Source organism: Kitasatospora sp. NPDC053308 (assembly GCF_055585785.1).
Genome location: NZ_JBVJJY010000004.1, coordinates 284,311 through 340,960, shown reverse-complemented (window position 1 = coordinate 340,960; position 56,650 = coordinate 284,311). Strand labels below are relative to the sequence as shown.

The window sequence follows — 56,650 nt, the reverse complement described above, 5'->3', positions numbered from 1 at the left end:
CAACTCGCGCGGCAGCTTCCCCAGGACGGCCGCCAGCGCTACGGCCTGGCCGAGGCCCAGGCCGTGGGTGCCGGCTGCGGCCTCCTCGCCGGCCGTCAGGTCAGCCGGCAGGTGGTCCACGCCGACGCTGACCCGGTGGATGCGCCCCGGTTCTCCGGGATGGGTGCGGACCGCGTCGACGACGACGGCCAAGTCGGCGCCCTCCCACTGTTCCATCAGCTCGGTGGGCTCGCCGTCGCACAGGGCGAGCGGGTCCACGGCGAGGCCTTCGGCGGCGAGCCGGGTGAGGACGGCCACGGCCGCGCCGTCGTCGTGGCGGTACTCGTTGCCGACCCCGATGACGACGAGGCGTCCGCCGGCCCCGGTCGTCACCGTCCCACCACCGTGAGGGTCAGGAAGTGCGCCGCGCAGGAGATGCACGGGTCGTAGGTGCGGATCGCCCGCTCGCACTGCCGGGTCAGTTCGGCGTCGTCCAGGTGCAGCCGGGGCTGGACGAAGGCCCGTAGATCGGTCTCGATCGCGGTCTGGTTCTGTGCGGTCGGCGGGACGATCACGGCCTGCCGGACGAGCCCGTCCGCGTCGATGTCGTAGCGGTGGTACAGCAGCCCGCGCGGCGCTTCGGTGGCACCGTACCCGGTGCCGGCCCTCGGCGGGACGGGTACGGCCGGCCCCGGCGGCGGCTCGTACTGCTCGATGATCCGCTGCGCCTCGGTGACGGCCCACAGGACTTCGACGGCGCGGATCACGATGCTGCGGAAGGGGTTGTCGCAGGACGGGCCCAGGCCGGCTTCGGCCGCGAGGTCGCGGATGCCTGCGGGCAGCCGGTCGGCGGAGAGGTTCCAGCGGGCGAGCGGCCCGGTGAGGTGGGGCCGGCCGTCGAGGGTGGCGTGCAGGGCGGTGGAGTGCGGGACCTGGTGCTCGCGGACGTGCGCTTCGAACTCCGCCGTGTCGAAGCGGCCGACACGGGCACCGGTGGGAGTACCGGAATCGATGGCGTAGCGGTCGGCCTCGGTGAGCGCGAGGAACTCGTGCCGGACGGTCAGCGACGGGAACTCGAAACCGGCCACCCAGGCGAGGGTCTCCTCGGCGTCGGCCCTTGCCTGCCCCAACACCGTTTCCAGATGGCCGAGCTCGGCTCTGGTGGGCAGTCGGTGGAAACCGCCGACCCGGACGTTGACCGGGTGGATGGCCCGCCCGCCGAGGACCTCCACGATCTCGTTGCCTGCCTTCTTCAGCCGCAGGCCGCGCTGGAGGACGCCCGCGTCGGTGCGGGCCAGCGCCAAGGCGTCCGGCAGGTGCAGAAAATCGGGGGCGTGTAGGAGGTAGATGTGCAGGGCATGACTCTCGATCCACTCTCCGCAGTACAACAGCCTTCTCAGCTCGGCGACTTGACCGCTGACCTCGACTCCGCAGGCATTCTCCACCGCTCGGCAGGCACTCATCTGGTAGGCCACCGGACAGATCCCGCAGATCCGGGAGGTGAGATCGGGCGGCTCGGTGTACCGGCGGCCGCGCAGCAGCGCCTCGAAATAGCGCGGGGGCTCGTAGATCCGGAGCCTGACGTCCTGGACCTCGCCGTCGCGGACGGAGACGTGCAGTGCGCCCTCGCCCTCGACACGGGCCAGAGCACCCACGCTGAGCAACCGCTCACTGCGGTGGGTCATGCGCCCTCCTCGTCCGCCTGCCGGGCCGCGTCGGCGAAGTCCGGGGACGCGGCGTTGAAGGTTCGGTAGAGCCGGGCGGCGTCCGCCTCCGTCACTCCGTCCCGGCGCAGCAGCGGGAGCAGGGCGCGGGTGTTGGGCGTCTCCATGGGGCCGAAGCAGCCGTAACAGCCGCGCCCGTAGGCCGGGCAGATGGCGCCGCAGCCGGCCTGGGTGACGGGTCCGAGGCAGGGAGTGCCGTGGGCGACGGTGACGCAGGTGGTGCCGCGCAGCTTGCACTCGAAGCAGACGCTGTGACCGGGGACGTCGGGTCGGCGGTCGGCGAGGTAGGCGGTCATGACCTCCAGCAGCTGCCTCCTGTCGATCGGGCAGCCGCGCAGTTCCAGGTCGACCGGCACATGGGCGGAGACCGGGGTGGAGCGGTCGAGACTGTCGATGTACTCGGGGCGGGCGTAGACGACGGCCTGGTATTCCGGGAGACTCCCCAGGTTGCGCAGGGCCTGGACGCCTCCGGCCGTGGCACAGGCGCCGATGGTCACCAGGTGGCGGGACTGCTCGCGGACCCGCCGGACGCGCTCCAGGTCCGCGGCGGTCGCGATGGACCCCTCGACCAGGGAGAGGTCGTAGGGCGGCGGCAGCTCACGGTCGGAGGCCTCTAGGAAGTAGCCGATCTCCACCTGCCCGGCGAGCGCGAGGAGTTCGTCCTCGCAGTCCAGGAGGGTGAGCTGGCAGCCGTCACAGGAGGAGAACTTCCAGACCGCCAGACGCGGGGGGTGGGCCACGGCGCTCACCTCTCGAGGACGGACAGCAGGTCGTCGACGTGGTCCCACCCGAGGACGGGGCCGTCCCGGCAGACGAGGAACGGACCGAGCTGGCAGTGGCCGCACCAGCCGGTCGCGCAGCGCATGTTGCGTTCCAGCGACACCCGGATCCGTTCGGCGGGCACGCCCCGGCGCCGCAGCTCCCGGGCGGTGGCACGCATCATCACCTCCGGACCGCACAGGTACGCCGCGCAGCGCCCGGGCCGGAGGTCGGCACCGTCCAGCAGGTCGGTGACCAGCCCGACCGCACCGCGCCAGCCCGGGTCCGGGTGGTCCACCGTGGTCCTGACGTCCGCTCGGGAGCGCCAGCGCGGCAGGTCGTCGAGGAACAGCTGCTCGCCCGGGTCACGGTATCCGGTGAGCACCGATACGGTCCCGTACGCCTCGGACCGGGCGAGGACCCGCTCGATCAGCGGGCGCAGCGGGGCGAGCCCGATGCCGCCGGCGACGATCAGCACGTCGCTGCCCGCCGGCGGGGTCCGCCAGGCCGTGCCGTAGGGACCCCGGGTGCCGATCAGGTCACCGACCCGGGCCCGGCACAGGGCCTCGCTGACCTTGCCGACGGCCCGGACGGTGTGGCCGAGGACGGTTCCGTCGATCCGGCTGGTGGAGAGCGGGATCTCGCCGACGCCGAAGGCGTGGAGCATCGCGTACTGTCCGGGGCGGAACCGTGCCAGCGGGGCGTCCAGCGGGACGAGGTCGAGGGTGACGGCGTCGGCGGTCTCCCGGCGGCAGGCCAGCACCCGGTACGGGACGGGGGTGGTCGCGTGCGTCACAGCACCTCCCCCTCGGTCGCGGCCTCGGCGCGCAGGGCGGTGACCTCCTCCGTGATGTCGATGCCGACCGGGCACCAGGCGATGCAACGGCCGCAGCCGACGCACCCCGAGGAGCCGAACTGGTCGTGCCAGGTACCGAGTTTGTGGGTGAGCCACTGGCGGTACCGGCTCCGTGCGGAGGTGCGGACCGGGCCGCTGCCGTGCAGGTGGGAGAAGTCGAGGTCGAAGCAGGAGTCCCAGCGACGCCACCGCTCGGCGTGGTCGCCGGTGAGGTCGGTGACCTCCTCGGTGGTGGTGCAAAAGCAGGTGGGGCAGACCATGGTGCAGTTGCCGCAGGTCAGACAGCGGTCCGCGACCTGGTCCCAGCGCTCGGCGGTCATCGTGCCAGCCATCAGCGCGCGCAGGTCGGTGGGGTCCATGCTGCGTGCCATCCGCCCGGCGGCGTCGGCGACGGCCGTACGGGCGTCCTCACCGTCGGTGGGGCGGGTGGGGAGTGCGTCGAGGACCTCCTCGCCCTCCGGGCTGCCGGCGCGGACCGTGTAGCGGGGCCCGCCCGGTCCCGCCGTCTCGGTGAGTGCCAGGTCGTACGACGACCCTCGGGGCAGGCCCGGGCCGGTGCCCATCGAGGTGCAGAAGCACACCGCGCTGGGCTCGGTGCACTCGGCCACGACGACGAATGCGCCGGCCCTGCGCGGTGCGTACACCGGGTCGACGTACGCGCCACCGGTCAGCACCCGGTCCTGGACGGCGATCGCGCGCAGGTCGCAGGGGCGCACGCCGAGGAAGGCGTAGCGCGGCGCCGGATCGTCGTCCTCCCGGACCGTGATGCTCCCGTCCGCGGAGCGGTCCGCTTGCCAGAGTCGGGCACGGGGCGGGTGCAGGAATGTCTTCCAGGACTGCGGCCCGGCCGAATGGGCGAACGCCGCCCGGTCCGCGCGCGGGCGCAGCCGATAGGTTCCGGGCTCGGCGTCGATGCTCCAACCGTGGGGCAGCTCCGCGGCCGACCCGAGTTCGGCGAGCACGATCGCGCCGTCCCGGACGGTGGGTCCGACCACGGTGTAACCGCGTTGTCGCAGGACGTCGACGAGAGCGGCGAGACCCCTTTCGTCCAGTTCCACGAGGGGTGCGGTGGTGCTGTCCATCGGGCTGTCCTCGGGCGGGGCTCCGGCACCCCCCGGGGTGGGCGGCGCGCTACGTTCCACTGTCCGCCGATTCCCGGGATCACGCATGGGCCGGTCGGCCCCGGGCGCGGGGCCGACCGCCTGCGCCGGGGGGCGACCGGGTGCCACGGTCCCCCGGTGGCTCTCCGGGTGCCCGCACGGGTGGCGGGTGGCCCCCGGCTGGCCGGACCGTGCCGTGTCGCCGCCGGCGGTCGGGCTCGCCGGGCGCGGCCGGTCCCCTGGATGCCCCTCCAGGCGTGAGGCCGTGCGCGGCACGCCGGTGGCCGAAACCACGTGGTCGAGGACGACGCGGGATCGCCCGGCTGCCGGTCAGGGGTTTGCAGCGAGGTACCCGGACTCCCCGGCCCGCCGTCCGGAGGCGATGCGGAACCGATCACCCGCGGGTGCTCGCGGTCAGGTCCTGCGGCGCGTCGCCCCGTGCGCTTCCGTCCCGGGCTTCCCGCTCGTCCGCTACTCGGCGACGAGGACGGCCACGCCGGTGACCCGGTCCGCGGCGAGGTCCGCGAGCGCCTCGTCCGCCTGTCGCAGGGGGTAGCGGGTCACGTGGACGGCCGGGCGGGTCCGGGCGGCCTCCGCCAGGTAGGCCAGGCCGTCGGCCCGGGTGTTGGCGGTGACGCTGCGCAGCGTGCGCTCCTGGAAGAGGTGCCGTTGGTAGTCGAGCGTCGGGATGTCGGTGAGGTGGATGCCGGCGACGGCGAGGGTCCCGCCACGGTCCAGGGCGGCGAGAGCGGGCGGCACCATGTCGCCGACCGGGGCGAAGAGGATGGCGGCGTCCAGGGGTTCGGGGGAGGGGTCGTAGGAGTCGCCGGCGAAGGCGGCGCCGAGGTCCAGCGCCAGTCGGCGCGCCGCGGGGGCCCGGGTGAACACCGCGACCCGGGCGCCTCGGGCGAGGGCGAGCTGGGCGGTCAGATGGGCGGAGGCGCCGAAGCCGTAGATTCCGAGCAGGCCGCCCTCCGGGAGTTCGGCCCGTTCGAGGGCGCGGTAGCCGATGATCCCGGCGCACAGCAGCGGGGCGAGTTCCTCGGCGGGCGGGCCCTGCGGCAGGGGGTAGGCGAAACGGGCGTCCGCGGTCAGGTGGCGGGCGTAGCCGCCGTGCCGGTCCCAGCCGGTGTAGCGCGAATCGGGGCAGAGGTTCTCGCGTCCGCTCCGGCAGTAGCCGCACGTGCCGCAGGTCCGCGCGAGCCAGGCCACCCCGGCCCGGTCGCCGACGGTGAACCCCTCGACCGCCGAGCCGGTCGCCACGACCTGCCCGACGACCTCGTGCCCGGGCGTGCACCGCGCGCTCCTCGGCGCGAGGTCACCCTCCGCCAGGTGTAGATCGGTGCGGCACACCCCGCAGGCCTCCACCTCCACCAGGATCTCCTGCGGCCCCGGTGCGTCCAGTGGCCGCCGCTCTCGCACCAGGGGCCCGGGTCCCGGCCCGCCCACCGGACCGGCACGGTCGACCACCCAGGCCTCGGTGTCCGCTGCTCCTGCTCCTGCCGCGCTCATGGCTGTCTCCCGTCCGCTCTCGGCGTGTGGGTCCGGGGCCGCCCCTGTCGAGTCTGAAGGGCGGGTGCTCGTCCGTCATCAGGACGGCGCGGCGCATGACCCGGCACACCCGGCGTTGAGGCCGGTTCCCGGGTCGAACAGGTCACGCGGGGAGGTGCCGGTGAACGCCGGGGAGCGCCGGTGTCCTCAGACGCCTTCGGAGCGGTCGTTGGCGGCCGCATCCGCGAGGCCCGCTCGCAGGAGGCGGTGGCCGAGGTCGATCAGGGCGCGGGCGGCGGCGTACTCGTCGCCGATCTCCGGGACGGGCGGGTCGTGGGGGTTGCGGCGGGCGGTGGTGCGGGTCTCCAGGGTGTTGTCGCCCGTGTCGAGGACGGCGTGGACCTTGGTCGTGTCGCCCTCCTCGAAGAGGTCGAGGCGCAGGGACCACCGTTTGGTGCGCATCGGGTTCGGGGCTGTCGTGGTCATCATCGGCTCCTGGGGTTCCTCGGGCCGGGGCGGGGCCCGGGCCGGACGGGGTTCAGCTGCCCGGGCGGTCTCGGGCCCGCTGGCGGACCCGGGTGCGAGGACCGGGCCCCTACGTCCAGGAGACCGCCACCGGGCTCCGGACGGCAGGGCCGTTCGGCCCACCGGTGGACCCGCCGGCAAGGACCTGCCGGGGGCGTCACCGGCTCGCCGGCAAAGCCGGACGTACCGCGGGATGAAGGCGGAGGAGCCCCTGACGGGAGCGAACCGCGGGGTGTCCCGGCCTGAGGACGACACCCCCGTCGGCTCTGCGGGCCGTCACACCTCGGCCCGGGGTTCGGGCTCGCCGCGGACGACGACGACCGGGCAGTGCGCGTGGTGGACGCAGTGCTGGCCGACCGAGCCGAGGAGCGCCCCGGCGAAGCCGCCGCGCCCGCGGTTGCCGACGACGAGCAGGTCCGCGCCGTCGGCGGCTTCGAGGAGCGCGGTGGCCGGATGGCCCTGGACGACGTGCTGTCGGATCCGGGCCCGAGGTGTGTCGGCTCCCGTCTCGCTCGCGGCGTCGGCCAGTGCCCGACGGGCATCGTCCTCGAAGTCGAACGTCTGGAGAACAGGTGCGGGCCAGCCGTATCCGATGGGGTACTGCCAAGCGATCACCGCATCCACCGTGGCCCCTGTGGCCTCGGCATAGCGCGTTGCCCAGGTCAGTGCAGCCCTGGAAGCCGGAGATCCGTCCACTCCCACGACGATCCGGGTCGGACGTTGGTCCTTCGCACTCATCGCACATCTCCACGTTCGTGTCGTTCGGCGGCCTCGTCGCCCGGGCCAGCCGATGGGTCGCCTCGGTGCTCGTGGCGCTCTCCTCGCCGGCTCCCGGTCCGGGCATGGGCGGTTCGCCGGGTGGACGGCAGGTCAGCAGCGCTCTTCGGCCGTGGCCACGGCACGCTTCACCGCGGCGAAGCTGTCCGGTGTGACGGAGATCGAGTCGATCCCGGCCTCGACCAGGAAGCGGGTGAAGTCCGGGTCGTTGCTGGGGCGTTGGCCGCAGAGGCCGACGTGGCGGCCGGCCGCGTGGGCGGTGGCGACCAGGGACTCGATGCTGCGGGTGACGGCCGGGTTCCGCTCGTCGAAGAGGTGGGCGAGCAGTCCGGAGTCGCGGTCGACGCCGAGGGTGAGCTGGGTGAGGTCGTTGCTGCCGATCGAGAAGCCGTCGAAGCGTTCGGCGAACTGCTCGGCGAGCAGGACGTTGGCCGGGATCTCCGCCATGACGTACACGCGCAGACCGTTGGCGCCCCGGGCGAGCCCGTTGTCGGCCATGACGGCCAGGACCCGGTCGGCCTCCTGCGGGGTGCGGCAGAACGGGATCATCACCACGACGTTGGTCAGGCCGAGCTCGTCCCGGGCCCGGCGCAGCGCCTGGCACTCCAGGGCGAAGCCCTCGCGGTAGCCGGGGTCGTAGTAGCGGCTCGCGCCGCGCCAGCCGATCATCGGGTTGGCCTCGACGGGTTCGAACGGGGCGCCGCCGATGAGCCGGGCGTACTCGTTGGTCTTGAAGTCGCTGGTGCGCACCACGACCGGGTCCGGCCAGCGCGAGGCGGCGATCCGGGCGACTCCGTGGGCCAGGCGGTCCACGAAGTAGTCGGTCCGGTCCGGGTGGCCGTAGGCCAGTTCGTCGACCAGCCGCCGGTCCTCGACGGACAGCCGCTCCGGGTGCACCAGCGCCATCGGGTGGACGCGGACCTGGTGGGCGACCACGAACTCGGTCCGGGCCAGGCCCACCCCGTCCGCCGGCAGGCGCCACCAGCGGAACGCGGCTCCGGGGTCGGCCAGGTTGAGCATCACCTTGGTCCGGGTGGCCGGCAGGGAGCCGAGGTCGGTCTCGGTCGCCTCGTACGCGACGAGGCCCGCGTACACGTGTCCCTCGGCGCCCTCGGCGCAGGAGACCGTGACCTCCTGCCCGTCGGTCAGCACGGCGGTCGCCGAGCCCGTGCCGACCAGCGCCGGCACGCCCAGCTCACGGCTGACGATCGCCGCGTGCGAGGTCCGGCCGCCGTGGTCGGTGACGATCGCGGCGGCCCGCTTCATGAGCGGCTCCCAGTCCGGGTCGGTGATCTCGGTGACCAGGACGGCGCCCTGCGGGAACCGTTCCAGACCGACCGGCTCGGCCAGCGCGTACACCGGCCCGGCGCCGATCGCCTCGCCGACGGCGATGCCGTCCACCAGGCGCTCGCCGGTGCCGGTCAGCCGGAAGCGGCGCAGCACCTCACCCCGGCGCCGGGACTGCACCGTCTCCGGCCGGGCCTGGACGAGGAACAGCCGGCCGGTGATGCCGTCCTTGGCCCATTCCAGGTCCATCGGGCAGCCGTAGTGCTCCTCGACAGCCACGGCCCACTCGGCCAGCGTGCGGATGTCGCCCTGCCCGAGCACCGGGCGGGCCCGCTCGGCGGCGTCGGTGTCGACGGTCGTGGTGGAGCCGTCCTCGCCGTAGACGGCCTTGCGGAGCTTCGCGCCGAGCCGCACGTGGACCACGGGGTCGAGGTGGTGGTCCTTGAGGACGGGCTTGAACACCGTGTACTCGTCCGGCTCCACCTGCCCGCTCACCACCGTCTCGCCCAGTCCCCAGGCGGCGCTGATGACCACCACCCCGGGGAAGCCGGTCTCGGTGTCGAGGGTGAACGCCACACCCGCGCCCGCGAGATCGGAGCGCACCATCAGCTGGACACCGACCGACAGGGCCAGCGAGAGGTGATCGAATCCCATCCGCTCGCGGTAGTCGATCGCCCGGTCCGTGAACAGCGAGGCGAAGCAGCGCCGGCAGGCGTCCAGCAGGGCGTCGGCGCCCCGGACGTTGAGGAAGGTCTCCTGCTGGCCGGCGAAGCTGGCCTCCGGCAGGTCCTCCGCGGTGGCGCTGCTGCGCACGGCGACGTCGGGGTTCTCGCGCTCGGCCTGGCGGGCGAGGTGCTCGTACGCCGCCACGACCTCGTGTGCGAGGGCGGGCGGCAGCGGGGTGGACAGGACCGCGGAGCGGATCGCGACGCCGACCTCGGGCAGCGGGGCGCCCCGGTGGAGCCGGTCGACCTGCTCGACGATCCGCTCACGCAGGCCGCCGGCGTCGAGCAGCTCACGGTAGGCGTCGGCAGTCGTGGCGAAGCCGTCCGGCACCCGGACCCCCGTCGGGCCGAGACCGGTGATCAGCTCGCCGAGCGAGGCGTTCTTGCCGCCCACCAGGCCGACGTCCTCGCGGCCGAGTTCGCGGAAGCGGATGACACGGCGCATGGCAGCCTCCAGGCGCACTCGCGGTGGCCCGACGGCGCCGGGCGCGCCGTGGGCTCCGTCCCTGCCACTGTCCGTCTGGGCGGGGCGCCCCGGCGAGGGGCGGACGGCTCCGGAAGCCGGTCCGGTGGGCCGGTACCCGCAGGGCCGGTCGACCCTGCGGAGCGGGCGTCGACGAGGCGCCGACGACGCCGTGGGCCGGGGCCCTCACGGGGCCTTCGGTGCGCTCCGACATCGACGCGCGCCGCACCGGAGACAGGTGGCGGTCCGGTGGACGGGGAGCCGGTCGGGTGGTCCACGGGCTGATGCTCACCTCGTGCGGTGGCCGTGCTCCGCGGAGATCCGGTGGGCGTGCGCGACGATCTCGGCGGCCGCGTGCTCCCCGACGCCGAGGGCGTGGGTGAGCCGGCGGGCACTCCAGCCGTGCCGGGCGAGCAGGGTGGGAAGCGGGTGGTGCGGGCTCGGCGGCCCGGGCGGCGCCATCACCGGTGCGGGCGGGGCTTCGGGCGCGGGCTCGTTCGTACGCCGGCGGACGACCGCACGGCGCAGTTCGTCCGCTCCCCAGACCAGGAACGGGAAGGGCGCCACGACGAGGACTTGGGCGGGAGAGAGGGCGGCGGTGCCGAACACGTGCTGCAGCGCCGGGAGGTAGACGATCGCGGCGGCGAACGCGAGGGAGAAGCCGATGCCGCCGAGCAGTTGGCGGTTGGCGAACACACCGACGGCCCGCAGCGGCGCCCGGTCGGTCCGAGCCGCGAAGGCGGTGCCGATCTGGCAGGCGACGATGCCCGACCAGGCGACCGTGGTGGCCTGCTGGTACGGCAGGTGGAGGGCGGTGCCCACGCCGGTGGGATCGCCGGGGTGCCAGCCTGCGGCACCGAGGGTGAGGAAGAAGCCACCCATGACCAGGGCAGCGGAGATCAGGCCGAGGAAGCCCCAGGCCCGGGCGAGCATGGCGGGGCGGATCACCTTCTCCGAGCGGGGCCGGGGCGGCCGGTCCATCAGGCCCGGTTCGGCCTTCTCGCGACCGAGGGCGAGAGCGGGGAGGGTGTCGGTGCCGAGATCGATGGCGAGGATCTGCATCACCGTGAGGGGCAGCGGCACGGCGCCGCCGGCGAGGGCGAAGACCAGGAAGGGGACGACCTCGGGAACGGCGTGGGTGAAGATGTAGACGATGAACTTGCGGATGTTGTCGTAGGTGCGTCGCCCCTCCTCGACGGCCGCGATGATGGTGGCGAAGTCGTCGTCGGTGAGCACCATGGTGGCGGCTTCGCGGGCGACTTCGGTGCCTGAACGGCCCATGGCGACGCCGATGTCGGCGCGGCGCAGGGCGGGCGCGTCGTTCACGCCGTCACCGGTCATGGCGACGGTGTGGCCCTCGGCCCGCAGCGCGTCGGCGATGCGCAGCTTGGCCTCCGGCGAGGTCCGGGCGAAGATCACCTCCTCGCCGCGGGCCAGCAGTGCGTCCAGGCGGTCGTCGGGCATCGCGTCGAGCTCGGTGCCGGTGACGATGCGCATCCCCCGGTGACCGATACCGACCTGCTCGGCGACGGCCGCCGCGGTCAGCCCGTTGTCGCCGGTGACCACGTGGACGGTGATCCCGGCCTGGTGGGCCCTCCGGATGGCCTCCGCCACCTCGGGCCTCGGCGGGTCCGACATGGCGACCAGGCCGATCAGACAGAGGTCCCGTTCGGCGTCCTCGCGGCGGCCCGGGGGCGGCCGGCCGGGCGGGAGTGCCCGGCGCGCGACGGCGAGCACGCGCAGGCCGCGCGCCGCCATCCCGCCGACGGCGTGGACGACCTCGGTGCGGTCGGCCGGGGTGATCGGGCGCTCGAGGCCGTGGTCGAGCAGCCGGGTGGTGTGGGTGAGCACCTCCTCGGGGGCGCCCTTGGTGTGCAGGACGATCGTGCCGTGGCGGGCGTCCGCGGTGGTCATGAGCTTGATGCGCGGGTCGAAGCGGAACAGCGCTCGGCGTTCCCCGTCCCGTCGTGCCGGTGTGCGGTCGCCGCCGAGGCGGGTGGCCAGGTCGAGGAGCGCGAGTTCGGTCGGGTCTCCGTGGCCCGCCGCCGGGTCGGCGGTGGTGCAGGCGGCGGCCGCGTCGGCGAGCGTCAGGGCTTCGTGGTCCGGTACGGGGTTCCCGTCCGCCTCGGTTCCAGGGGTTCCAGGGGTTCCGGTGGTTCCGGTGGTTCCGGGGGTCCACACCTCCGTGACGCGCATGCGGTTCTCGGTCAGCGTTCCGGTCTTGTCGGTGCAGATCGTGGTGGTCGAGCCGAGGGTCTCCACGGCGGACAGCCGCTTGACCACCGCTCCGCGCCGGGCGAGGTCGCGCACCCCCGAGGCGAGCGCCAGGGTGATCGTCGGCAGCAGGCCCTCGGGCACGTTGGCGACGAGCAGGCCGACCGCGAAGGCCACCGACGCCGTCAGGGAGAGGCCGGCCGCCAGGCCCATCGGCAGGAACGCGAGTCCGACGCCGACCGCGATCACCGCGATCAGCCGGGCGACCCGCTTGACCTGCTGTTCCAGCGGGCTCTCCTCTCGTCGGGTGCGCTGGCTGAGGGCGGCGATCCGGCCGAGCTCGGTGTGCATGCCCGTTGCCGTCACCACCGCCACGGCGGCTCCGCCGGTGCACGCGGCGCCGGAGAAGACCAGGTCACGGGCTTCCAGCAGGGGGCCCGAGCCCTCCGTGGCCTCGCCGGAGCGGAACACCGGTACGGACTCGCCGGTCAGCGCCGAGAGGTCGACCTCCACCCCGCCCGAGAGCAGGCGGGAGTCCGCCGAGACCCGGTCACCCTCCTCGACCACCAGGATGTCGCCGGGCACCAGCTCCGTCGCCGGCACGGACCGACGCCGGCCCTCGCGGACCACCGTCGCGTCGTCGGGCAGGAACCCGGCCAGGGCCTCCACGGCGCGCTCGGCCTGCCGCTCCTGGGCGAAGGCGAGCAGGGCGTTCAACCCGACCACCGCGAGGATGGCGCCCGTCAGGTTCGGGGCCCCGCTGACGGCCGCCAGCGCGGCGGCGCAGATCAGGAGCAGGGCGAGCGGATGGGTGAACTGGTGCGCCAGCTCGCGCGGCCAGCGGCGGCCCTCGCGGCGTACCAGCGTGTTGGGCCCGTACACGGTCAGTCGCCGGGCTGCCTCACGCCGGCTCAGACCTTCGGGTGAGGTCCGCAGGTCGCGGAAGAGCAGGGCGATGGGCTCACGCGGCTCAGGGGTGGCCTCACCCGCTGCGGGTGGAGCGGCACGGAGTGCGGTCCGACTGTCGCCGGCCATGGTCAGGCCCGGTCGTCCGCCCCGCCCGGGCCGGTGGCACCGGCAGGGCGGCGCGCGGCCGCGTGTTCGCTGCTGGGTGTCATCACGTCCTCCACCGGATGGGGTGCTCCGGGCCTCACCGTCACCGTAGGAAGGTGCGCCGACCGGGTGGCAGGGGGCTCGGCCCTGTCGGACAGGGGCTGCCGCGGGCGGGGCCGGCGGTACCTGCGGCGAGGGTCGGCAGCCGGCGGTCAGACCAGCTTGGCGCCCCAGGCGCGGGCGCGGTCGAGTTCTCCGGCGCGCAGCGGCCCGTCGTTCTGCTCCACGATGAAGCCCTCGGGTTCGACGACGACGTCGTAGTGGTGGTGGGAGAGCCGGTGGGCGATGCCGTTGGCGGCGCCGCCGGCCCGGGGCATGTCGACGCGGGTGTCGAACGCGGCGGCGTGGGTACCGGATTCGGTCTCCGGAAGGTCGCGGAACCAGGACCGCAGGCCCGGGCCCTCGGCGGTTTCCCGTGCTTCGGCCGCGGCCTGCTCGTAGCCTTCCTTGTGCTTCTCGGCCGTGACCGCCATCCGGCGGCTGAGCCCGGAGGACATGCCGTGCATGTGGGTCGGTCCACCGACCACCAGCAGGTCCGCGGAGCGGGTGAGTTCGGTGTCGGCCTCGGCCACCGGGAGGCAGTCCACGGCTATCCCGGGGTCGGCCCGGTGGACGCCTTCGGCGATCGCCTCGGCGATCTCCCGGGTGTTGCCGTACATGCTCTCGTACACGATCACGGCGTGCATGGTCTCCACCTTTCGTCATCTTCAGCTTCTCCCCCGAACCCGGAGGAGGAGATGGGCCGTTCGGGCCGGACCGGACGGCCGGACGGTCCCGTCAGCCGTGCGGGACGATCACGACCGGGCAGTGGGCGCGGTGCAGCAGCCCGTGGGGAACGGAACCGAGCCGCATGCCGGTGAAGCCGCCGTTCCCCCGGCGGCCGATGACCACGGCGAGGGCGTGCTCGGAGGCCCGGGCGAGTTCCTCGACCGGGTGGCCGTGGACCAGTTCGTGGGTCACGGTGACGTACGGGTTCAGGGCGCGGCGGCCCGCGGTGGACTCGAAGAGCTGCCGGCGCAGGATCCGCCCGGTGGCGGCCTCGTCGAGATTGCCGACCGGCGGCCGCTGCCAGACCCAGAGGACGCGCAGGGCCGCCCCACGTTCGGCCGCGAGGTCGAAGGCGAAGCCGACGGCGGGCTCCGAGGACGGGCTGCCGTCCACGCCCAGGACGACGTACGGCGGGTCCTGGGTGGTGTGCTCGGGATCGCGGACCACGACCACCGGGCAGTGGGCCTGGGCGCTCACCGGAACGGCCACCGAGTAGGCGCTCAACGCCTCCTCGGCCCGGCCCAGCCGACGGGAGCCGAGGACGACGAGCGCGGCGTGCCGGGACTCGCGGCACAGCGCCGGGGCCGGGAGGTCATCGGGGACATCGGTCGTCAGCGTCAACCCCGGGTGCCGGCCCCACGCCACGGCCCCGGCCCGGTCGAGGGCCCGCTCGGCCCGCGCGAGCAGGGCCTTGTGGTAGCGGTCCCCGTCGAAGTGCCGGAACTCGCGGTACAGCGGCGGGACGGCGTGCACAAGCCTCAGCGGCAGGCCCCGGCGATCGGCCTCGTCGGCGGCCCAGGCGGCGGTCATGCTGCCGGTGTCGTGCGCGTCGACACCGAGGACGACGGATCGGCCGGGGCCATCGGAGCTCGCGGGTGCCATGGCGTCCTCCTCGGTTCGGCGTTCGCGGGCGTGCTTCCACGCTAGGCACCGGTCCGGCCCCGCCGCGAGGGCCGACCGGCCCCGCCGCGGCGGACCGCCGGTCCCGGCCGGAACGTCACCGTCCGGCGGTCCGGGTCGGCCCGGCGAGCCCTGCAGCCGCCGATCCGCCGGCGGCAAGGTGGAACGCGAAGCCGAACGAGGAGGTGGGCACGATGGTCCGGATCAAGGTCGTCACCAGGCCGAACCGCCCGAACGAACCCCCACCGCTCGACCTGCGGACGCCGTCCGGCCGACGCCTGCCCTCCTGACGCGAACACCGCCCGACTGCCGTCTCCGCAGTCCCGATCCGTCGCCGGCCCACATCGGCCGCCGGCCGCCGAGTCGGCCTGTACGCCACCGCACGCCCTGCGCGATGAATCGAGGCGCGCGACGAACGGGTGAACGAGGGCCGCGCCGGTTCCAGCCGGCGCGGCCCTTCCGCTGCCGGAGCGGTCGACCACCCGCCCTTCGGTAAGTGCCGACCCGTTGGAACAACGGGGGCGATTCGGGCCCTCAGATCCCTTGCTTGCGCAGCCTGGCCGCCGCGAACCCGGCGAGTCCGGCGGCTGCGGGGGCAGCGAGATCGCTCCAGGAGAGCGGCGTGGTGTCCAGCACGTCGCGGAGGAACGGCAGGTAGAGGGCGGCCGCCGCGAGTGCGACGGAGGCGAGGACGGCCAGCGGGAGGAAGAGGTTGGCGCGGGTCAGCAGACGGTCGCGCAGGCCGAGGACGGTGCCGAGCTGAGCCGCCAGCAGGGCGAGGAACAGCACGGTCTGCCAGGGGCGTTGGGCGTCGTGGGCCCAGAGCCCAGCACCGAGCGAGGCGGCCGCGACGACGAGGCCGAGCAGCAGCACCCGCTGCCACACGCCGGAGCCCAGGATGTGCTGGTGCGGTGGGCGCGGGGGCCGGGTCATCGCACCGGGTGAGACCGGCTCCGCGCCCATGGCGACGCCGGTGAGGCCGTGGGTGAGCAGGTTGATCCAGAGGATCTGGCCCGCGCGCAGCGGCAGCGCGAGGCCGAACAGCGGGCCGGCCAGCATGACCAGGATCTCGGCCGCGCCGCCGGACAGGCCGAAGACCAGGAAGCGGCGGATGTTGTCGTAGACTCGGCGGCCCTCCTCCACCGCGCCGACCACGGTGGCGAGTTCGTCGTCGGCGAGGACCAGGTCGGCGGCCTGGCGGGCGACCTCGGTGCCGCGCCGGCCCATGGCGACGCCGATGTCCGCCTGGCGCAGGGCGGGGCCGTCGTTGACGCCGTCGCCGGTCATCGCGGTGACGGCGCCCCGGGCCCGCCAGGCCTGGACGATGTCGAGTTTCTGGCGGGGGTCGGTACGGGCGAAGATCCGTGCCCGGGTGAGGTCGCTGACCGCACCGGTGGCGATGGCCTGCCCGTTCACCACGGCGTCTGGTCCGGCACCCGGCTCGAGCAGACCGACCCGGACGGCCAGGGCGCGCGCGGTGGCCGGGTGGTCGCCGGTGATCAGGACGGGAAGGATGCCGGCGCGGCGGCAGGTGGCCAGGGTGGCGGCCGCCGATGGCTTGGGCGGGTCGGCCAGGGCCGTCAGGCCGAGCAGTCGCAGGCCGTGTTCGGCCTCCTCGGGCGGCTCCGGCAGGCGGTCGAGGTGCTGCTCGGCCACGGCGAGCACTCGGTAGCCCTCGGCGGCGAGGGCGGCGGCCGCGCGCCGGGCCCGCTCCAGGAGCTCCGGCGGGTCGGCCAGGACGGTGGGGTCGAGGACGGTCTCCGGAGCGCCCTTGAGGCAGGCCAGCAGGCCGCCGTGGGGCGTGCGGTGGACGGTGCTCATCCGCTTGCGGGTGCTGTCGAACGGTGTTTCGGCGACCCGGGGGTGGGTCTCCCGCAGCCCTTGGTGGTCCAGGCCCGCCTTGCCGGCGGCCGTCAGCAGGGCGGCCTCGGTGGGATCGCCGAGTGCTCCCCACTGGCCGTCCCCGCCGGACGGCGGGCGCAGCGCGGCGTCGTTGCACAGCGCGGCGGCGGTGAGCAGGCTGTTCACCGCGCCGTCGGCGGTTCCGTTCACCGCGTCGTCGGTGGCTCCCTGCACCGTGCGGTCGGTGGTTCGGTCGAGCCTGACCGCACCGGCCGGTCCGTATCCGAGGCCGGTCACGGTGGCCGTGGAACGGGGTGTCCAGAGGCGCTCGACGACCATGCGGCCCTCGGTGAGGGTGCCGGTCTTGTCGGTCGCCAGCATGGTGACCGAGCCCAGCGTCTCCACGGCCGGCAGTCGCCGGACCACGGCGTGGCGGGCGGCCATCCGGCGCGCGCCCAGCGCGAGGGCGAGCGTGACGACGGCCGGCAGCGACTCCGGCACGGCGGCGACCGCCAGGCTGATGGCCGTCACCCCCATCTCGCCGGGCGGCTGGTTCCGGAGCAGGCCGAGGACGAAGACCAGGGCACAGAGGCCGACCGCGACGGCGGCCAGCACCCGCCCGAGCCCGGCCAGCCTCCGCTGGAGCGGCGTGGGTTCGGGCCGGGGCCGGAGCATGGCGGCGATCCGGCCGAGCGCGCTGTCGGCTCCGGTGGCGGTGACCACGGCCAGGGCCCGGCCCCTCAGCACGACCGTCCCCGCCCGGACCGCGTCATCCCCCGGGGCCCGGGGTTCGGCAGACCTGGTCACCGGCAGGGACTCACCGGTCAGCATCGACTCGTCGAGCAGGAGCGCCGCCGCCTCGGCGAGCCGGGCGTCGGCCGGCACGATGTCGCCTTCGGTGAGGGCGACGACGTCTCCCGGGACGATCTCGGCCGACGGCACCGTACGCTGCACCCCGTCGCGCACCACCCGCGCGGCCGGGGCGGAGAGCCGGGAGAGTGCCGCGACGGCGCTCTCCGCCCGGACCTCCTGGACCACGCCCACGCTGGTGTTGATCACGATCACCAGCGTGATGACGATCGCGTCCGGGTGGTCGCCGATCGCGAGGGTCAGGGCGGCGGCCGCGAGCAGCACGGTGATCAGGGGATCCCGGAGCTGGGCGGCCACCCGGGCCCACAGGGGTACCCGGTGGTCGGCCGCGACCTCGTTGCGGCCGTGCTCGGCGAGCAGTCGCGCGGCGTCGGGACCGGTGAGTCCGCGCGCCGGGGCGTGGGCGGCGACCGTCACGGCGGTGGTCCGTCAGTCGGCGAAGAGGTGCGGATGGGACGGCGCGGTCGCGGCGGGCTCGGGACGGTGCTCGAAGTGGTGGATCCGGGCGTCCGGCCCGGGGAAGTACTCCGTCACCCGGCCGTCGTCCGCCCAGCGCACGTCGTACGGCGGGCTGCCGTCCGGATGGTGCAGGCCGACGATCTCGCCGTCCCTGCGCGCCGCACCGGGCCGGGTGCCCTGGACGATGATGCGGTCTCCCACGGCGGCTCTCATGACGTCCTCCCTGGCTCGGTGCGGGGCGGGGGCCGGGGCCGGCCGCCGCCCTCCTTCCATGGCACCACCAGGCACCGGGTTCGAGCTGGGGCCGGTCGGTCCCCGGCACCGGGCCCGTACGGCCCTCGGGGAAGCGGAACCGGGCTCGCCAGACTGATCCGTGAGAGCAGCATCCCGGTACTGAGGAGGCGCGTCATGTCCGCCGTAGCCGCCACGCACAGGCGCCCCACCTCGCGCACGTCCCTGCGCGGGCACCTTCGCCGGGCCGTCGGCCGGGACCACAACCCGCTCTGCCGTCCGCTCGACCGGGCGTACAGCCGCCTGGTGGCCGGCGTGGCGTTGATGGTGCTCGTCACCGTCGTCCTGGCGGCGGTCACGGCCCTGGTCGTGTACCGGGCGGAGGCAGGCGACGCGGCGCAGGCCGCCCGGCACCGGCACGTCGTCACCGCCGTCACCACGGGCCCCGCGCTGTCGGACGACCCCAGGGCGTCCAACGCGCGGGTGCACGCCCCGGCGCGCTGGACGTACCCGGTCGGGCCCGGTACGGGCAGCATCCCCGTGCCGGACGGCACGGCCACCGGGACGGCGCTCCCGGTGGGGCTGAACGACGCCGGACATCCGGCCGGCGCCCCCCGGTCGAACGGACTGATCGTCTCGGACGCCGTCCTGGCGGGTCTGGGCGCGGCCACCGCACTCGGATTCGGCACGGAGGGCTGGGTCGCCCTGAGCCGCCGGCGGCTGGACCGCCGGGCGGAGGCGGAGTGGGAGTCCGCGTGGGATCAGGTGGAACCCGGCTGGTCCGGGCGGCGGTGACGTCCCGGCTACAGGTGGAAGCGCCGGGTCTCGCCCGGCCGGACCGTCGCCTCGGTGCCGCGCAGGCGGATGCGGACCGGTTCCTGGCGGTCCTCGCGCAGGCTCACGGTGACGGTCCGGAGATGGTGTAGGCGACGGCCGATCCGGCGCCTCCAGGCCGCCCTCCTCGCCGCCCACGCCGAACCCGAGCAGCACCACCAGCGCCCGCACTGGGCGGCCGGGTCCGAGCGGGCCCCGAGGTGGTGCCGAACGGCCCAAGCGCCACGCCGGGCCCCGGCCGCACGGTGGAGGTGTTCGACCTGCCGTCACGGCAGAGGAGACGGTGATGATGTACTGGCACGACGGTGGCATGAACGGCTGGGGCATCGGCCTGATGAGCCTGAGCATGCTGCTCTTCTGGGCACTCGTGATCGTCGGCGGGATAGCCCTGGTCCGGCACCTGGGACGGACGGCCCCGCACAGCCCGGCACCCCCCGGACCTCCCACGGCACCACCGCAGCGGCCCACCCCGGAACAGCTGCTCGCCGAACGTCTCGCCCGCGGCGAGATCGACCCCGACGAGTACCGCACCCGACTGGACGCCCTGCGCGGCGGCGGCGATCCGGCCGCCTCCGGCTGATCACGCACCCTGGAGGCGGTCATGCCCACCCTCGCCCTCGACGCCGTCGCGCTGGAGACGCTCGTCTCCGCCGCGGTCGCCGCGCCCTCGATCCACAACAGCCAGCCCTGGCGCTTCCGGCTGCAGCCGGAGACCTCGACGGTCGAGGTCCGGGCCGACCGCAGCCGCGCCGTGCCCGCCGCCGACCCGCAGGGCCGGGCGCTGCACATCTCCGTCGGCGCGGCCGTCCTCAACCTGAGAATCGCCGCCCGCCACCTCGGCTGGGCGCCCGAGGTGCGCCTGCTGCCCGACCCCGCCGACCCCGACCTGTTGGCCGCCGTCGAACTCGACGCCCCGGCCGCCGCACCGGTGCCGGGCACCGAGAAGCTCTACGCGGCGATCTGGCGCCGCCACTCCAGCCGGGCGCCGTTCACCGGCGCGCCCGTCCCGCCGACGGTCCTCGACGAGCTGACCGCCGCCGCCCACTCCGAGGACGCCCTGCTCCACCTGCCCGACCACGAGGAGACCGCCCGCCTGCTGCACCTCACCGCCGAGGCCGAGCGCCGCAACACCACCGACCGGGCCCAGCGCACCGAGAGCCGCAGCTGGATCCGCACCGGCGAGGCACCGCCGTACGGCATCCCGGTCGGCGCGCTCGGCCCCCAGGACGCGCTCGGCCACCTGCCGATGCGCGACTTCGACGCGCTCCATCCCGCCGAGCACCGGGCCCCCGCCCACTTCGAGGACGAGCCCCGCATCGCCGTCCTCGCCACCGAGCACGACACCCCCGCGGACTGGCTGCGCGCCGGCCTCGCCCTGGAACACGTCCTGCTCGCCGCCACCGTCCACGGCGTCCGCGCCTCCCTGCTGCACCAGGCCATGGAGTGGCCCTACCTGCGCTGGGAAGCCCGCGACCCGCACCACGGCCCGGGCCACGTCCAGATGCTGATCCGCCTCGGCTACGGCCCCGAGGGCGCGCCCACGCCCCGGCTGGCGCCGGGCGAGGTGCTGGAGAGGCCTTGACGCCTATCCGTCGGGCAGGGGGCGCGCCACACCAGTTCGGTGCCGCTCTCCCGGCGGGCACGTGCGGTGAAGGTGCCGCCGAATGACTCCCGTACCAGTGAAGTCAGGAGGCTCAAGAGATCACGCAGTGGCCCGCTTTCGATGCGCCGTCCGTGGCCCTCATTCCACCCGTCGCCGACATGGGAGCCGCGCCGGGGAAGTGCGGAGACGCGCAGCGACCGCAGCACGCGGTAGCTCTGGCCGTCCCAGCTGCGATGTGCCGCACCGGCCAGGCGCGGAGACGCTTCGGCGCGCGTGCTGGGCGTGGTCTCGCCGCGGCGGCTGCGGTGTCGAACCGGGATGGTGCGGAGCGACGAAGTACTGAAGAGGAGTACTGAAGACGAGCGCTGAGGACCTGGGGAGCGACGCGCGGCACGCCTCTCGCGGCGGCGCCGCGCGCGGTCACGGGGTGGCGATGACGAGGAGGGTGCGGGCCGGGTCGGGGCCGACCAGGCGGCAGCGGTGGGGGACGTCGCCGCGGTGGTGGGCGCTCTGGCCGGCGCGCAGCGGGAGCGGTTCCTCGCCCTCGATCTCCAGCACGACCTCTCCCTCCAGTACGTAGAGGAAGTCCTCCCCGGGGTGCTCGAACCAGCCGCGCTCGCCCCGGCCGGGCTCGAAGTGGTGCTCGTAGGCCTCCATCAGGCTGCTGCTCCCGCCGGGGATGAGGACGCGGGCGATCTGGCCGGCGCCCTCGCTGACCCGGATCACCTGCGGGTCGCTCTCGTGGCTGACGGCGCCGGGGCGCGCGGGCGGGCGCAGGAAGGCCCCCGGCGGGACGTCCAGGGCCTCGGCGATCCGGTAGATCGAGGTGAGGCTCGGGGTGGTGAGCCCGCGCTCCAGCTGGCTGAGGAACGGCTGGGAGAGGCCGGAGCGGGCGGCGAGTTCGGCCATCGGCACGCCGCGCTCCTTGCGCCGGCTACGGACCAGTCGGCCCACGGCCAGCGCCTCGGGGGAGGGTTCGAGTCGGGACACGCTGGTGAACGTACCCCATCGCCCCGGAGCGGGCCGCGGCGACGGAAACGTTTCGCACGGCTGCAACGTGCCGTTGATAAGTGAGGTCAATTATTGATGTCACTTATATCGGCCCGGGCGGACGCCCGGCGTTCCCAAGGAGACGTCCGCGTGCAGCTCCTCCCGACTCCGCCCCCGCGGCACCTGACCCGCTTCGCCCCGCCGCTCGCGGCCGCCCTGGCCGTGCTGGCCGGCTGGACCGCCCTGGCGGCCTCCGGTGCCGTGGCACCGGGCCTGCTGCCCACCCCCGCCGCCACCTGGCGGGCCCTCGACGAGAGCGCCCGCACCGGCACCCTCTGGATCGACCTCGCCGCCAGCCTCGGCCGGGCCGGGCAGGGATTCCTCCTCGGCGCCGCCGTCGGCTGCGCGCTCGGCTTCGCCACCGGCTACCTGCCGCGGCTGTCCGCCGCCGTCACCCCGCTGGTGTCCTTCCTGCGCCCCATCCCCGCGATCGCCCTGGTGCCGCTCGCCACCGCCTGGTTCGGCATCGGGGAGACCGCCAAGCGCCTGCTGATCGCCTACGCCGTGCTGCTCGCCGTCTGGCTCTACGTCCACGACGGGGTGTCCCGGGTGCCCCCGGCCCACCTGCGGGCCGCCCGTTCCCTCGGGGCACCGCTGCGCCGCCGGTTCGTCGAGGTGCTGCTGCCGGCCGCCGCGCCCGCCCTGCTCGCCGCGCTGCGGTACGGCGCCTCGGTCGCCCTGCTGGCCCTGGTCGCCGCCGAACTGGGCGGCGCGCAGAGCGGGTTGGCCTACCGGTTGCAGGTGGACGGGCAGTTCCTGCGGACCGACCGGATGTTCGCCGGGCTGCTGGTCCTGGGCCTGCTCGGAGTGGCCGTCGACCTCGCCCTGGCCGCGCTCGGCCGCCGGATCGTCCACTGGAGCGCGGCATGAGCCAGAGCATCCGGCTGGACGGCCTGACCGTCGGCTACGGCCCGCACCGGCGCAGCACGACCGTCCTCGACCGCACCGAACTGGAGCTGCCCGCGGGCTCGTTCACCGCGCTGCTCGGGCCGAGCGGCAGCGGCAAGTCGACCGTCCTCAACGCCGTCGCCGGCTTCGTCCGGCCCACCGCGGGACGGGTGCTCGTCGGCGCCCGGCCGGTCACCGGACCGGGACCGGACCGGGGCGTGGTCTTCCAGCACTACGCGCTGTTCCCGTGGCTCACCGCCCGCGGGAACGTCGAGTTCGCCCTCAAACGGCTCGACCTCCCGCGCGCCGAGCGCCGGCGCAGGGCGCTGGCCGCGCTGGAGGAGGTCGAGCTCGCCGACGGCGCCGAGAAGTACCCCGCCGAGCTCTCCGGCGGCATGCAGCAGCGCGTCGCTCTCGCCCGCGCCCTCGCCGCCGAGCCCGAAGTCCTGCTCATGGACGAGCCGTTCGGCGCGCTCGACGCCCTCACCAGGGCCCGGATGCAGCAGCTGCTCACCCGGCTCTGGCGGCGCACCGGCACCACCGTGCTCTTCGTCACCCACGACATCGACGAGGCGCTCGCCCTGGCCGAACGCGTCCTGGTGCTCGGCGGGAAGCCCGGCCGGGTGCTCGCCGACCACGCCGTTCCGTCCGGACCGCCCGACCCCGCGCTCAGAGAGCTGATAGCCCGTCAACTCTCCGACGCATGAGCAGACATGACTCGCCGGCCCGACCGCCCCACCTCCGTCCGTCAAAGGAAGCCCTCACCGTGTCCAGACCCCGTACGGTCCTCGCCCTGCTGGTGGCCGCCCTGCTCACCACCCTCGCCGCCGCCTGCGCCGGCCCGCCCGCCGCGGCCGGGGACCCGACCGTCACCATCGCCGGCGGTGACTACCTGGGCGGCGCCCCCGTCTACCTCGCGGAGGACCACCGGCTCTGGTCCGCCGAGCACGTCCAGGCGAAGCTGCAGGCCTTCCCGACCGGCCGGGACGCGCTCAACGCCGTCCTCGGCGGCCAGGCCCAGATCGGCATCGTCGGCGACCTGCCCGCCGTCACCGCCGCCCTCACCGGACGCGAGCTGCGCGTCGTCGCGGACCTGTCCCGCTTCACCGACTGGCGGCTGCTCACCCGCACCGACCGCGGCCTCACCGGCTTCGACCGGCTCAAGGGGCGCCGGATCGGCCTTCCCCAGGGCACCAACGTCGAGTACGCGCTCTCCCGGATGCTCGCCTCGGCCGGACTCACCGCGGCCGACGTCCAGATCGTCAACCTCGCCCCCAACCAGATCCCCGCCGCCCTCGCCCGCGGCGACATCGACGCCGGCGCGACCTTCCCGGCTTCTACGACGCCACCCGCACCGCCCTCGGCGAGCGCTACGCCGAACTGCGCTTCACCGGCTACACCGCCCGCACCCTGCTGGTCGCCGGCCCGGCCGCGACCGACGCCGCCACCACCGCCGTCCTGCGCGCCGTGCTGCGGGCCCAGGCCGAGCTGACCGCCGACCCGGCCGCCGCCCGCCGCGCCGTGCTCGCCCAGTCCGGCGGCACCCTGCAGAGCGGGTACGTCGACGCCTTCCAGCCCGCCTACGAGTACCGGCCGACGCTCTCCCCCGAACTGCTCCAGCAGCTCCAGGACGAGGCCGGCTGGGCCAAGGCCGCCCAAGGCCTGCCCGGCCCCGCCGACCGCGCCGCACTGCTGGGCCGGCTGCACACCGGCCCGCTCGCCGCCGCCGACCCTGCCGCCGTGACCGTCCACTGAAGTCCCGTCCAACACAAAGGAGTTCACCGATGACCGTCGACCAGAACACCCTCCGCCGACGCGGCCTGGGCCTGCGCGCCCACGACCCCGCGCGCAGCTGGGGCGGCTACACCCTCTACACCCCGATCGCCGGCCCCGGCGACGTCCACCTCGTCGACATCGAGGGCCGCCCGGCCCACACCTGGCGGCTGCCGCACCCGCCCGGGCGGCACGCCCAGCTGCTCCCCAACGGCAACCTCTTCAACCAGGCCAAGGACACCACCGGCCCGAGCCTCTTCCCGATCTGGGACGTCTACCACGGCGGCATCCTCCAGGAGATCGCCCCCGACGGCACCGTGCTGCGCGAAGTCCGCCACCCCCACCACCACCATGACGCCTCCGTCCTGCGCAACGGCAACCTGCTGGTGCTCGGCGTCGAACCGCTCGACGCCGCCGACGCCGCCCGGATCCGCGGCGGCATCCCCGGCTCCGAGGCGCCCGGCGGGGTCATCCACGGCGACGTCGTGTACGAGCTGACCTGGGACGGCGAGGTGGTGTGGCGCTGGGCCGCGATCGACCACCTCGACCCCGAACGGACCCCGCTCAACCCGCACTTCGCGCGCGAGCACTGGCCGATGGCCAACACCGTCAACGAGCTGCGGGACGGCGGCGTCGTGGTGGGCTTCCGCAGCGCCTCCACCGCGGTGGCGATCGACCGTGCGGACGGCTCGGTGCGCTGGCGGATCGGCCCGGACGTGCTCGCCCAGCAGCACTACCCGCACGAGCTCCCCGGCGGGAACATCCTGGTCTTCGACAACGGCACCTACCGGGACACCACCTCGGTGCCGTACTCGCGGGTGGTCGAGATCGACCCGACGGACGGCCGGACGGTGTGGACCTACGAGGACAACCCGCCGCAGAACTTCTACAGCCCGTACATGTCCAGCGCGCAGCGGCTGCCCAACGGCAACACCTTCATCGCCGAGGGCTCCTTCGGCCGGCTCTTCGAGGTCACCCCGGACGGCGACGTGGTGTGGGAGTTCGTCGTCCCCGAGTTCGGCGCCTTCGGCCGGGGCGTCGGGCTGGAGTCCTCCCGGGGCGCGCAGAACGCGGTCTTCCGGGCCTACCGCTACTCCGCCGAGCAGATCCCCTGGCTCTGACCGCCTCCCGGAGCACTCGTCGCAGGGCCGACCTGCGACCTGCGGGCGGTCCGGGGACATCCCCGGACCGCCCGCCGTCATCGGCGGCCATCGGCCGCAACACGGCGTCACACACCGGCAACACCCGCTCCCACCAGGCGAGATGACGTTTGACAGGGAGCCCGGATGCTCGCCAGCATGAGCCCACGACCTGCTCGCAGCCGAGACTCGAAGGAGGGGCGATGACCGCCATGTGCTGCCGTACCGCGTGCCCCTCCTGTCGCTGCGCTTCCTGACGGTCCGCCCTCCGCGACCCGCGACCCGCTTCACGCGACCCGCTTCACGCTACCCGCGACCGGCGACCCGCGACCCGCGTTCCACGCACACCTTCCGCCGCGCCGAGGCCTCCGCCCGCCGCGCCGCTCACCCCTACCCGCTCGACCTCCGAGGGACAGCCATGACCACTGCCATCACCGAACTGCGTCTCACCCCGGCCGCCGGCCGCATCGGCGCGATCGTCCACGACGTCCGGCTCGGCGGCGACCTGCCCGCCGCGACCGTCGCCGCGATCGAGGCCGCCCTGTACCGGCACAAGGTGCTGTTCTTCCGCGGCCAGCAGCACCTGGACGACGCCGGGCACGAGGCCTTCGCCCGGCTGCTCGGGCAGCCGGTGGGCCACCCGACGGTGCCGAGCGCCGACGGCCGGTACGTCTTCGAGCTCGACGCCACCAAGGGCGTGCGGGCCAACAACTGGCACACCGACGTGACCTTCGTGCCCTCGTACCCGAAGGCCTCGATCCTGCGCGCCCTGGAGCTGCCGGAGGCCGGCGGCTCCACGGTGTGGGCCAACACGGCGGCCGCCTACCAGGACCTGCCGGCGCCCCTGAAGACGCTGGCCGAGAGCCTGCGCGCCGTCCACACCAACGACTACGACTACGCCGCCACCCTCGCGCTGACGCCCGAGCTGGCGGAGAACCGCGAGATCGCCGAGCTGTTCCGGCAGGTCTTCGTCTCGACCGCCTTCAAGACCGAGCACCCGCTGGTCCGGGTCCACCCGGTGACCGGCGAGCGCAGCCTGCTGCTCGGAGCCTTCGCCCAGCGGATCCAGGGCGTGTCGGGCGCCGACAGCAAGGCGCTGATCGGACTGTTCCAGCGCTACGTCGAGCGGCTGGAGAACACCGTCCGCTGGGACTGGCAGGTCGGCGACGTGGCCGTCTGGGACAACCGGGCCACCCAGCACTACGCCGTGAACGACTACGGCGACCAGCCGCGCCTGGTGCGCCGGATCACCCTGGACGGCGACCTGCCGGTCGGCGTGGACGGCACCCCGAGCCGCCTGCTGGAGCCCACCGAGCCGCCCGCCGTCGCGGGCATCGTGCCGGCCGAGCAGCTCGAGGCCGACCTGCCGGCCGCCTGAGGAACCACCGGCCCCGCCGGTCGGTCAGGGGCCGGAACCACCGGCCCCGCCAGGCGGTCCGGGGCCGGCGACACCGGCCCCGCCAGGTCCACCTCGCGCACACCACACCCGAAGGAACTCCCCGCAATGCACTCGCTCTCCCGCCGCTCCCTGCTGCGCGGCTCCCTGGCGGGGGCCGGTCTCCTCACCCTGGCGGCCTGCCGCTCGGCCGCCGAGACCGCCTCGAACGTCGCCGCCTCCGCGAGCCCCCGCCGCGGCGGCACGCTCACCGTGGCGACCGGCATCGACTTCACCCCGAGCCTGCTGTTCGCGCAGAGCGCCAACACCCTCGTCCAGCGGCTGGTCTTCAACACCCTGACCAGGTACGACGACCAGCTGAAGCCGCAGCCCGAACTCGCCACCTCCTGGCAGCTCGCGGACGACGGGAAGAGCATCACCGTCAAGCTCCGCGAGGACGTGCTCTTCCACAACGGACGGGCGTTCACCGCCGACGACGTCGTCTTCGCCGTCAAGAACCTCCAGGACCCCTCCCGCTCGGCCCAGTTGAGGGCCACCGCGGCCGCCGTCACGGACTTCCGCAAGAACGGCGACCACGAGCTGACCCTGGTGCTGGCGCACCCGGTGAGCAACCTGTTCGACCTCTTCGAATTCATGATCATCGCGGATCCGGCCACCGTCGAGGACGCCGTCGCCGGCAAACAGCTGATCGGCACCGGGCCGTTCCGCTTCGGTGAGCGCAAGCCGGGCGCCTCGATCGGCCTCACCCGCAACGAGCGGTACTGGAAACCCGGCCGCCCCTACCTGGACGGGGTGGAGATCCGGATCATCCCGCAGGCCGACTCCCTGCTCGCCTCGCTCAAGACCGGGCAGAGCCACCTCTCCTACAGCGTCCAGGGCAAGGACATCGCCACCCTCAAGGACGACGCCCGGTTCCGGATCACGCCCTACGACACCGGCGCCGGCGCCTACTACATCGGCGTCAACGTCACCGCCGAGCACGTGGGGGACAAGCGGGTCCGCCAGGCGATCGCCTGGGCCGTCGACCGGGACCGGCTGGTGCAGCAGGCCCTCGGCGGTTACGGTCTCGCCTCCTCCGCGCCCTGGCCCAAGTCCTCACCCGCGTACAGCGAGGCCGGCGCCACCCGGTACCGGCACGACCCGGCCAAGGCACGGGAGCTGCTCAAGCAGGCCGGTCTGGACGGCGGTGTCAGCCTGCCGTTCGCGCACTCGGCCACCCCGGAGGGCACCGCGATCGCCCAGATCCTGCAGTACGACCTCAAGCAGGTCGGCATCGAGACCGTGCTGCAGCCCACCGACTCGCCGACCATGCAGAAGCAGCTGATCTCGCAGACCATGCCCGCGCTGTGGACGCTCAGCCACGGCTTCGCCCAGCTCCACCCGGCCACCCTGGCGGTCAGCGCCTACCCGTTCAACGAGGCGAAGAACAGCTCGCACTTCTCCTCGCCCGCCTACACCGACCTCGTCCAGCGCGCCTGGAACCGTACCGAAGCCGACAGCGCCGGCGCCGAGGCCCAGGCGCTCTACCGGCAGATCACCGACACCCTGCTGGACGAGGAGTTCGTCATCGACCTCGCGATCGCCGGCGAGGTCGAGGTCGCCACCGCCGGGGTGCGCGGCGCGACGCTCAACAAGTTCACCTACCTCAACCTCGACGACGCCTACCTGGCGGCCTGAGCCGATGCGCACCTTCCTGCTCAAACGCCTGCCCTCGGCGCTGCTGGTCCTGCTCGCCGCCTCCTTCCTGGTCTTCCTGATCCTGCGCCTCATCCCCGGCGACCCCGCCACCAGCCTCGCCGGACCGGACGCCGGACCGGAGACGGTCGCCGCCGTCCGCACCCGACTCGGGCTCGACCAGCCGCTGCTCGGCCAGTACGTCACCTGGCTCGGCGACCTGCTCACCGGGGACCTCGGGCCCAGCTACGCGATCGGCGGACAGGTCGCCGACCTGATCGGCGACGGCCTCGGCGCCACGGTCGAACTCACCCTCGGCGCCGTGGTGCTCGTCATCGCGATCGCGCTGCCGCTCGGCGTGCTCGGCGCGACCGCGCGACGCGGCCCGGTGGCGGCCGCCGTCCGGGCGCTGACCACCGCGGCGCTGGCGGTGCCGCCCTTCGTCACCGGCGTGCTGCTCGTCCTCGTCTTCGCCGTCACCCTGCGGCTGCTGCCGCCCGGCGGGCACGAGTCGATCCTGGACCAGCCCGACCTCGGCCTGCAGTACCTGCTGCTGCCCGCGCTCTGCCTCGCCCTGCCCAGCGCCGCCGTCCTGGCCCGCTACCTCAAGGACGGCCTGGAACGCGCCCTCGCCGAGGACTACGTCCGCACCGCCACCGCGCTCGGCGTCGCCCGCCGCCGGATCGTCTGGCTGCACGCGCTGCCCAACGCCCTGCCCTCCGCGGTCACCGTGCTCGGCCTGCAGATCGGCCAACTCCTCGGCGGAGCAGTCCTGGTGGAGGCCATCTTCGCCTGGCCCGGCCTCGGCCAGCTCGCCGAACAGGGCGTGCTGCGCCGCGACTACCCGGTGGTACAGGACCTGCTCCTGCTGCTCGTCGCCGGCTACGTCGCCGTCCAACTGCTCACCGACCTGGCGTACGCCTGGCTCGACCCCCGGATCAGGTGGGAGTGACATGACCACCCTCGCTGTACGCCTCCCGCTGCCGGCCGGCCTGCGCAGCCCGCGCGGCCTCGTCGGCACCGCACTGGTCGGCGCGGTCGTCCTGGCCGGGCTGCTCGCACCCCTGCTGACCTCCGTCGATCCCACCGCGCAGAGCGCACTGGCCCTCGCCGCACCGAGCGGGGACCACCCCTTCGGCACCGACGACCTCGGCCGGGACCTGTTCAGCCGGGTCCTGTACGGGATCCGCACCGACCTGCTGATCAGCCTCACCGCCGTGCCCGTCGGCGCGGCGCTGGGCTGCGCGCTCGCGCTGCTGTCCGCACTCTCGCGCTGGGCCGACACCGCCGTGCAGCGGCTGTTCGACCTGCTGCTGGCCTTCCCCGGACTGATCCTGGCGCTCGCCGTCACCGCCGTCCTCGGCCCCGGCCGGTGGCCGGTCGTCATCGTGATCGCGCTGGCCGAGATCCCCGGCTTCGGCCGCCAGCTGCGCGCCGGGATCCTCGTCCAGCGCGAGCGCGAGTACGCGCTCGCCGCCCGGGTCGGCGGGGCCTCGCGGCTGCGGGTGCTGCTGCGCCACGTCCTCCCCAACGCCGTCGACCCGCTGATCGTGCAGGGCGCCATCGCGCTGTCGCTCGCCGTCTTCATCGAGGGCGCGATGAGTTTCCTCGGGGTGGGCGTCCGGCCCCCGGAGCCCTCGCTCGGCGGCATCCTCAGCCAGTCGATGGCCTACCTCGCCACCCACCCCGCCTTCGCGGCCGCCCCGCTGGTCGCGGTCACCGCCCTGGTGCTCGGCCTCACCCTGATCGCCGAGGCCCTGAACGAGGGGATCCGCCGTTGAACGCCGCCGCCAAGGACGTCGCCGCCACGGATGTCGCCGCCACGGCCATCGCCGCCACGGCCGTCGACGCCGTCGCCGAGGGCGCGGACGCCGTGACCGAGGGGGTCACCGCCGTCGCCGAGGGCGTGGCCACCGTCACCACGGGCACCGACGCCGTCCTCGACGTCCGGGACCTGACGGTTCGGTTCGGCGCGACCGAGGCCGTCTCCGGAGCCGGCTTCGCGCTGGCCGCCGGCGAGAGCCTGGGCATCGTCGGCGAGTCCGGCTCCGGCAAGTCCACCACCGCGCTCGCGCTCCTGCGGATGCTGCCCGCCGGAGGCCGGATCACCGGCGGCTCGGTGCTGCTGGACGGCCGGGACCTCGCCGCGCTGTCCGAACCGGCCCTGCGCGAGGTCCGGGGGCGCCGGATCGCGATGATCTTCCAGGACCCGATGTCCTCGCTCAACCCGGTGCTCACCATCGGCCGCCAGCTCGACGAGGCACTGCGCGCCCACGGCGCCGACGGCCGCGCCGCGCGCACCGCCCGGGCCGCCGAACTCCTCGACCTGGTCGGCATCCCCGATGCCGCGCGGCGCCTGCGCGACCACCCGCACCAGTTCTCCGGCGGCCAGCGCCAGCGCATCATGATCGCGCTCGCCCTGGCCGGCGACCCGGACGTGCTGGTCGCCGACGAACCCACCACCGCCCTCGACCCGACCGTCCAGCAGCAGATCCTCCGCCTGCTGGAACGGATCAACCGCGAACGCGGCACCGCACTCGTGCTGATCAGCCACGACCTCGGCGTCATCGCCCGGACCTGCCGGCGGATCCTGGTCATGCACCAGGGCCGGGTGGTCGAGCACGGCCGTACCGAGGACGTCCTCACCCGGCCCGCACACCCCTACACCGCACGGCTGCTGGCCACCGTCCCCCGCCTGGACGCGCCGTCGGAAGCCGCCGCGCACACCACCCCCGACGGCGCGCCGCTGCTCACGGTCAGCGGACTGCGCAAGACGTACGGGACGCGCCGCCGCGCCGTCACCGCCCTGGACGGCGTCGACCTGGTGCTGCGCCCGGGAGAGACCCTCGGCCTGGTCGGCGAGTCCGGCTCCGGGAAGTCCACCCTCGCCCGCGCCCTCGTCCGGGCGCACGCCCCGAGCGCGGGCGAGATCCGCTACCGGGGCGAGGACCTGGCGGCCTCCCGGGCCGCCCGGCGCGAGATCCAGATGGTCTTCCAGGACCCGTACTCCTCCCTCAACCCCCGGATGACGGTCGGGCAGATCCTCGCCGAGCCGCTGATCGCCCACGGCCTCGGCGACCGGTCGCAGCGCGCGGCCCGGGTCGCCGACCTGCTCACCCAGGTCGGCCTGGACCCGGCCGCCGCCGACCGCCACCCGCGCGCCTTCTCCGGCGGCCAGCGCCAGCGCATCGGCATCGCCCGCGCGCTCGCCCCCGGCCCCTCCGTCCTGATCTGCGACGAACCCGTCTCGGCCCTCGACGTCTCCGTCCAGGCACAGGTGCTCGACCTGCTCACGCGCCTGCAGCGCGAACTCGGCCTGGCGATCCTCTTCATCGCCCACGACCTCGCCGTGGTCCGGCAGGTCAGCCACCGGATCGCCGTCATGCACCGCGGGCGCATCGTCGAGACCGGCCCCGCCGACCGCGTCGTCACCGACCCGCAGGACCCCTACACCGCCGGCCTGCTGGCCGCCGTACCGCACCTGACCACCCGGAGCACCGCATGACCACCCGCCGCGACCCGTACGACGGCTTCCCCGGCACCGTCGGCCGCACCTTCCGCGATTCCACGCCCGCCTGGCCCGCCCGCACCCGGGCCCGCCGGGGCGCACCCAACATCGTCGTCGTGCTGATCGACGACATGGGCTACAGCGACATCGGCCCGTTCGGCTCGGAGATCCCCACCCCGACCCTCGACCGCCTCGCCGCGACCGGCGTCCGGCTCGCCAACTACCACACCATGCCGCTCTGCTCGCCCGCCCGCGCGGCGCTGCTCACCGGCCTCAACCCGCACCGGGTCGGCTACTCCTTCGTCGCCAACGCCGATCCCGGCTTCCCCGGCTACGGCATGGAAGTGGCCCGCGACATCCCCACCCTGGCCGAGCTGCTGCACGACGCAGGCTACGCCACCTACGCCGTCGGCAAGTGGCACCTCACCCGCGACTCCGCCTCCAACGCGGCGGACGACCGCTCCAACTGGCCGCTGCAGAAGGGCTTCGACCAGTACTACGGCGTCCTGGAGGGCCTCACCAGCCTCTTCCACCCGCACCAACTGGTCCGCGACAACAGCCCGCTGGACATCGACGAGTTCCCCGACGGCTACTACTACACCGACGACCTCACCGACCAGGCGATCGCCATGGTCAAGTCGCTGCGCGCCCACGACGCCGACAAGCCGTTCCTGCTCTACCTCGCGCACAACGCCGTGCACGGCCCGCTCCAGGCCAAGCCCGAGGACCTCGCCCGGCACCGGGGCCGCTACGACGGCGGCTGGGACGAGCTGCGCGCCGCCCGCTTCGCCCGCCAACTCGCCGCCGGCCACTTCCCGGACGGCACCCGGCTGCCCGAACGCAACGCCGAACAGGGCTTCGACGTCGGACCGTGGAGCGAACTCACCGACGTCCAGAAGAAGTTGTACGCCCGCTACATGGAGGTCTACGCGGCGATGGTCGACAACGTCGACCAGAACCTCGGCCGGCTCACCGACACCCTCGCCGCCCTCGGCGAACTCGACAACACCATCATCCTGTTCACCTCCGACAACGGCGGCACCGGCGAGGGCGGCCCCGAGGGCACCCGCAGCTACTTCAGCCGCTTCGTCCACCACCCCCGGCTCCCCGCCGACTGGAACCCGGACGTCGAGCGCGAGATCGACCTGATCGGTGGCCCGCAGAGCCTGGTCCACTACCCGCGCGGCTGGGGCATGGCCTCCAACACGCCGTTCCGCCTCTACAAGGGCCAGACCTACGCGGGCGGCGTGCGCGTCCCGTTCGTCCTCTCCTGGCCGGCCGGACTGCCGCGCGCCGAGGGCGACACCGGTGTGCGGCAGCAGTACCAGTACGTCACGGACATCCTCCCCACCCTGCTCGACCTGGCGGGCGTCCAGCGGCCGCGAGAACGCGGGGGCCGGCCCGTCCAGGAGCTCGACGGCACCAGCTTCGCCCCCGTCCTGCGCGACCCGGCCGCCGACTCCACCCACGGCGAGCAGTACTGCGAGATGACCGGCAACCGCAGCTACTACCGCGACGGCTGGAAGCTGGTCACGCTGCACCGCCCCGGCACGCCCTACGACGACGGCGAATGGGCCCTCTACGACCTGAGCACCGACCCGACCGAGATCGACGACGTCGCCGCGGAACACCCGGAGGTCGTCAAGGAGTTGGCCGAGGCCTGGGAGAACGCCGCCTGGCGCAACGGCGTCTTCCCGCTCGCCGACGGCTCCGGCGCGCTCGCCCTGCGCCACCCCGAGGACGCCCGGCTGCGCCGGCCGCTCACCCTGCTCGCCGGCACGCCCGAGCTGGAGCGCTACCGCTCCTCCCGGCTGATCTCCTTCCGCTCCTTCGACATCGTCGTGGACCTCGTCGAGCACCGCGCCGAGGACCACGGCGTGCTGGTCTCGCACGGCGACCAGGGCGGCGGCTACAGCCTGTACGTCGAGGACGGGCGGCTGCGCTTCGCCTACAACGAGTACGGCGAGCTGTACGAGGCGGACGGCGGCGAACTCCCGCACGGAGCCCGTACGGTGAGCGTCCGGGCCACGGCGGTGGCGGACCTCAAGTGGGAGTTCCGCCTGCTCGTCGACGGGGTGCGGACCGGCCGGCTCGGCCCGGTGCACCAGCTGATCGGCATGGCCCCCTTCCAGGGCATCAGCGTCGGCGTCGACCGCAAGTCCCCGGTCTCCTGGCCGCTGTACGAGCGCCACCGCAGCTTCCGCTACACCGGCCGCCTCCACTCGGTCACCTACCTCCCGGGCGAACCGGCCCCCTACGACCCGGAGACCGTCGCCCAAGCGCTGCGGGAGGCCGCCGCGGCCTTCGAGTGACCACCCGGGAGCCCCGCGTCCGAACGCTCCCGGAAGGAGTCGGGGCCGTCCAGCCGCGCCCGTCCAGGCCCAGGTCGCGAGGCGCACCCGCGCCGAGCCGGTCACGCCGGGGCGGTACGACCGCGGCGATCGGGCCGGGAGACGCTGCTCAGGTGCACCAGAACAACACCCGGGTGCAGCTCGGCGTGGCGGTCGGGCTGGGCGGCTGCCGGGTGGCCGAGGTCGGCGGGAAGGGCCCGGTGTTCGGCGTGCTCGCGCTCGGCGAGGGCTGCGCGGGCGCGGGCCCCGCCGGAGCGGGGGAGGACACCGGCCCGGGCGCGCCCGAGGGCGTCGCGGCCGTCGTGGTCGGGCTGCCGGACGGCTTGGGCCGGGCCGTGCTGGTGGAGGGCTGCGGCCGGGCCGTGGTCGTGACGGACACCGGTACCGGCGCGGCCGGTGCCGTGGGAGCCGCCGAGGCGTTCGGCGAGGGCGACTCGGCGCCCGCGGAGGCCGGGGCCACCGCCCCGTCCGAGCTGCCGCCCGTCACCAGGACGGCGGCCAGCCCGCAGACCACCGCCCCGGCCGCCGACACCCCCACGACCACACCCCGCCGCCGGCCGCCCCGCCGCCGAGCAGCCCGCTCCGCACGCGCCGCCGCGCGCCCCGGCGCCGCGCCCGCGGCGGACGACTCCTCGCCCGGTCCCGCCGCCGGAGGCTGCGCCGTCTCCTCGGCGACGGACTCGGCGGCCCGCCCGCAGCCGGGGCAGGAGAGCGCGCCGTTGAGGTGGCGTCGGCAGGGCGTGCAGTAACTCATGAGGTCTTTCCAAAGCTGCGGCATGACCGGGATCCCGGCGACGGCCGCCGGGCGCCCGCGGACCGGGCCGGATTGCCTGCGAGCGTACGCAGACCGCACCGCCTCGCGACACCCGGCCGAGGCGATTCTTCTGCGCGGGTCAGGTGTGGTTCGTGTGACGACCCGACCGCTGCGGCCATCCGGGTGAACGCCGGCCCACCCGGGCACCCCGCCCGCGTGCGCCGTCCGCCGTCTCCACGCGCCGGACCGGGAGAGTGGGCGGGCACCCGATCGCGTCCTCCTCATCCCTCCTCCCCAAGGGAACGCCCCGATGCTCGACACCACCACGTCCTACCACGACCTCCGCGCCCTGGTGATCAACTGCACCCTCAAGCGCTCCCCGGAGCGCAGCCACACCCAGGGCCTGATCGACGTCAGTACCGCCATCCTGCAACGCCAGGGCGTCGCGGTCGACGTCCTGCGGGCCGTGGACCTCGACATCGCGACGGGTGTCTGGCCGGACATGACCGAGCACGGCTGGGAGACCGACGAATGGCCGGTCGTCTACTCCCAGGTCATGGCCGCCGACATCCTGACGCTCGCCGGCCCCGTGTGGCTCGGGGACAACTCCTCCGTGATGAAGAAGGTCATCGAGCGGCTGTACGCCTGTTCCTCGATCCTCAACCCCGAAGGTCAGTACGCTTACTACGGCCGCGTCGGCGGCTGCCTGATCACCGGCAACGAGGACGGCGCCAAGCACTGCGCGATGAACGTCCTCTACAGCCTCCAGCACCTCGGCTACACCATCCCCCCGCAGGCCGACGCCGGCTGGGTCGGCGAAGCCGGCCCGGGCCCCTCCTACCTGGACCCCGGTTCCGGCGGCCCGGACAACGACTTCACCAATCGCAACACCACCTTCATGACCTGGAACCAGCTCCACCTCGCCCGCATGCTCAAGGACGCCGGCGGCATCCCCGCCCACGGCAACCAGCGCTCCGAATGGGACGCCGGCTGCCGCTTCGACTTCGAGAACCCCGAACACCGCTGAGCTGCCGGCTTCGGTGAAGCCCCACCTGGAGCCTGATCGCGGCCCTGTCCGATCGTCATGGGTGGACTTCATCGGCCGCTTCAACGGGGTTGGACGGCAGCTTCGGGGCGGGGAGGCGGCCGTCGTCGTCGGCGGGCCTTCAGCTGGATGGCGGCTCTCCGGGCGGATGGACGACCTACCCGATGTCGTGCACGTCACCGTCCTCGACCCGTCTGGTCCGGGCCACTTCCTCATGACGTCGGCCCGGAAGACGGCGAAGGGGTGGTCAAGCCTTCTTGACCACCCCTTCGCCTTGACCGATCCGGTCAGTCTCCGACGAGGCGGACGACGTATGCAGGCTCCGCCATGGCGCGCTGGAGCAGTGTGCGGAGTCCGTCGAGGAATTCCCGCTGCTCCGTCGGAACGGGCCGATCGGCGATTCGTTCCAACTCGGTGAGGGGCCGACTCGCAGAAGTGGTGGTCGAATTCGGAGTCGTCGTAGGGATCGACACATGCCAGTGTGGGAAGGGCCTCGGGGTCGGCCGCGGCGAGCGCGGATCCGCGTTTCGCCGTCCTCGGGGAGGAAAGACACGATGTCCGAAGCGGCGGTCCGACGGGTGTAGTCGCTTCCGTGCGGGCAAGACGTGGTCACCGATACCCTCGGGCGCCGCGGTCCCGATCGGCGGGAAGGCCGGCTCGTCCTGACTCACGTCACTGAGGTTCTCCGCCCGGAGCCGCGGGCGGGGTCGGCACCGTGACGGACTGGGCCACCGAGGTCGAGTTCCTGCTGCCGGGCGGCCGGCGCAAGGTACGCCCGGACGCGGTGCTCCAGCCTCGGAGATCGGGGTGCCGGTCCTGAAGGTCGAGGTCGACCGCTCCATCCCGGCGCCGGAGCGGGTCGACGCGAAGTCCACCGCCTACCGCGAGCTGTTCCGCACCAAGGAGAGCACCGGCCCCGCGCCGGCCGACCGGGGCCCGGCCGGCGGCACCGTGCACTGGTGGCGCCGTGCCCGCCCCGGCCGCCACCCCCGCCCCGCCAACTTTTCGAGGGCCTCGAGAGCCTCACCTCCGCAATCGGCGCCGACGTCCTCGCGCACCTGACCGAAGCCGTCCTCGCCCCCGAACTGGGTTTGCTACTGGCCGAGTTCCACAAGCGCCCCGGCGCGCACGACCCGGCACCGACGCCCGCCGTTCCGCGACTCGAACGGGGACGGCCAGGCAATCCGGTGGGGACAGGCAGGCAACCCGCCGCTCAGGACCCGGCCGGCAGCGCCACAACGGGCTGCGCGAGATCGGCCTCGACCACGGTCCGCGGCGTCGGGCGTCATCCCGGACGGGTCACCATCCCGCGATCCTCCCCACGGCGAACCCCACGCAGCACACCACCATGACGCCGATCACCAGCAGGGGGATCCAGCCGGGCCAGGCCGTGTGGAGCTCGACCGACTCCGGGGTCGAAATGCCGGAGCACGTCGACGCCTCGCATTCGGGCGTCTCGCTGGGAGGGCTTGCGGGCACGGGCCGCTCACGGGCGGGGACGTGCTGGTCGATGGTCATGTCGTCCTCCCGATGCCGGACGTTCGGGTAAGCGCGGAACGGAACCGTTCCACGCACTGAGCCGGGGTCCCGCTCCGCCGAGCACGGGGCGCGGTCGCCATCGCGACCGGCCGACCCACGCAACGGACCCTCGAATCCATGCTCGTCCCGTCGGCGCCCTCCTCCGTATCGCAGCGTTTCCGCAGCGGAACGCGGGGCAAGCCGGGGCACCGGCCGCGGGCGTGCGGCGGGGACGGCCAGGGAAAGGGGAGCACAGCACGAAGCGCCCTCCGCCAAGGGCTCGCGCAGCGCCTGGCTCGACCACCCGCGCGCCGCAGCCTCGCCACCGCGATCGTCCGCTACGAACGGGAGGCGGCACCGCGCCAGAGGACCTCGATCTTCTGAAGCTCGCCGGGCCTCTCCTCGACGAGGCGCCATGCCCAGGACGAAACCTCCTCCGGGGTCAGTGTGGCGTGTTCACTCGTCAGTCCCGTCCGTCTTCCGAGGGTGGTTGGAGTAGATCTGGTGCCAGTGCTGGGCTGAGCGGGCCAAGTCGTCGATGACGTGGAGGAGGAACTGACTCATGTTCTCCAGTCGGGCGCCGGCCGGGGTGGTGATGCCGAGGTTCTGCGCTACGGCCTTACAGGCCTCGGCGATCTGGGCTTGGTTGCGTACGCCGGCCATGATGGATCGGAACGCTACGTCGTCGTCGATGGCGTAGCGTTCGGCGCGGCTGTGGGGGTCGCGTTCGCGTTTGATGAGTGCCTGGGTTTCCAGGTAGCCGACGGCCTTGGAGATGGAGGCGGGGCTGACGTGCAGGCGTCGCACGAGTTCCGCGGAGGTGAGGCTTCCGCTGTCGGTGGTGAACAACGCGGCGAGTACCCTGGCCATCATCTGCGGGAGTCCGGCCTGGATCATCAGTTCCACGCTCTGCGCATCCACCTCGTCCCCGAGCCGTGGACCGCGTCCGCCGGGGCCCTGTCCTGCTGGTGAGAGTGCCAGCGGAGAGGTCCTGCGCTGACGGGCGTGTCGTGTGCCGGCCCGGTGGGCCGCCTCGGCGTGGTACTCGCGTGGCCCACCGTTGCGCATCACTTCGCGGATGACGGTGGAGGTCGGCCGCCGGATGCGGCGGCCGATCGCGGCGTAGGTCAGCTCCTCGCGCAGTCCTGCGGCGATCTGCTGTCGGTCCTGGAGGGTGAGTCTGTCACCAGGCATCGGGCGTCCTCCGCTGTCGGCGTCGAGGCCACTCTAATGCAACGCGCATCGTTGCATTAGTCGGCATGAGTCATGCAACGATTTAGCGCTTCTATCTGCAGTTATGCGAGCGCTTCATCGACTGGAGATTGACGCTTTAGTGAATGCAACGTTACTTTCGCCGAGTGGCAAAGGTGTTCGTGCGGCACCGGATCTCACCGACGGGAGTGAACCCATGACTACCGATCAACCCGCGGTCGCGGCGACTGCGGTGCGCAAGGCGTACGGCGACCACGTGGTGCTCGACGGCATCGACCTCGATATCCCCGCGGGATCCGTCTTCGCGTTGCTCGGCCCGAACGGCGCCGGCAAGACGACCATGGTGCAGATCCTGTCCACGCTCATCCGCGCCGACGCCGGCGAAATGCGGGTCGGCGGCCACGACGTGGCCCGGGATCCGGACGCGGTCCGTGCCGCGATCGGCGTCACCGGCCAGTTCTCCGCAGTGGACGGCTTCCTCTCCGGCCAGGAGAACCTGCTGTTGATGGCCGACCTGAACCGCCTGCCCCGCCAGGAACGGCGGCAGCGCGCCGCGGACCTGCTTGCACGGTTCGATCTGGTGGACGCGGCCCGCAAGCCCGCGGCGACATATTCGGGTGGGATGCGCCGCCGCCTGGACCTCGCGATGACGCTGGTCGGCCGACCCCGGGTGATCTTCCTCGACGAGCCGACCACCGGGCTGGACCCGCGCAGCAGGAGGACCATGTGGGAGATCGTCCGCCGGCTGGTGACCGACGAGGGCGCCACGATCTTCCTCACCACCCAGTACCTCGAAGAGGCCGACCAGCTCGCCGATCGAATCGCCGTGCTGCACCAGGGAAGACTCGTCGCGCAGGGCTCGCCCCAGGAGCTCAAACGGCAGGTCGGCAGCGGCCACATCACCCTGCGCTTCGCCGACTCACACGGCTACGACCACGCGGCCCGGACGCTGGACGTGTCGTCCCGCAACGATGAGGCACGCACCCTGCAGATCCCCAGCCAGGGCGACGTCCGGGCGTTGCGCGCACTGCTGGACTGGCTCGACCGCGCCGCGCTCGCCGTCGACGAGCTCCAGGTCCACACCCCCGATCTCGATGACGTCTTCTTCGCCCTGACGGGCAACCCGGTCACGGAACAGGAGCCCGCCCGATGAGCAACGCTTCCAGTGCTGCTTCCCACGCCTTCGCCGACTCGGCGACCATGCTGCGTCGCCAATTACGGCACATGCTGCGTTATCCGACGCTCATCCTGACGGCTGCCGGGGTTCCGGTGGTCTTCCTGCTGCTGTTCGTCTACGTGCTCGGCGGCATCCTCGGCACCGGCCTCGGCGGACCCTCGGGCGGCCGGGACGCCTACGTGAACTACGTCGTCCCCGGCGTCCTCCTGATGACTGTGGCGACCGCGGCCCAGGGCACCGCGATCTCGGTAGCCATCGACATGACCGAGGGAATCGTCGCCCGGTTCCGCACCATGGCCATCGCCCGGGTCTCGGTGCTCACCGGTCATGTGCTGGGCAGCCTGATCCAGACCCTGCTGAGTATCGCCGCCGTCGTCGGGGTCGCGCTGCTGGTGGGATTCGAGCCGACCGCGGGCTTCGGCGAATGGCTCGGGGCGATCGGCGTGCTCGTCATGATCATCCTCGCGCTCACCTGGCTGTCGGTCGCACTGGCCATGGTCGCCAAGAGCGTCGCCACCGCGAGCAACATGATGACGCCGCTGATGGTCCTGCCCATGATGGGCAGCGGGTTCGCCCCCACCGACTCGATGCCGACAGGGCTGAAATGGTTCGCCGAGTACCAGCCGTTCACCCCCTTCATCGAAACCCTGCGCGGGCTGTTGATGGGCACCCCGATCGACGACAGCGCAATACAGACCATCGGTTGGTGTGCCCTGATCGCTCTGGTTGGCTATCTATGGGCCAAGAAGCTCTACGATCGCGAGCCCACCAAGTGAGCGGGGCTGCTCCTGTCCCGACGGCAGAGCCGCAGCCGGGGGGAACGATGACGGGTGCCGGCTGTGGAAACTCCCCTGACTGTCATCACCGGCGGGGTAAGCCTGCGGACCGAGCCGGGCCAGACGAGTGCAGATCCCGGCGTTGAGTTCGACGCGATGACCGACACCCCCCGCCCCCGCCGAGCCCGGACGGCTGGAGCTGGCCCCATGCAGTAACGGGCCCGCGCCCGCCGAGCGGGACCTGGGCCGCCCGGTCCGCGAGGCCCCCCCCGGTGCGCGGGGCGATCCAGCCGCCCCGGGTGGTTCACCCGATCGCCGACCTCGCGCCCTGCGGCGACCTGCCCGCCACCGCCCAGACCGGCCTGCCCGGCGGCGGGCTGCCCGCGGTCGACGTAGGTTGCGGACATGACCAGTGACGAGACGACGATCCCGGCCGTGGGGGTGCGCCCACTGGACGAGGTGTTCGACGCGATCGAGGCCGCCAACCGGCGACCGCGGCCGTGGACCGGCTTCGACCACGGCGTCCTCGGCGCCTACCGGTGGGCCGCCGGCGCGCAGGCCGCCGCGCCGGTGACCGCCGCCGCGGCGCTCGGGGCCGTCGGGCCCTGCCGGGCCCAGCTGCTGGCCGAGTGCCAGGCCGCCGCCGTCCGCCTGCGCGACGCGCTGGCCACGGGCGGGGACAGCGCGGGAGCCCTCGGTACCTACCGGGCGCTGGCGTGGCTGTGCGGCCACCACGACGACCGTCCCTGACCGCGACCGCTCCCCGTGGGAGGTGCCGACCCGTGCCCAGCCTGAACAGCCGACCCCGGTGGAGGACCCGGCGCTGCGATCCCGACCGCCCGGCGGCGTTCGGATCCGATGGCGTGTCCGATGGAGTGTCCGATGGCGTGGAGGAGGCCAGCAGGCGTTTCCTCCTCTACGGGGTGCTGCCGCTCTGGTTCGCCCCCGCCGTAGCCGACTGGGCCATGCACCGGCGCACCAGGATCGAGGACACCAGCGGACTGCGTGAGTCCCTGATCCACGCCCTGATGATGGCCGAGGCAGGCGGCCCGGTCGTCCTCGGCCTGACCGCCGAGATCAACCCCCTGGTCCTGACCGCCATGGCGGGCGCTGCCGTGGTCCACGGGGCCACCGCGCTGTGGGACGTGTCCCTGGCCACCGGTGAGCGGGAGATCACCCCGATCGAGCAGCACATCCACAGCTTCCTCGAGGTCCTCCCCCTCACCGCCGTCGCCTTCACCGCGTGCCTGCACTGGGACCAGGTCCGCTCCCTCCTGCGCGGCGGGGACTCCCGCCGCAGCTGGCGCCTGCACCCCAAGTCGCGCCCGCTGCCCACCGGGTACCTGGCCGGCTTCGCCGCAGGCGTCACGGCCTTCGTCGCCCTGCCCTACGGCGAGGAGCTGCTGCGCTGCGCACGCGCCCGGGCCGCCCGCCGCGAGAACCGGCCGTGACCGGGGCGGACCCGGTGCCGACGACCGGCGGCCCGGGTGCGCATCGGGCGGGGCACGGGTAGACGCGCCTGAACCCGCACGGCAAAGCCGTCCTCCGCGCAGCCGACTACCGACCGCCACCCGACGTGCCCCGCGCCACGAGCGCGCCGCCAACGATTCGTCCCAACCCGCCTGGACCCGTCGTCCAAGCAGCCCGTCTTCAAGACGGCGACCGTCCGCCTGGCCCCCCTCGAACAGCCCCGGTGACCCCGACCGGCCCATGCCGATATGACGAAGCGGAGGGCAACCGGCGGGGCATCAGGACGGCCAGTACGCCCAGGCCGTAGGCCGAGAAGGCGGCGATCGCCCCGCGCACCGGTCCGGGAAGCTGCTGGGCCCAGTGGTCGACGCTCAGGTAGAGGCCCCGTCGACCGGGCGGCCGTCGAAGGCGAGCAGCCGGGGACCGTCGGAGGCGGGCACCCGGGAGCCGGCCGTCACCGGGTAGCCGCCTGTCGGCGCGAACGCAGCAGCTCCAGGACGAGCGGCAGCAGGGACACCACGACCACGACGGCGACGATGGGCAGCAGGTAGTGGTCGACGTTCGGTACGGAGGAGCCGAGCGTGTACCCGGCGAGGACCAGCCCGAACGTCCACACGAGGCCGCCGATGACCTGCCAGAGGGTGAAGGTGCGGGCGTTGACGCCGAGCGCGCCCGCCAGCGGATTGAGAACGGTGCGCACCACGGGCACGAAGCGCGCGAGGACGACGGCCTTGGCGTGCCCGTAGCGGTGCAGGATCTCCTCGGCCCGCGCCGCCCCCTCGTGGAGGCGCCTGTTGCGGGAGCGGGTGAGCAGGGCCCGGCCGCCTCGGCGGCCGAGCAGGTAGCCGACCTGGGCACCGGCGAGGGCGCCGACCGCCGAGGCGGCGAGGACCTGGGCGAGGTCCAGGTGCGGGCCGCTGTGGGCGCCGGTGGTGCACAGCAGGCCCGCCGTGAACAGCAGGGAGTCGCCGGGCAGGAAGAAGCCCACGAGCAGGCCGGTCTCGGCGAACAGCACCACGGCGACGCCGAGGGCACCGAACGCGCCGAGGAGTGATCCTGCGTCCAGCGGGTTGACGGCCGGCAGGCTCGACGACAGGTTCACCATGGTCTGCGCCCTTCCTCGGGGAACGGGTTCGGTCGAAATGGTTTGCGGTTGCGGCTGCGGTCGGGTCAGTCAGTGTCCGGGCTCGCGCCGCTCGGTGACCCCCAGCCATGCCACGGCCACGACGATGACGACGGCGAGGAGGAGGCTGACCGCCCCGGTGCCGAGCGCCAGGCCGCCGCGTTCGCGGCTGACCCCGGCCCAGTCGGCGAAACAGGCACCCAGCGGGCGGGTGAGGACGTACGCCCACCAGAACGTGAGGACCGGTGACACGCCGGACAGCCGGTCGACGAGCGCCGGCAGCGCGATCAGCGCGGCGAACAGCAGTCCGGAGGGCAGGTAGCCCCAGCCCAGGGTCGCCGCGGTCAGGTCGCCGACGGCGGTGCCGAGCGCGAAGGTGGCCATTACCGCGCTCCAGTAGAAGACCTCACGGCGCCCGCCCGAGACCGTCTCCACCGCGAGGGTCCCCTCGGTGCGCCGCCACAGGACGAACACCAGGGCGAGGCAGCCGGCGAACGCCACCGCCGAAGCGGCGTACGGCACGCCCAGGGCGACGTGTGCGACATCGGCCGCCATGGTGCCGAACACGCTCACCATGACCACCGCCGCCCAGTACACCACCGGGACGTAGCGGCGGGTACGGGCCTGGGCGTACAGCGCGCCCGCCAGCAGCAGGGCGGCCGACCCGACCGCTGGCACCGGTCCCAGCACCCGGGCCAGGTAGTCGGACGTGGTCTCGCCCATACCGGTGGTGAGGATCTTGACCACCCAGAAGACCGCCGTGACCTGCGGGACCTTGCTCCAGGCGGGCCCTGCGGACAGGTTCGGGCTTCGGTGGGTGGACGGGGGGATCATCGTGGCGCCCACGAGGACTGCGCTTCCTTCCGTGATGCGCGGCCGTGGCCGCGAAGACGAGACGAGTGGGGGGATCAGCCGTTCAGGACCGTGTTGCCGGTGACCGTGGCGCCGTCGACCGTCACGAGGTGCCGCACGCCGTCCGGGCCGACGACCACCGCCTGCCAGGCGCGGTTGCCGCCCTGTTCGGTGGCCGGGGCCAGCGACTCGACCTTCCCGCCGGGCACGGCCGAGGAGGCCTTGGCCACCGCGTCGGCCGCGTCGGTCGACGGCAGCGGCGCCGGTGCCCCGTGCGCGTCCGGGCGCTGCTCCGCGTGGCCGCCCCGGTGGTGTCCGCCGTGCTCGTGGCCGTCCCGGCCGTCCTGACCCTCCCGGCCGTCCCGGCCGTCGGGCCGCTCCTGCTCGCCCGCGAGCCTGCGGTCGCCGTGGCCCTCGCCCTCGTGGTGGAGCGCGACCGCCGCCGTGCCACTGCCCAGCACGACCACCGCCGCCCCGACCACGACCCAGCGTCCGGTGCGCCCGCGCACCCACCGCCCGGCGCGCCCCAGACCCGTACGCGTTCTCCTCGAGGCCTTCTGCGGCTCGGCCTGCTCGGCGGCTTCCCTGGGCTCGTTCACGGCACCCACCCCTGTCCTCGACGGGCCCGGGACCGTTCCCGGGCGTGCCGCCAGCATGTCCGGGCGTTGCTGAAGATCGGCTGAAGAGCTGAAGGGGCCTTCAGGTCCCCGTCGGCGGGGCCTGCCATCCTGGTGGGCATGCGCGTACTGGTCGTGGAGGACGAACGGCGGCTGGCCCGGACGGTTCAGCTCGGGCTGGCGGCGGAGGGCTTCTCCGTCGACCTGGCCCACGACGGGCTCACCGGCCTGGCCAAGGCCATGGACCAGGACTACGACGTGATCGTCCTCGACATCATGCTGCCCGGCCTCAACGGCTACCGGGTGTGCTCCCGCCTGCGAGCGGCCGGCAGCGACGTCGGCATCCTGATGCTCACGGCCAAGGACGGGGAATGGGACGAGGCCGAGGCGTTGGACACCGGCGCCGACGACTACCTGTCCAAGCCGTTCTCCTTCGTCGTCCTCGTCGCCCGCCTCAAGGCGCTCGCCCGCCGGATCGGCAGCCGCGCGCCGCGACGCACCGTCCTGGGGGACCTCGTGGTCGACTCCGCCGCCCGCACCTGCAGCAGGGCCGGCACCCCCATCGCGCTCACGCCCCGGGAGTTCGCCATCCTCGACCACCTGGCCCGCCGGGCCGGCGAGGCCGTCTCCAAACGGGAGATCCTCGACGCGGTCTGGGACAGCGCCCTCGACAGCGACCCCAACACCGTCGAGGTCCACGTCAGCGCCCTCCGCCGCAAGATCGACACCCCGTACGGCCGGGCGGCGGTGCAGACCGTGCGCGGCGCCGGCTACCGGCTGGCGGCCGACGGCGGCTGAGCCGGAAAGGCGCGGGTTCCGCTGCCGCCGGATCCGACGCCGTACGGTCCGGCTCCGCCCGCTGCGGGGCCGGCCACGGGTCGCCCGAGCGGGCTCGCGCCGCCGCGACGGACGCGCGGCGCACGGCGCGTTCGGCCGGGCGCTCCGGAGGGGCGGGGCTCACACCGTGGGGTCGGGCAGGCGGGTGCGGAAGGTGGTGCCGTCCGGGGTGTCCCGGACGGTGAGAGTGCCGCCGTGGACGGTGGCGATGTCGCGGGCGATGGGCAGGCCCAGACCCGTGCCGCCGTCGTCGCGGCTGCGGGCCTCGTCGAGGCGGGTGAACCGTTCGAAGATCCGCTCCCGGTCGGCGGGATCGACCGGGGTGCCGTCGTTGGCCACGTCGAGGACCGCGTCCCGGGTGGCGGCATCCCTGGACAGCCGGACGGTGACGCGGTGCCGCGCATGGCGTTGGGCGTTGTCGAGGAGGTTGGTCAGCAGCCGTCCGAGCCACAGGGGGTTGCCGGTGACGGTGAGAGCGTCGGGTGTGTGCACGGCGACCGGGTGCGGCTGCGGGCCGCGGCCGTCCACGGTGGCCCGGACGAGGTCGGCGAGGTCGACCGGCTCGTGCGGGCGCTCGCTGCCGGCGGCGTCGAGGCGGGCGAGGAGCAGCAGGTCGGTGGCGAGGGACTGGAGGCGTTCGGTGTCCTCCAGGGCACCGGCGACGAGGCCGGTGCGCACCTGGGGGTCCGGATGGGTGAGGGCGATCTCGAGCTGGGCGCGCAGGCCGGTGAGGGGGCTGCGCAGTTCGTGGGAGGCGTCGGCGATGAAGCGGCGTTGGCGGGCGCCGGCGGTCTCCAGGCGGTCGAGCATGGCGTTCATCGTGCCCGCGAGGCGGGCGATCTCGTCGTCGCTACGGGGCTCCGGCACGCGCCGGTCGAGGTCGCGGTCCCCGATGGCGGCGACCTCGGCGCGGATCGCCTCCACCGGGCGCAGGGCGCGGCCCGTCGCGCGCCAGGTGAGGGTGGCGACGGTGACCAGCAGCACGGCGCTGAGGGCGGCCAGCGCGGCGGTGGTGAGGTCCTCGGCGGTGTCGGCCGTGCGGAGGGAGGCGCCGACGTGGATGGTCACGGGGCCGTCGGGGGTGTCGGCGGTCAGGGTGGTGACGCGTTGGTGGTGCTCGTCGCCGAGGGCGCGGAGGTCGTAGGTGGTGTGGCCGTGCTTGATCCCTGCGGGGGCGAGGGCCGGGTGCCCGGTGAGGTTCTGGCTGGCGGCGACGACCCTGCCGGTCGCGTCGGTGACCTGGATGAAGTCGGTGCCGTGGTCGAGTGGCACGGGTGTCGTGAGGCGGCCGTCGGTGGCGAGCCGGGCGATGGCCTGGGCCTGCTCACGGGCCCCCGTCTCGACGGTGCGTTCCAGGTTCGCCCGCAGCAGCAGGACGACGGCGGCGGACGCGGCGAGCAGGACGACGGCGACGCTGGCGCAGGCGGCGAGGGTGGTCCGGGCGCGGACGGAACGCGGCGCGAGGCGCTTGAGCAGCGGCGCGGTGCGCGGGTGCCGGGCGAGTCGGTTCCGTGCGGCACGGAGACGACGGCGGAGTGCCCGGGCATGTGCGCTCGGCGGCGCCGGGGCCGGGCTCGGTTCGTTCTCCGCCAGTTCTCGCATACCCCCAGGGTCGCAGGCCGCCGGACCGCGCAGCTGAAGGTGCCTTCAGGTTCGGCGTTCCTCCGGCGCCGCCGCCGTGGACTCCCGGCGCCACCGACCCGGAAGCTGCCGGGTCCCTCCGCGCACGCTGGGCACGGGCGACGGGCGACGGGCGACGGCGACGGGCGACGGGCGGAGGAGCCGGGGGCGCGGGAGGAGCCGCAGCGCGGGGGCGCCGCGGCTCCTGAGGGGGAGCGGGGTGTCAGGAGGTGGTGAGGGCGGTGTCGTCGATGACGAAGCTGGTCTGGAGCGAGGAGTCCTCGGTGCCGGTGAACTTGACGGTGACGCTCTGCCCGGCGAAGGCGGAGAGGTCGTAGCTGCGCACGGTGTAGCCGGCGGCCGCGTTGACGTTGCTGAAGGTCGCCAGGGTGGTGGAGCCCGCCTGGACGGTCAGCTTGTCGTACGCCGTGGAGCCGGACTCGGCGGTGTCGATGTGCAGGGCGAAGCTGAGGGTGGCCTTGCAGCCGGCCGGGATGGTGACCGTCTGGGCGAGGGTGTCGGTGTGGGTGGAGCCGTAGCCGTCGAGCCAGGCCTTCCAGCTGCCGCCGTGGGCGGGTTCGCTGCTGCTGTTGTCGATGACGCCGGCGCTCGCCGTCCAGGGCGAGGCGCTGCCGGTCTCGAAGCCGGGGTTGCCGAGCAGCTGGGTGGCGGTGCAGCCGCCGCCGGTGCCGGTGACGGTCCAGCCGAAGGTGGTGGAGCCGCTGGCGCCGGTGGTGTCGGTGGCGGTGACGGTCGTGGTGGAGCTGCCGGCGGTGGTGGCGGTGCCGCTGATCAGGCCGGTGGAGGTGTTGATGGAGAGTCCGGCCGGCAGGCCGCTGGCGCTGTAGCTGAGGCTCTGGCCGGAGGCGGAGTCGGTGGCGTGGATCTGCAGGCCGACCGGGGAGCCCTGGGCGCTGCTCTGGTTGCCGGGGTTGGTGACGGTGACGGTGTTGCCGCCGGTGGAGCCGTTGGTGAAGGCGGCGGTGCCGTTGGGGGTGCCGAGGCCGGTCGGGCCGTCGTAGCCGGCGCCGGCGGTGCACAGGTAGGCCGGGGAGCAGCTGCCGTTGGCGCCGCTGGTCACGTCGTACAGCGAACCGGTGTGCGCGTACGGGTAGGAGGCCGGGGTGGTGCCCGCGGCCGGGGTGCCGGCGAGGGCGTAGACGGCGGCGATGATCGGGGCGGAGGCGCTGGTGCCGCCGTAGACGTTCCAGCCGGAGCCGCCGTAGGTCTGGTAGACGGCCACGCCGGTGGCCGGGTCGGCGACGGCGGAGACGTCGGCGACGGTGCGCTTGGCGCAGCCGGTGTCGTGCTGCCAGCTCGGCTTGGCGTCGTAGGCGGAGCAGCCGGAGCCGGCGCCGTTGCCGCCGGAGCCGCTGCCCCACACCTTCTCGCTCCAACCGCGGGTGGTGGAGGCGCGGCTGAGGCTGGTGCCGCCCACCGCGGTGACGTACTGGGAGGCGGCCGGGTACTCGACGCCGTAGCCGGAGTCGCCGGAGGAGACGGTGATCGCGACGCCGGGGTGGTTGAAGTAACTGGCGTCCGAGCTCGGGTCGGTGGAGTCCTCGGAGCCGCCGTAGCTGTTGGAGACGTACTTGGCACCCAGCGAGACGGCGGTGTTCACCGCGGTGCCGAGGTTGTCCATGCTCGCGCTGTCGGCCTCGACCAGCAGGATGTGGCAGTTGGGGCAGACGGCGCTGACCATGTCGACGTCGAGCGAGATCTCGCCGGCCCAACCGCTGTCGGCGCTCGGGTAGTTGGTGCCGCCGCGCTGGTCGATCTTCTGGAAGCAGCCGTTGGCCGTGGTGCAGGCCGGCAGGCCGTACTGGGAGCGGTAGGCGGCCAGGTCGGACTCGGCGTTGGGGTCGTCATTGGCGTCGACGATGGCGACGGTGGCGCCGGAGCCCGCCGAGGTGGGCAGGTTGTAGGCGGAGGCGAGGTCGCTCGGGCCGTACCCCGAGGGGTTGATGTTCGGGGCCAGCGACAGGTGCTGGACCACGTCGGTGCGGGCGAGGGCCAGGCAGGCCATCTCGCCGGGGTGCGTGGGCGCGGCGCAGACCCGCTTGGTGGCGGCGCCGGCGGCGGGCGCGTCGGCCTGGGCGTGGGCGCCCGGCGCGGCGACCGCGAGCAGGCCGGTGGCGGCCATCGCCACGGCCGGTAGGGCGGCGAGCAGTCTGCGGGCCCGGGGCGGCCGCGGGCCGGTGGGGGAGTGGGAGCGCAAGGTTCGACCCTCCGTGGGGGACGAGGGGCGCGGCCGGTGCCGGCATGGGGGTTCTCGCCGGTGCGGGCTCGCGCCCGTGCTGACGGATCTCGGCATGTGCCGCCGGTCCCGGCGGATGGCCGTGGACCGGCGTGGTGCTTGCGCTGTACGGGAGTTGGGCGTTCCTGCGAGGGAACGTCAGGCTCATGACAGGCTGCTGCCCGTCGACGGCCGCATGCGCCGGACTGTCGCCGACCGGTGCGGCACTTGACGTTACTGACGGGTTGTCGAGGGCAACAAGGCGGCGGTCGCCGCCTTTACCGCCCCTTGCCCATGAATTTCCGAGGAGCAGAGCCGGGTGCCGCTCGTGCGGGTCGCTCCGTCCTGCCGGGGTGGCCGGCCGCGGCGAGCGGGGCTGCGGCGAGGCGGGCCGCTGCCGCCTCCGGGAGCGCGCCCGGGGTGATGGCGCGGGCGCGCCGCCCGGCAGGTCGACCGCGGGACGGGCCGAACCGCGGAGGCCGCCCTGGGCGGCGCCTGTCGGGGTGCACCCGCGCCGGGGCGGCCGTTCTTCGTGCCGGGCGTGCCGGGCGTGCCGGCGTCGGCGCTGTCGCCCTCAGCCGGCGTCGGACGGCACGCGCTCGCGGGCCGGTGCACGGGGCGCGAAGCGGGCGATCGCGTCATGGATGTGCCGGACCTTGGTCGCGCTGTCGAGGTGCCCGGCGTCCTCGGCGACCTTCACCTCGGCCTCCGGCCAGGCCCTGGCCAGCTCCCGGACTCCTTCGAGCGGCGCGTTCAGGTCCATCCGGCCGTGCACCAGCACCCCGGGGATCCCGGCCAGCCGGCCGGCCCCGCGGAGGAGCGCGCCGTCCTCGAGGAACAGCCCGTGGGAGAAGTAGTGCGCGCAGAGGCGGGTGAGGCCCATCCGCTCGCGGGCAGGGAGGCTCGTGAAAACCCCGGACGTGCCCTGGGCCTCGTGGGAGAGCAGGACGTCCTCCCAGGCCGACCAGTCCAGCGAGGCCCTGTCCCGGACCTCCGGGTCCGGGTGCTCCATCAACCGGGCGTAGCCGCCCAGGAGGTCCAGGACGTCGTCGTCGCGGGAGGCGCCCGGCACCCCGGCGACGAACCGCTCCCATTCCTCCGGGTAGAAGCGCCCGGCCTGGCGGTACAGCCAGTCGATGTCCCGGCGGCGTCCGCCGAAGACGGCCGCCAGGATGATCTCGGACACCCGCTCCGGGTGCTGCTGGGCGTAGGCCAGGCTGAGCACCGATCCCCAGGAGTAGCCGTAGAGCAGCCAGCGTTCGATGCCCAGGTGCTCGCGCAGCTTCTCCATGTCGGCGATCAGGTGGTGGGTGGTGTTGTGCCGAAGGTCGGTGGTCGGGTCCCCGGCGTGCGGGGTGCTGTCGCCGCAGCCGCGCTGGTCGAAGAGCACCAGCCGGTAGCCCGCCGGGTCGAACCGCCGGTACCCGCCCCGGGCGAAGCCGCCGCCCGGGCCGCCGTGCACGACGACGGCGGGCTTGCCGCCGGGCGTTCCGCGGACCTGCCAGTACACCCGGTGACCGTCGCCGACGTCGAGCATGCCCTCGTCGTGGGGCTGCGGCGCTGTGTTCGGGCGGGTCACGTGCGCTCCTTCGGTGAGGTGGTTCACGTCGCGGCTGCAGGGCCCGGGCCCAGGGCTCGGCCGGCCCGCCGCACCCGGAGGAATCTACCGACCGGCCGTCAGAAGTGCCATGGCGAGGCGGTCGTGGTGACGGGTCTCCGCGGCGGGACGCGCGGCGGTGCCCGGCGGCGGCCGACGGGCGGGGCGCGGAGCCTGCGGGCGGGACGGCGGGTGGCGGGTGGCGGCGGACGCGAGCGCCCGGCGGTCGGCCGGCCGAAGACGAGCGGGACGGCGGGTGCGCCGCCTCCGTCAGGAAAGTCGTTGCAGCCGTCTTGACGTGCTCGGGTGGGCGGGTATTGACTCCGCTCACATCCCCGGTCTTCCCCCGCCCCGTGACAGGAGGGCGCACGTCGAGCTGAATTGTTAGCGCTAACATTTTTGCGCAGCCGTACACCGCCCTCATCGGCCCGGTGGACGGCAACGCCCTTCGCGCGCGGCGGAGTCGGGGTGTACCCGTCCGCCGTCGCCTGCGCTCCTGCCGGGAGGAGCACCCCGTGCGGGGCCTCCGAAGTCCGCCCGGTCCAGAGCGAGGGCCCGTCGTCCGCCGATCGTAACTCCCGGCGCGCGCCGACAGGTTGCCCCCGTGTAAACGACGCCCGAGGTCCGACGGCCCCCGGGCAACGACAACGAGCCGTGTGACAACGGCACGCCTCAGACAGGGAGATCCCCATGCAGAGACCAGGTTCCCACCGCAGGCCCTTGCCCGTCGTGCTCACCGCCGTGCTCGCGGCGGTGGTGGCGTTGGCGTCGGCGCTCGTCGCGGCTCCGGCTCAGGCGGCCGGCAGCGGCGCCCTGCGGGGCGTGGGTTCAGGCCGGTGCCTCGACGTGCCGAACGCCGGCCGGAACGACGGCACGTTCCTGCAGATCTGGGACTGCACGGGCGGATCCAACCAGCAGTGGACGCTGACGGACGGCAACCAGCTGACCGTGTACGGCGACAAGTGTCTGGACGTCCCGGGCCACGCCACCACCGCCGGCACCCGGGTGGAGATCTGGACCTGCAGCGGCGGGGCGAACCAGCAGTGGCGGGTGAACTCCGACGGCTCGGTCGTCGGGGTGGAGTCCGGGCTGTGCCTGGACGTCAGCGGCGGCGGTACGGCCAACGGGACGGCGGTGCAGCTCTGGAACTGCAGCGGTGCCGGCAACCAGAAGTGGACCGGCCTGTCCGGGACGGGCACCACGTGCGCTCTCCCGTCGACGTACCGGTGGACCTCGACCGGTCCGCTGGCGGAGCCGGTGAACGGGGGAGCCGCGCTGAAGGACTTCACCGACGTCGTCTACAACGGCAAGCACCTGGTCTACGCGACCTACTCCGACGGGACGTCGTGGAAGTCGATGGGATTCGCCCCCTTCACGAACTGGTCGGACATGGCCTCGGCCACTCAGACCGTGATGTCCTCGTCCGCGGTGGCGCCCCAGCTGTTCTACTTCGCACCCAAGAACACCTGGGTGCTGGCCTCCCTCGGGTGGGGGACCGCCTGGCCCTTCACCTACCGCACGTCCAGCGACCCCACCAACCCCAACGGCTGGTCCGCGCCGCAGGCGCTGTTCACCGGCAGCCTCCCCACCGGCGGCCCGATCGACCCGACCCTGATCGCCGACGACCAGAACATGTACCTGTTCTTCGCCGGTGACAACGGCAGCATCTACCGGGCGAGCATGCCGCTCGGGAACTTCCCCGGGAACTTCGGCTCCTCGTACACCACCGTCATGAGCGACACGGTGCAGAACCTGTTCGAGGCGCCCCAGGTCTACAAGGTCCAGGGCCAGAACCAGTACCTGATGATCGTCGAGGCCCGGGACGTGAACGAGCACCGCTACTTCCGCTCCTTCACCGCCACCAGCCTGAACGGCTCCTGGACCCCGCAGGCCGCCACCGCGGGCAACCCCTTCGCCGGCAAGGCCAACAGCGGCGCCACCTGGACGAACGACATCAGCCACGGTGACCTCGTCCGCACCAACCCCGACCAGACCATGACCGTCGACCCCTGCAACCTGCAGCTCCTCTACCAGGGCCGGAACCCCGCCTCGGACGGCACGTCCTACATCCAACTGCCGTACCGGCCGGGCGTGCTCACCCTGCAGCGCTGACCCTGCACGGCGGCGGCCGAGAGCCGGTGCTCGACGCCCCGGGGGACCCCGGTCGCACGGCGGCCGGGGTCCCCCGGGCACCGTGCCCCGGTTCCGGGCGCGTGGTTCCGGGGCGCCCGGTGCCGGACGGCTGTCGCCGACCGGCACGCTCGGCGTCGTGGACCGCGCGACGTGCGCAGGAGCCCGGTCGCGCATCCCGGTCCGGAGGCCGCGTCGGCCCCGTCGTCCAGGTGGTTCGCCGGTGCGCAGGTCACGGCTCCCAGCGGATCGCGAGCAGTGCCGCGTCGTCCGTCAGGCCGGCGGCGCCGACCCAGGCCCCCACGTCCGCCAGCAGGGCGTCCAGCAGGTCGGCGGGGCTCCCCGCGGGCAGTTCCGGCAGCCGCTCCTCCAGCGGGTAGAAGACGCCCCCGGCGCCGCGGGCCTCGGTCACCCCGTCGGTGTGCAGGAGCAGCACGTCCCCCGGGCGGGCCTCGAACCGGCCCGTCGGGTACCCGCCGCCGGTCAGCCCCAGCAGCCCGAGCGGAGGCGCGGGCGTCGGCGGCGTCAGTGCGGTGACCCGGTCGGCCCGGCGCAGCAGCGGGGGAGGGTGGCCGCAGTTCACCAGCGTGACCGGCTCCCGGCCGGGCGGTACGGACAGCAGCAGCGCGGTGGCGAAACGCCCCTCGCCCGGGCGGGCGGCCAGCGCGTCGTCCAGGCGCTCGGCCAGCCGGCCGAGGTCGGCCTCGGTGCGGGCCGCCGCACGGAACACCCCCAGGACGTCCGCCGCCGTCTCGACGGCCGGCAGGCCGTGCCCCTGCACGTCTCCCAGCAGGATCCGCACACCGTAACCGGTCTGCTCCACGGCGTAGAGGTCCCCGCCGATCCGCGCCTCGGCGGCCGCGGCGACGTAGCGCACGGCGGTCCGCAGCGGACCGATCCGTTCCGGCGGCGGGCGCAGCAGGGCCCGCTGCGCCGCCTCCGCCACCGTGCGGACCTGGAAGAGCTCCCGCTCCCGGGCCGCCACCAGCACCACGTTGGCGGCGCTGGCCAGGGTCGCGGCGAGCACGGTGATCAACGCGGTGAGGTGCACCTCGGTCGACAGCTCGGTGTTGGTGCTCTCCAGCAGGCCGACGGCCAGCACGGCCAGGCCGCCGGCCGCCAGCGGCACCCGGGCGCTGCGGGTGGTCGCCCCGGCCAGCACCGGCGCCACCGCCAGGACGGGCGACAGCGTCGTCCCGGGCCCGGTCACCAGGTCGGCCACCATGGCGGCGATCAGCAGCAGGAAGGCGCAGAACAGCAGCAGCCGGGTGCGCCGCGGCAGGTGCAGCGGCGGCATCCCGTCCGGTCTGTCGGCACGCACGTGTCCTCCAGGCTGGGTAGGGCCCCACCCTCCACTCTCTCCGGGCTCCCGGCGGGCGGCACCTCGGGTCGGCGGTGGCGGGAGCGGTGGCGGGAATTCCCGGTGCGGAGAATTCCCGGCCGGACGGCGCGGCATTCCGCCGGGGGCGCGCGCTCCGCGCCGCGCGCCGCGGAAATCCGGCCGGGAATCGGCGGTGTCGCGGACGTCCGGCCGCATGGTCAACCCGCTTGCCGCTCGCGGCCGTTCACGACCGTCCCGGGCCGGTAGCGGCTGCTCGGCGGGCCGGCCCGGCGAAACCGGGAGGGAATCGTCCCGCCACGGCGGCCCGTGGCCTGCTACAGTCGATGACGTTGCAGTAGTGGTTCCCATGAACTTTGTGTGCGCCTGCTGATGTATGGCAGGCGCATTTTTTGTTCCCCGGCTCATCCCCGGTGGGCGCTCCATGCGGTGACTCGAAGCGCGCGCCGTGCGTGTTTCGAACAGTCCCTTGAAGGAGATTTATCAATGGCTAATGGCACTGTGAAGTGGTTCAACTCGGAGAAGGGCTTCGGCTTCATCGAGCAGGAGGGTGGCGGCCCCGACGTCTTCGCCCACTACTCGAACATCAACGCCAACGGCTTCCGTGAGCTGCTCGAGGGCCAGAAGGTCGAGTTCGACGTCACGCAGGGCCAGAAGGGCCCGCAGGCGGAGAACATTCGCCCGCTGTAGTTCCTCCGCCCGGCACCCGCCGGGCAGCGAAGGGCCCGCACCGCGCATGACGCCCGGTGCGGGCCCTTCCGTCGTGACGCGCCGCCCCGCCGATCGGGGTTCTGCTCAGGGGCGGTCGTTCAGCGGTTCACCGCCCGCATCCCGTCCGCGTCGTAGCGCTCACCCGCCGCCTCGGGCAGCTCGGCGTCGATGCGGGCCAGGTCCTCGGCGGTCAGGACGACGTCGACCGCGCCCGCGTTCTGCTCCAGGTAGGTGCGGCGCTTGGTGCCCGGGATCGGCACCAGGTCCTCGCCGCGGGCCAGGACCCAGGCGATCGCCAGCTGGGCCGGGGTGACCTCCTTCTCGGCGGCGATCTCCTTGACCTTCTCGGCGAGCCGGAGGTTGGCCGCCAGATTGGCCTCGGTGAACCGCGGGTTGGTGCGGCGGAAGTCGTCCTTGTCGAGCTCGTCCGGGGAGCTGAAGCGGCCCGCGAGGAAGCCGCGGCCGAGCGGGGAGTACGGCACGAAGCCGATGCCGAGCTCCCGGCAGGTGGGGAGTACCTCGGCCTCCACGTCCCGGGTCCAGAGCGAGTACTCGCTCTGGACGGCGGTGACCGGGTGGACGGCGTCGGCGCGCCGGATCGTCTCGCCGCTCGCCTCGCTCAGCCCGATGTACCGCACCTTGCCCTCGGCGACCAGTTCGCCGAGCGCGCCGACGGTCTCCTCGATGGGCACGTTCGGGTCGACCCGGTGCTGGTAGTACAGATCGATGTGGTCGGTGCCGAGCCGCGCGAGCGAACCGTGGACGGAGCTGCGGACGTGCTTGGCCGAGCCGTCCTGGCGGCCCACGGTCGACATGTCGCCCGGAACGGCGCCGTCCATGCGGTAGTTGAACTTGGTGGCGATCACGTACTCGTCACGGTGCCCCCGGACGGCCTCGCCGACCAGGGACTCGTTGGTGAGCGGTCCGTAGACCTGCGCGGTGTCGAGGAAGGTGATGCCGAGGTCCAGGGCGCGCCGGATGGTCGCGACGCCCTCGTCCTGGTCGGCCGTGCCGTAGAAGGCGGACATCCCCATGCAGCCGAGGCCGATGGCCGATACCTGGAGGTCCCGCAGACTGCGCTGTTGCATGTGGCGTGCCAGCCCCTCGTCTCGTACTTCCCGCGGCCCGACGTCCTTGCGACGCCCCGGTCCGGTCGACCGGTCGGCCGTGTCCCGTCGGAGAGGACCCTACGGTGCCGGAGCCGTCCGGCGGCGGGAAGGGAAGGGGGGGGGGGGAGGGGGGGGGGGGGGGGGGGGCATTTCTATGTGGCCCGCCAAGGCGAGTTTTATTGGAGGGGGATGTTGTTCCCCACGGAGAGACCTGTCGGGGTTTGCCCC

49 protein-coding genes (1 of these 49 cut by a window edge) are annotated in these 56,650 nt (G+C 73.8%); 24 read left to right on the top strand and 25 right to left on the bottom strand.

What is annotated here, in order from left to right:
* The 14 genes from ACZ6Y7_RS12125 to ACZ6Y7_RS12060 form a co-directional block, all read right to left on the bottom strand.
* Positions 1-372 carry the 5' portion of a hydrogenase maturation protease gene (locus tag ACZ6Y7_RS12125; RefSeq protein ID WP_465757787.1) on the bottom strand. It extends 123 nt beyond the left edge of the window, so only the first 372 of its 495 coding nucleotides appear in the window; its start codon is at positions 370-372; its stop codon lies off the left edge, out of view.
* On the bottom strand, positions 369-1,664 hold the full coding sequence (locus tag ACZ6Y7_RS12120; protein ID WP_465757786.1) for a Ni/Fe hydrogenase subunit alpha: 1,296 nt from the start codon (positions 1,662-1,664) through the stop codon (positions 369-371). Before ACZ6Y7_RS12120 ends, ACZ6Y7_RS12125 begins: the two co-directional genes overlap by 4 nt.
* Positions 1,661-2,452 (bottom strand): NADH-quinone oxidoreductase subunit B family protein, encoded by a 792-nt coding sequence (locus ACZ6Y7_RS12115; RefSeq protein ID WP_465757785.1) that lies wholly within the window; start codon positions 2,450-2,452, stop codon positions 1,661-1,663. Before ACZ6Y7_RS12115 ends, ACZ6Y7_RS12120 begins: the two co-directional genes overlap by 4 nt.
* Positions 2,449-3,258: an FAD/NAD(P)-binding protein gene (locus ACZ6Y7_RS12110; protein ID WP_465757784.1), complete on the bottom strand. Its 810-nt coding sequence runs from the start codon at positions 3,256-3,258 to the stop codon at positions 2,449-2,451. Before ACZ6Y7_RS12110 ends, ACZ6Y7_RS12115 begins: the two co-directional genes overlap by 4 nt.
* Entirely contained in the window at positions 3,255-4,400 is a 1,146-nt protein-coding gene (locus ACZ6Y7_RS12105) for a 4Fe-4S dicluster domain-containing protein (protein WP_465757783.1), read from the bottom strand. Before ACZ6Y7_RS12105 ends, ACZ6Y7_RS12110 begins: the two co-directional genes overlap by 4 nt.
* 489 nt (positions 4,401-4,889) lie before the next feature.
* Complete coding sequence (locus tag ACZ6Y7_RS12100; protein WP_465757782.1) at positions 4,890-5,930, bottom strand: zinc-binding alcohol dehydrogenase family protein; 1,041 nt, start codon at positions 5,928-5,930, stop codon at positions 4,890-4,892.
* Between the two features lie 186 nt (positions 5,931-6,116).
* Positions 6,117-6,395 (bottom strand): dsRBD fold-containing protein, encoded by a 279-nt coding sequence (locus tag ACZ6Y7_RS12095; RefSeq protein ID WP_465757781.1) that lies wholly within the window; start codon positions 6,393-6,395, stop codon positions 6,117-6,119.
* A gap of 315 nt (positions 6,396-6,710) precedes the next feature.
* The gene (locus tag ACZ6Y7_RS12090) at positions 6,711-7,172 is read right to left on the bottom strand and encodes a universal stress protein (protein ID WP_465757780.1); all 462 of its coding nucleotides are present in this window, start codon (positions 7,170-7,172) and stop codon (positions 6,711-6,713) included.
* A gap of 132 nt (positions 7,173-7,304) precedes the next feature.
* Positions 7,305-9,668 (bottom strand): phosphoenolpyruvate synthase, encoded by a 2,364-nt coding sequence (gene ppsA, locus ACZ6Y7_RS12085; protein WP_465757779.1) that lies wholly within the window; start codon positions 9,666-9,668, stop codon positions 7,305-7,307.
* Positions 9,669-9,974: 306 nt separating this feature from the next.
* Positions 9,975-12,935 carry a cation-translocating P-type ATPase gene (locus tag ACZ6Y7_RS12080; protein WP_465757778.1) on the bottom strand — a complete coding sequence of 987 codons (2,961 nt, stop codon included), beginning with the start codon at positions 12,933-12,935 and terminating at the stop codon, positions 9,975-9,977.
* Positions 12,936-13,165: 230 nt separating this feature from the next.
* On the bottom strand, positions 13,166-13,699 hold the full coding sequence (locus ACZ6Y7_RS12075) for a flavodoxin family protein (RefSeq protein ID WP_465757777.1): 534 nt from the start codon (positions 13,697-13,699) through the stop codon (positions 13,166-13,168).
* A gap of 91 nt (positions 13,700-13,790) precedes the next feature.
* Positions 13,791-14,663, bottom strand: coding sequence for a universal stress protein (locus ACZ6Y7_RS12070; protein ID WP_465757776.1), 873 nt, complete (start codon positions 14,661-14,663; stop codon positions 13,791-13,793).
* Between the two features lie 552 nt (positions 14,664-15,215).
* Positions 15,216-17,810, bottom strand: a complete 2,595-nt coding sequence (locus ACZ6Y7_RS12065; protein ID WP_465757775.1) for a cation-translocating P-type ATPase — start codon at positions 17,808-17,810, stop codon at positions 15,216-15,218.
* 12 nt (positions 17,811-17,822) lie between these two features.
* A complete protein-coding gene (locus tag ACZ6Y7_RS12060; protein ID WP_402218114.1) occupies positions 17,823-18,065 on the bottom strand; it encodes a DUF1918 domain-containing protein in 243 nt (80 codons plus the stop codon).
* Between the two features lie 195 nt (positions 18,066-18,260).
* On the opposite strand from ACZ6Y7_RS12060, the gene ACZ6Y7_RS12055 reads away from it, so the two are divergent.
* From ACZ6Y7_RS12055 to ACZ6Y7_RS12045, 3 genes are all read left to right on the top strand, one after another.
* Positions 18,261-18,878, top strand: a complete 618-nt coding sequence (locus ACZ6Y7_RS12055; RefSeq protein ID WP_465757774.1) for an Rv1733c family protein — start codon at positions 18,261-18,263, stop codon at positions 18,876-18,878.
* Between the two features lie 325 nt (positions 18,879-19,203).
* On the top strand, positions 19,204-19,497 hold the full coding sequence (locus ACZ6Y7_RS12050) for an SHOCT domain-containing protein (RefSeq protein WP_465757773.1): 294 nt from the start codon (positions 19,204-19,206) through the stop codon (positions 19,495-19,497).
* A gap of 21 nt (positions 19,498-19,518) precedes the next feature.
* Positions 19,519-20,499: an Acg family FMN-binding oxidoreductase gene (locus ACZ6Y7_RS12045; protein ID WP_465757772.1), complete on the top strand. Its 981-nt coding sequence runs from the start codon at positions 19,519-19,521 to the stop codon at positions 20,497-20,499.
* A gap of 441 nt (positions 20,500-20,940) precedes the next feature.
* Here the strand turns inward: ACZ6Y7_RS12045 and ACZ6Y7_RS12040 are convergent, their stop codons facing one another.
* Positions 20,941-21,510, bottom strand: coding sequence for a helix-turn-helix domain-containing protein (locus ACZ6Y7_RS12040; protein WP_465757771.1), 570 nt, complete (start codon positions 21,508-21,510; stop codon positions 20,941-20,943).
* Positions 21,511-21,660: 150 nt separating this feature from the next.
* Here ACZ6Y7_RS12040 and ACZ6Y7_RS12035 point away from each other — a divergent pair, with 150 nt between their 5' ends.
* The 14 genes from ACZ6Y7_RS12035 to ACZ6Y7_RS11970 all read left to right on the top strand — a co-directional run bounded on the left by ACZ6Y7_RS12035 (position 21,661) and on the right by ACZ6Y7_RS11970 (position 37,160).
* Positions 21,661-22,440, top strand: a complete 780-nt coding sequence (locus ACZ6Y7_RS12035) for an ABC transporter permease (protein WP_465757770.1) — start codon at positions 21,661-21,663, stop codon at positions 22,438-22,440.
* Positions 22,437-23,165 carry an ABC transporter ATP-binding protein gene (locus ACZ6Y7_RS12030; protein WP_465757769.1) on the top strand — a complete coding sequence of 243 codons (729 nt, stop codon included), beginning with the start codon at positions 22,437-22,439 and terminating at the stop codon, positions 23,163-23,165. Before ACZ6Y7_RS12035 ends, ACZ6Y7_RS12030 begins: the two co-directional genes overlap by 4 nt.
* Positions 23,166-23,224: 59 nt before the next feature.
* Complete coding sequence (locus tag ACZ6Y7_RS12025; protein WP_465757768.1) at positions 23,225-23,950, top strand: ABC transporter substrate-binding protein; 726 nt, start codon at positions 23,225-23,227, stop codon at positions 23,948-23,950.
* Complete coding sequence (locus tag ACZ6Y7_RS12020) at positions 23,926-24,213, top strand: hypothetical protein (RefSeq protein ID WP_465757767.1); 288 nt, start codon at positions 23,926-23,928, stop codon at positions 24,211-24,213. The genes ACZ6Y7_RS12025 and ACZ6Y7_RS12020 overlap by 25 nt, the downstream gene beginning before the upstream one ends.
* Before the next feature lie 29 nt (positions 24,214-24,242).
* A complete protein-coding gene (locus ACZ6Y7_RS12015) occupies positions 24,243-25,352 on the top strand; it encodes an aryl-sulfate sulfotransferase (RefSeq protein ID WP_465757766.1) in 1,110 nt (369 codons plus the stop codon).
* 436 nt (positions 25,353-25,788) lie between these two features.
* Positions 25,789-26,748 carry a TauD/TfdA dioxygenase family protein gene (locus ACZ6Y7_RS12010; protein WP_465757765.1) on the top strand — a complete coding sequence of 320 codons (960 nt, stop codon included), beginning with the start codon at positions 25,789-25,791 and terminating at the stop codon, positions 26,746-26,748.
* Positions 26,749-26,874: 126 nt separating this feature from the next.
* On the top strand, positions 26,875-28,443 hold the full coding sequence (locus ACZ6Y7_RS12005) for an ABC transporter substrate-binding protein (protein ID WP_465757764.1): 1,569 nt from the start codon (positions 26,875-26,877) through the stop codon (positions 28,441-28,443).
* Between the two features lie 4 nt (positions 28,444-28,447).
* Positions 28,448-29,392, top strand: coding sequence for an ABC transporter permease (locus ACZ6Y7_RS12000; protein ID WP_465757763.1), 945 nt, complete (start codon positions 28,448-28,450; stop codon positions 29,390-29,392).
* Position 29,393: 1 nt separating this feature from the next.
* Positions 29,394-30,221 carry an ABC transporter permease gene (locus tag ACZ6Y7_RS11995; protein ID WP_465757762.1) on the top strand — a complete coding sequence of 276 codons (828 nt, stop codon included), beginning with the start codon at positions 29,394-29,396 and terminating at the stop codon, positions 30,219-30,221.
* 125 nt (positions 30,222-30,346) lie between these two features.
* Positions 30,347-31,945, top strand: a complete 1,599-nt coding sequence (locus ACZ6Y7_RS11990) for an ABC transporter ATP-binding protein (RefSeq protein ID WP_465758023.1) — start codon at positions 30,347-30,349, stop codon at positions 31,943-31,945.
* The gene (locus ACZ6Y7_RS11985; RefSeq protein ID WP_465757761.1) at positions 31,942-34,260 is read left to right on the top strand and encodes an arylsulfatase; all 2,319 of its coding nucleotides are present in this window, start codon (positions 31,942-31,944) and stop codon (positions 34,258-34,260) included. Before ACZ6Y7_RS11990 ends, ACZ6Y7_RS11985 begins: the two co-directional genes overlap by 4 nt.
* A gap of 152 nt (positions 34,261-34,412) precedes the next feature.
* On the top strand, positions 34,413-35,048 hold the full coding sequence (locus ACZ6Y7_RS11980; protein WP_465757760.1) for a hypothetical protein: 636 nt from the start codon (positions 34,413-34,415) through the stop codon (positions 35,046-35,048).
* 315 nt (positions 35,049-35,363) lie between these two features.
* Positions 35,364-36,080: a flavodoxin family protein gene (locus ACZ6Y7_RS11975; protein ID WP_465757759.1), complete on the top strand. Its 717-nt coding sequence runs from the start codon at positions 35,364-35,366 to the stop codon at positions 36,078-36,080.
* Between the two features lie 825 nt (positions 36,081-36,905).
* On the top strand, positions 36,906-37,160 hold the full coding sequence (locus ACZ6Y7_RS11970; protein WP_465757758.1) for a hypothetical protein: 255 nt from the start codon (positions 36,906-36,908) through the stop codon (positions 37,158-37,160).
* Between the two features lie 237 nt (positions 37,161-37,397).
* Here the strand turns inward: ACZ6Y7_RS11970 and ACZ6Y7_RS11965 are convergent, their stop codons facing one another.
* Together ACZ6Y7_RS11965 and ACZ6Y7_RS11960 are read right to left on the bottom strand one after the other, a co-directional pair.
* Positions 37,398-37,616 carry a DUF6480 family protein gene (locus ACZ6Y7_RS11965; protein ID WP_465757757.1) on the bottom strand — a complete coding sequence of 73 codons (219 nt, stop codon included), beginning with the start codon at positions 37,614-37,616 and terminating at the stop codon, positions 37,398-37,400.
* A gap of 456 nt (positions 37,617-38,072) precedes the next feature.
* Positions 38,073-38,810: a GbsR/MarR family transcriptional regulator gene (locus tag ACZ6Y7_RS11960; protein ID WP_465757756.1), complete on the bottom strand. Its 738-nt coding sequence runs from the start codon at positions 38,808-38,810 to the stop codon at positions 38,073-38,075.
* A gap of 214 nt (positions 38,811-39,024) precedes the next feature.
* Between ACZ6Y7_RS11960 and ACZ6Y7_RS11955 the strand changes: the two genes are divergently transcribed.
* The 4 genes from ACZ6Y7_RS11955 (at position 39,025) to ACZ6Y7_RS11940 (ending at position 42,232) form a co-directional block, all read left to right on the top strand.
* Entirely contained in the window at positions 39,025-39,981 is a 957-nt protein-coding gene (locus ACZ6Y7_RS11955) for an ATP-binding cassette domain-containing protein (protein WP_465757755.1), read from the top strand.
* Entirely contained in the window at positions 39,978-40,781 is an 804-nt protein-coding gene (locus ACZ6Y7_RS11950; protein ID WP_465757754.1) for an ABC transporter permease, read from the top strand. Before ACZ6Y7_RS11955 ends, ACZ6Y7_RS11950 begins: the two co-directional genes overlap by 4 nt.
* 405 nt (positions 40,782-41,186) lie before the next feature.
* Complete coding sequence (locus tag ACZ6Y7_RS11945; protein ID WP_465757753.1) at positions 41,187-41,531, top strand: hypothetical protein; 345 nt, start codon at positions 41,187-41,189, stop codon at positions 41,529-41,531.
* 137 nt (positions 41,532-41,668) lie between these two features.
* Entirely contained in the window at positions 41,669-42,232 is a 564-nt protein-coding gene (locus ACZ6Y7_RS11940) for a diguanylate cyclase (protein WP_465757752.1), read from the top strand.
* A gap of 473 nt (positions 42,233-42,705) precedes the next feature.
* Here ACZ6Y7_RS11940 and ACZ6Y7_RS11935 read toward each other — a convergent pair whose 3' ends face one another.
* The 3 genes from ACZ6Y7_RS11935 to ACZ6Y7_RS11925 form a co-directional block, all read right to left on the bottom strand.
* The gene (locus ACZ6Y7_RS11935) at positions 42,706-43,356 is read right to left on the bottom strand and encodes a DedA family protein (protein ID WP_465757751.1); all 651 of its coding nucleotides are present in this window, start codon (positions 43,354-43,356) and stop codon (positions 42,706-42,708) included.
* A 69-nt stretch (positions 43,357-43,425) separates the two neighbouring features.
* Positions 43,426-44,220: a COG4705 family protein gene (locus ACZ6Y7_RS11930; protein WP_465757750.1), complete on the bottom strand. Its 795-nt coding sequence runs from the start codon at positions 44,218-44,220 to the stop codon at positions 43,426-43,428.
* A gap of 62 nt (positions 44,221-44,282) precedes the next feature.
* Positions 44,283-44,825, bottom strand: a complete 543-nt coding sequence (locus tag ACZ6Y7_RS11925; protein WP_465757749.1) for a hypothetical protein — start codon at positions 44,823-44,825, stop codon at positions 44,283-44,285.
* Positions 44,826-44,963: 138 nt separating this feature from the next.
* On the opposite strand from ACZ6Y7_RS11925, the gene ACZ6Y7_RS11920 reads away from it, so the two are divergent.
* Positions 44,964-45,641, top strand: a complete 678-nt coding sequence (locus ACZ6Y7_RS11920) for a response regulator transcription factor (RefSeq protein ID WP_465757748.1) — start codon at positions 44,964-44,966, stop codon at positions 45,639-45,641.
* Positions 45,642-45,800: 159 nt separating this feature from the next.
* Here ACZ6Y7_RS11920 and ACZ6Y7_RS11915 read toward each other — a convergent pair whose 3' ends face one another.
* From ACZ6Y7_RS11915 to pip, 3 genes are all read right to left on the bottom strand, one after another.
* Positions 45,801-47,282, bottom strand: coding sequence for a sensor histidine kinase (locus ACZ6Y7_RS11915; protein ID WP_465757747.1), 1,482 nt, complete (start codon positions 47,280-47,282; stop codon positions 45,801-45,803).
* Positions 47,283-47,523: 241 nt separating this feature from the next.
* Positions 47,524-49,443, bottom strand: a complete 1,920-nt coding sequence (locus ACZ6Y7_RS11910; protein ID WP_465758022.1) for a S53 family peptidase — start codon at positions 49,441-49,443, stop codon at positions 47,524-47,526.
* A gap of 667 nt (positions 49,444-50,110) precedes the next feature.
* Positions 50,111-51,115: a prolyl aminopeptidase gene (pip, locus tag ACZ6Y7_RS11905; protein ID WP_465757746.1), complete on the bottom strand. Its 1,005-nt coding sequence runs from the start codon at positions 51,113-51,115 to the stop codon at positions 50,111-50,113.
* Positions 51,116-51,823: 708 nt separating this feature from the next.
* On the opposite strand from pip, the gene ACZ6Y7_RS11900 reads away from it, so the two are divergent.
* A complete protein-coding gene (locus ACZ6Y7_RS11900; RefSeq protein WP_465757745.1) occupies positions 51,824-53,245 on the top strand; it encodes a non-reducing end alpha-L-arabinofuranosidase family hydrolase in 1,422 nt (473 codons plus the stop codon).
* Between the two features lie 250 nt (positions 53,246-53,495).
* On the opposite strand, the gene ACZ6Y7_RS11895 is transcribed toward ACZ6Y7_RS11900, so the two are convergent.
* The gene (locus ACZ6Y7_RS11895; protein WP_465757744.1) at positions 53,496-54,584 is read right to left on the bottom strand and encodes a PP2C family protein-serine/threonine phosphatase; all 1,089 of its coding nucleotides are present in this window, start codon (positions 54,582-54,584) and stop codon (positions 53,496-53,498) included.
* A gap of 504 nt (positions 54,585-55,088) precedes the next feature.
* Between ACZ6Y7_RS11895 and ACZ6Y7_RS11890 the strand changes: the two genes are divergently transcribed.
* Positions 55,089-55,292, top strand: a complete 204-nt coding sequence (locus ACZ6Y7_RS11890; protein WP_045694210.1) for a cold-shock protein — start codon at positions 55,089-55,091, stop codon at positions 55,290-55,292.
* A 119-nt stretch (positions 55,293-55,411) separates the two neighbouring features.
* On the opposite strand, the gene ACZ6Y7_RS11885 is transcribed toward ACZ6Y7_RS11890, so the two are convergent.
* On the bottom strand, positions 55,412-56,401 hold the full coding sequence (locus ACZ6Y7_RS11885) for an aldo/keto reductase (RefSeq protein ID WP_465757743.1): 990 nt from the start codon (positions 56,399-56,401) through the stop codon (positions 55,412-55,414).
* Positions 56,402-56,650 lie beyond the last annotated feature (249 nt).

What these genes read in the sequence shown, in the direction of transcription:
- ACZ6Y7_RS12120 (WP_465757786.1), bottom strand. Translation starts at nt 1,664, where the DNA reads ATGACCCACCGCAGTGAGCGGTTGCTCAGCGTGGGTGCTCTGGCCCGT.
- ACZ6Y7_RS12105 (WP_465757783.1), bottom strand. Translation starts at nt 4,400, where the DNA reads ATGGACAGCACCACCGCACCCCTCGTGGAACTGGACGAAAGGGGTCTC.
- ACZ6Y7_RS12100 (WP_465757782.1), bottom strand. Translation starts at nt 5,930, where the DNA reads ATGAGCGCGGCAGGAGCAGGAGCAGCGGACACCGAGGCCTGGGTGGTC.
- ACZ6Y7_RS12095 (WP_465757781.1), bottom strand. Translation starts at nt 6,395, where the DNA reads ATGACCACGACAGCCCCGAACCCGATGCGCACCAAACGGTGGTCCCTG.
- ACZ6Y7_RS12090 (WP_465757780.1), bottom strand. Translation starts at nt 7,172, where the DNA reads ATGAGTGCGAAGGACCAACGTCCGACCCGGATCGTCGTGGGAGTGGAC.
- ppsA (WP_465757779.1), bottom strand. Translation starts at nt 9,668, where the DNA reads ATGCGCCGTGTCATCCGCTTCCGCGAACTCGGCCGCGAGGACGTCGGC.
- ACZ6Y7_RS12080 (WP_465757778.1), bottom strand. Translation starts at nt 12,935, where the DNA reads ATGGCCGGCGACAGTCGGACCGCACTCCGTGCCGCTCCACCCGCAGCG.
- ACZ6Y7_RS12075 (WP_465757777.1), bottom strand. Translation starts at nt 13,699, where the DNA reads ATGCACGCCGTGATCGTGTACGAGAGCATGTACGGCAACACCCGGGAG.
- ACZ6Y7_RS12070 (WP_465757776.1), bottom strand. Translation starts at nt 14,663, where the DNA reads ATGGCACCCGCGAGCTCCGATGGCCCCGGCCGATCCGTCGTCCTCGGT.
- ACZ6Y7_RS12060 (WP_402218114.1), bottom strand. Translation starts at nt 18,065, where the DNA reads ATGAGAGCCGCCGTGGGAGACCGCATCATCGTCCAGGGCACCCGGCCC.
- ACZ6Y7_RS12055 (WP_465757774.1), top strand. Translation starts at nt 18,261, where the DNA reads ATGTCCGCCGTAGCCGCCACGCACAGGCGCCCCACCTCGCGCACGTCC.
- ACZ6Y7_RS12050 (WP_465757773.1), top strand. Translation starts at nt 19,204, where the DNA reads ATGATGTACTGGCACGACGGTGGCATGAACGGCTGGGGCATCGGCCTG.
- ACZ6Y7_RS12045 (WP_465757772.1), top strand. Translation starts at nt 19,519, where the DNA reads ATGCCCACCCTCGCCCTCGACGCCGTCGCGCTGGAGACGCTCGTCTCC.
- ACZ6Y7_RS12030 (WP_465757769.1), top strand. Translation starts at nt 22,437, where the DNA reads ATGAGCCAGAGCATCCGGCTGGACGGCCTGACCGTCGGCTACGGCCCG.
- ACZ6Y7_RS12015 (WP_465757766.1), top strand. Translation starts at nt 24,243, where the DNA reads ATGACCGTCGACCAGAACACCCTCCGCCGACGCGGCCTGGGCCTGCGC.
- ACZ6Y7_RS12010 (WP_465757765.1), top strand. Translation starts at nt 25,789, where the DNA reads ATGACCACTGCCATCACCGAACTGCGTCTCACCCCGGCCGCCGGCCGC.
- ACZ6Y7_RS12005 (WP_465757764.1), top strand. Translation starts at nt 26,875, where the DNA reads ATGCACTCGCTCTCCCGCCGCTCCCTGCTGCGCGGCTCCCTGGCGGGG.
- ACZ6Y7_RS12000 (WP_465757763.1), top strand. Translation starts at nt 28,448, where the DNA reads ATGCGCACCTTCCTGCTCAAACGCCTGCCCTCGGCGCTGCTGGTCCTG.
- ACZ6Y7_RS11995 (WP_465757762.1), top strand. Translation starts at nt 29,394, where the DNA reads ATGACCACCCTCGCTGTACGCCTCCCGCTGCCGGCCGGCCTGCGCAGC.
- ACZ6Y7_RS11985 (WP_465757761.1), top strand. Translation starts at nt 31,942, where the DNA reads ATGACCACCCGCCGCGACCCGTACGACGGCTTCCCCGGCACCGTCGGC.
- ACZ6Y7_RS11975 (WP_465757759.1), top strand. Translation starts at nt 35,364, where the DNA reads ATGCTCGACACCACCACGTCCTACCACGACCTCCGCGCCCTGGTGATC.
- ACZ6Y7_RS11965 (WP_465757757.1), bottom strand. Translation starts at nt 37,616, where the DNA reads ATGACCATCGACCAGCACGTCCCCGCCCGTGAGCGGCCCGTGCCCGCA.
- ACZ6Y7_RS11960 (WP_465757756.1), bottom strand. Translation starts at nt 38,810, where the DNA reads ATGCCTGGTGACAGACTCACCCTCCAGGACCGACAGCAGATCGCCGCA.
- ACZ6Y7_RS11955 (WP_465757755.1), top strand. Translation starts at nt 39,025, where the DNA reads ATGACTACCGATCAACCCGCGGTCGCGGCGACTGCGGTGCGCAAGGCG.
- ACZ6Y7_RS11950 (WP_465757754.1), top strand. Translation starts at nt 39,978, where the DNA reads ATGAGCAACGCTTCCAGTGCTGCTTCCCACGCCTTCGCCGACTCGGCG.
- ACZ6Y7_RS11945 (WP_465757753.1), top strand. Translation starts at nt 41,187, where the DNA reads ATGACCAGTGACGAGACGACGATCCCGGCCGTGGGGGTGCGCCCACTG.
- ACZ6Y7_RS11935 (WP_465757751.1), bottom strand. Translation starts at nt 43,356, where the DNA reads ATGGTGAACCTGTCGTCGAGCCTGCCGGCCGTCAACCCGCTGGACGCA.
- ACZ6Y7_RS11920 (WP_465757748.1), top strand. Translation starts at nt 44,964, where the DNA reads ATGCGCGTACTGGTCGTGGAGGACGAACGGCGGCTGGCCCGGACGGTT.
- ACZ6Y7_RS11915 (WP_465757747.1), bottom strand. Translation starts at nt 47,282, where the DNA reads ATGCGAGAACTGGCGGAGAACGAACCGAGCCCGGCCCCGGCGCCGCCG.
- ACZ6Y7_RS11910 (WP_465758022.1), bottom strand. Translation starts at nt 49,443, where the DNA reads ATGGCCGCCACCGGCCTGCTCGCGGTCGCCGCGCCGGGCGCCCACGCC.
- ACZ6Y7_RS11900 (WP_465757745.1), top strand. Translation starts at nt 51,824, where the DNA reads ATGCAGAGACCAGGTTCCCACCGCAGGCCCTTGCCCGTCGTGCTCACC.
- ACZ6Y7_RS11890 (WP_045694210.1), top strand. Translation starts at nt 55,089, where the DNA reads ATGGCTAATGGCACTGTGAAGTGGTTCAACTCGGAGAAGGGCTTCGGC.
- ACZ6Y7_RS11885 (WP_465757743.1), bottom strand. Translation starts at nt 56,401, where the DNA reads ATGCAACAGCGCAGTCTGCGGGACCTCCAGGTATCGGCCATCGGCCTC.